We start from the raw sequence: 54,663 nt of genomic DNA, 5'->3' as shown, positions 1-54,663 counted from the left end.
CGAGATGTGGGTGACCTGGCCCGAGGTGCTGGCCAACTACGCCAAGCACCACGAGACGGGCGAGCCGATGCCGGCCGAGCTGGTGGAGAAGCTGCAGGCGGCGGAGAAGTTCAACCAGGGCTTCAAGACCGTCGAATATCTCGCCGCGACCCTGCTCGACTGGGCCTGGCACAAGCTGGCGTCCGGGGAGACGGTGGCCGACCCCGAGGCGTTCGAGTCTGCAGCCCTGGAGGCCGCCCAGATCGCCGTGCCACAGGTCGGGCCGCGTTACAGGACCAACTACTTCGCCCACATCTTCTCCGGCGGCTACAGCGCCGGCTACTACTCCTACATCTGGAGCGAGGTGCTCGACGCGGAGAGCGTGGAGTGGTTCAAGGAGAACGGCGGGCTCACCAGGGCCAACGGTGACCACTTCCGCCGCGAGTTGCTCTCCCGCGGCGGCAGCCTCGACCCGCTGACCGCGTTCCGCAACTTCCGCGGGCGCGAGCCCAGCATCCAGCCGCTGCTCGTCCGCCGCGGCCTCGACTGAGCCCGTGCGCCGGCGGCCCGCCCTGCGGGCCGCCGGCCGCCGGATCAGCCCTTCAGGCGGGCCAGCGCGGCGCGCAGGCGCTCCTGCGCCCGGGCGCGGCCGAGCACCTCGATCGACTCGAACAGCGGCAGGCCCACCGTCCGGCCGGTGATCGCCACGCGGATTGGCGCCTGGGCCTTGCCGAGCTTGAGCCCGTACGCGGTCCCGACCTCCTCCAGCGCCTCCTTGAGCGACTCGGGGTCCCAGCTGACCGTCTCCAGCCGCGACAGGTAGTCGGTGAGGATCTCCACCGGCGAGTTCTTCATCGCCTTGTCCCAGGACGCCTGGTCGAAAACCGGCTCGTCGAGGAAGAGGAAGTCGACGTTCTGCCGGATCTCCGACAGCACCGCGATGCGGGTCTGGGCCAGCGCCGCGACCTTGCTGAACAGCTCGCGGTCCCAGGACGGGTCGAGGTAGGGCTCGCAGCGCTGCTCGAACGTCCCCAGCGGCAGCGCCCGGATGTACTCGCCGTTGAACGCGCGCAGCTTCTTCTCGTCGAAGAACGCGCTGGCGGAGTTGACGTCCTCCAGCCGGAACAGCGGCATCATCTCGGACCACGGCATGATCTCGCGGTCCTCGCCCGGCCCCCAGCCCAGCAGCATCAGGTAGTTGACCGTGGACTCCGCGAGGTAGCCCTCCGCGCGGTAGTCCTCCAGGGCCACCTTGTCGCGGCGCTTGGACAGCTTCTTGCGCTGCTCGTTGACGATCACCGGCAGGTGCGCCCAGACCGGCGGCGTGGCGCCCAGCGCCGGCCACAGCAGCATCTGCTTGGCCGCGTTGCCCAGGTGCTCCTCGCCGCGGACGACGTGGGTGATGTTCTGGGTGATGTCGTCGACCGCGTTGGCCAGCACGTAGAGCGGCGAGCCGTCGGTGCGGGCGATGACGAAGTCCTCCTGCGCCTCGTTGGGGAACTCCACGTTGCCCCGGATGAGGTCCTCGACGACCGTGACGCCGTCGTCGGGGGTGCGGAAGCGGACCGCGCCCTCGGTCAGGCCGCGGTCGCGGCAGTGGCCGTCGTAGCCCCGGTGCTCGGAGCCGGTGCGGGCCACCAGCAGCTCACGCGTGCAGTCGCAGTAGTAGGCCCGGCCGTCGGCCAGCAGCTTCGCCACCGCCTCGCGGTGCTGGGCCTCGTACGCCGACTGGAAGTAGGGGCCCTCGAACGCCGGGTTGCCGCCGTTGATGCCGATCCAGTCGAGGGCGGAGATGATGCCCTCCGTCCACTCCGGACGGTTTCGCGACGCGTCGGTGTCCTCGATGCGCAGGACGAAGCGGCCGCCGGACTGCTCGGCCAGCGCCCAGTTGAACAGCGCCGTGCGGGCACCGCCCACATGGAACATGCCGGTTGGGGACGGGGCGAACCGCACCCGTACTTCAGTCACGGGAGACCACCTTGTTCGTGAGTGTGCCGATGCCTTCGATGCCGACGCTGACCTCGTCGCCGATCTCGAGTGGGCCGACGCCCGCGGGGGTGCCGGTCAGGATGACGTCGCCGGGGATCAGGGTCATGACCGCGCTGACGTAGGCCACCAGCGCGGGGATGTCGTTGATGAGCTGGCTGGTGCGGCCGCTCTGCCGGATCTCGCCGTTGACCGTGGTCGTCAGCGCCAGGTCGCTCGCGTCGAGGTCGGTCTGGATCCACGGCCCCAGCGGGCAGAACGTGTCGAACCCCTTGGCCCGGGTGAACTGCACGTCCTTCTTCTGGAGATCGCGGGCGGTGACGTCGTTGGCGCAGGTGTAGCCGAAGATCACGTCCTTGACCCGCTCGACCGGCACCTCGCGGCACAGCCTGCCGATCACCACGGCCAGCTCCCCCTCGTAGTCGACGCGGTCGGACAGCGTCGTGGGGTACGCGATGTTCTCGCCGTGGCCGATCACCGACGTGGACGGCTTCATGAAGATCAGCGGTTCCTCGGGCACCTCGTTGCCCAGCTCGGCCGCGTGCTCGGCGTAGTTTCTGCCGATGGCGACCACTTTGCTCGGCAGCATCGGGGCCAGCAGTTTCACCTGGGACAGCGGGTGCCGCTCGCCGGTGAACTGCACCTGGCCGAACGGGTGACCGGCGACCGCGGAGATGACCTCCTCGCCCGGGCCGCCCTCGACCACGCCGAACGACACGCCTTCGCCTGTGGAGAACCTCGCTATACGCACCTGACAAGGCTATCGCCGCCACCGCCAGGCTCCGCCCAACGCGTACCTCGTGCCGCGCCGGACCAGGAGCAGGACCCTGAGGCCGCCCGCGTTAGCCTGGATCTCTCAGCAGGTGGTGTCGCCGACGAGAGGGGCCCCGTTGTCCGTCGTGAAGATCAACGTCCTGAACGTGCCCGCCGATATGCGCGAGGAGCTCGAACGGCGTTTCGCCAACCGGGCGGGCATGGTGGAGTCGGCCGACGGGTTCGAGTGGTTCGAGCTGCTCAGGCCGGTGGAGGGCACCGAGCGCTACCTCGTCTACACGCGCTGGCGCAGCGAGGAGGACTTCCAGAACTGGCAGCAGGGTGAGGCCTTCCGGCGCGGGCACGCGCAGGCCGCCCAGGCCGCCCAGGAACAGGGGCACGGTCACGGTCACGGCCACGGGCAGGGGCCCGCGGCGACCGGCTCGGAGGTGTGGACCTTCGAGGTCGCCGAGAGCACCGGCCCCAAGTCATAGCCGATCCGGCTTCCAAGACCCTTTTCGGGGTCAGGCGTCCAGCGGGTTGCGCGCGATCCGGTCCACGATGCCGGCGCGGACGAACTGGCCGGCGATGCTGGACGGCTTGCGCGCGCCCTGCTCCGAGATGCACGCCCCGAACTCCTTGGCGATCTCCAGCCTCGGGTAGCGCTCCAGGACCTCGCGCCTGATCGCCTCGGGGATCTCCTCCGTACGGCGGCCCGAGATGTCCATGCCGGTCGAGAGCTCCAGCAGGTGCCCCTCCGGGTCCTCCTCCAGGGGCACCTCGTCCCACATGTGCCGGATGATCACCTCGCGGGCGCGTACCCTCCGCTCGGGCGACCAGCCGGCGCCGGCGCAGAAGACCCAGGCCACGTCGCCGCCGGCCTCCTCGAACGGCACCGAGTGGCTGTCGAACTCGGCCACCAGCCCGAGGTCGTGCAGCATGGCCGACACGTAGAGCAGCTCCGCGTCGAACGCGATGCCGTGCTCACGCGCGTACGCGGCCGCCCACAGGTAGGCCCTGATCGAGTGGTTGAGCAGCGAGGGCGTGTGGTAGCGGGCGGCCACCTCCAGCGCCCCGCGGCAGGCGGGTGTGTCCGGGATCACGAGGTCGTCGAATGTCACCGCACCAGCATGTCGCGCCAGGTACGGCTACGCCATGCGGGACACCGGGGGCGCATCGAGCATCTAACGAATCCGCCACTCAACTTGACCCATTGATCGCGATTCGGAAAGCATGTTCCACCTTCACTTTTTGTCCCGAAAGGAACTGGCGTGCGCCGGCTCGCGATACCTCTTGCCCTTTTGCTGGTGCTCGGTGGGTTAGGTAGCCCCGCGCACGCCGACAAGGTGACCCGGACCGCGGAGTGCCAGGGCGACTGGCTGCCCGGCACCCCCACGGCCGACGACGTCATGAAGGGCGAGATCTCGCTGGTCGGGCTGCCCGCGTACAAGCTCGGCAAGAAGATCAACTGGAGCGCGAGCCCCTACGGGAACCGTTCGTGGGAGTTCGTGTTCCAGTCGCTGCGCTGGATGGGCACGCTGGTCGTCGCGTACGAGAACAGCGGTGACCGCGGCTATTTGGATCGCGCCACCGAGATCACCAAGGACTGGGTCGCGAACAACAAGCCCGGGGCGCGCGGCACCAAGCCGTACACGTGGAAGGACCACCCGGTCTCGCTGCGCACACAGCCACTGCTCTGCCTGAGCATGCACGTCAAGGAGAGCTGGCTGAAGGACAGCCTCGCCGACCACGCCAGGCTCCTGTCGGACTCGCGGCTCTACAAGAAGGGCCACAACCACGGCATCGACCAGGACATCGCGCTCATGGGCATCGGCTGCAGGTACGGCCGCAAGGACTGGTCGGACCTGGCCTCCCGCCGGCTGACCGGCACGGTGAAGCTCGACGTCGACTCGCAGGGCGCGCTCATGGAGCAGGCTCCGCGCTATGCGGTGTACGTCTACAGCCGGCTGCAGGTCGCGATGACCAACATGAAGGCGTGCGGCAGGAAGGTGCCCGGCGAGATCGCCAAGCGGGCCGAGGCGATGAAGGACTTCATCGCCCACGCCACCATGCCGACCGGCTACATGGTGCCCATCGGCGACGGCACCGCCGAGACCGAGCCGAAGATCGAGACGGGGACGCCGAAGCAGGAGGTCAAGACCTACCGGGCGGGCTACGTCTTCGGCCGCACGGCCTGGAGCAAGCCGGACTCGGCGTACTACTCGATCAGGTTTGGGCCCGGGCTGAAGTTCCACGGCCACGAGGACCACCTGGGCGTCACGTACTACGCCCATGGGCGCAACCTCCTGGTGGACGGCGGCTTCCACTCCTACGAGAAGAGCGCCTACCGCTACTGGACGCTCTCCCCCGAGGCCCACAACGTGCCGACGGTGGTCGGGGCCCGCTTCAAGCCGCGGACGTCCTCGAAGCTCGTGGCGTCGAAGTACGGCAAGGACCGGCAGTCGTTCAAGCTGACCGACAAGGCGTACGGGGTGAGCCGCACCAGGTCGGTCCTGGTGAACCACGGCGAGGACCTGATGGCGGTGCTGGACACGGCCTCGGGCGGCAAGAAGATCAGCAACCTCTGGCGGTTCGACCCGTCGCTCAAGCTGGTGTCCAACGGCGGGGGCAAGGTCGTGCTCGGGGACGGCAAGTTCAAGGTCACCCTGCTGCAGTTCTCGTCGTCGTGCGACCGGGTCGGCGGGCAGAAGGTGGAGCGCGGCGGGAAGGTGGGCTGGGTCTCACCCACGTACCTGTCGAAGCTGCCGACCAATGTGGTGGTGTCGCCGGCGGCGCAGTCGCTGCTGACGGTGATCGTGCCCGGGACGGACTCGCCCAAGGTGTCCTGCTCGGGCGGGAAGGTCACGGTGGACGGCACCTCGTTCTCCACCAAGGCGTTCTAGCCTCGGCTCCTGCCGTCAGCCCAGGAAAGAGCCGCCTCCATCCACCATGATCGAGCAGCCGGTGATGAATGAGGCGTCCGGCCCGGCCAGGAAGACGGCGGCGCGGCCGATGTCGGCCTCCGCGTCACCGGTGCGCCGCAGCGACAGGCCGGACAGCGCCGCGTCCAGCTCGTCCGGCCGCGTGTCGAAGTAGGATTTCGCCCCTTCGCTGAGCGCGAAGGGGCAGATCGCGTTGACCGTGATATCGTGGGCACCCCATTCGCGGGCCGCGGTCCTGGTGAGGCCGCCGACGGCGGCCTTCGCCGAGACGTACGCGCCGTAACCGACCAGCCCCTGGACCTCGGAGCCGGAGCGCAGGTTGATGACGCGACCGCCGCCCTTGAGGTGCGGGAAGCAGGCCCGCATGAAGTACGTGCTGGCCATGGGGCCGGTGCGGAACGCCAGCTCGAGATCCTCGTCGGTGATCTCCTCCAGCGGCACCCCGACGCGGGCCGCCATCGCGTTGTTGACCAGGATGTCCACGGTGCCGAACCGCTCGACCACCGCGGCCACCGCGGCGCCGACGGCAGCGGAGTCGCGGATGTCGCAGGTCAGCGGGATCGCCGCAGCGCCGAGGCGCTCGATCTCGCCGGCCGTCCCGGCCGCCGCCTCGCCGTTGAGGTCGACGACGGCGATCGAGGCGCCTTCCTTGGCCATGGCCGTCGCGATGCCGCGCCCGATCCCCTGCCCGGCGCCTGTCACTATCGCGACCTTGCCCTCCAACGAACCCATGACGGCTCCTTCCCTTCGCACTATCCAACACCTGTCGGCTAAACAACGGGTGTCGTCAAAGTACACTGAGCCCGTGCCCGAAGAGAAGCCCCCGCCGACCGGCCGCGTCCAGGCCGACCCCCGCGCGCGGCGATCCCTGGCCGCGCTGCAGCAGGCGCTGCTGGATCTGGTCCTGGACAAGGAACTGGGGCAGATCACGGTGGCCGACGTCACCAAGCGGGCCGGCCTGAACCGCTCGACCTTCTACGACCACTTCTCCGACGTCCACGCCCTCGCCGAGTCGGCCTGCGCGGCGATGTTCGACGGCCTGGTCGCCGCCGCGCCGAAGCTGGGCCGGTACGTGGTGGCCCGGAGCGAGCCGCCCGTCGAGACCACGCGGCTGTTCGCGCACGTCGCCGAGCACGCGCACCTGTACCGGGCGCTGCTGGGCCCCGACGGCAGCGCCCGGCTCCAGGACCACCTGCGGCACCGCATGACCGTCGCCATCCACGTCAGCGGACAGCACACCTCACCGGACGACGGCGGCTCCACCCATGTCGACGATCCTGCGGACATCCCTCATGACGTTCCGGCGGCGTTCGTCGCGGGGGCGCTGCTGTCGGTGGCGGCGGACTGGGTGCGGCGGGGGTGCCCGGGCACCCCCGAGGAGCTCTCCGCGGCGGTCTGGCCCCTGATGGTCGGCGCCTCACCCTGAGCCGGCGGCCGCCGTCAGAACATCCCGTTCGGGATCTCGCCGGGGTCGGGCACCGGCTGCACCACGTCCCAGTGCTCGACGATCTGCCCGTCCACCATCCGCCATATGTCGACGACCGCGATCCCGCGCCCGTCCCCTGGCGGGACCATGTGATAGTGCAGCATCACGTGGTCGTCCTCGGCGATGACCCGCTTGAGGTCGAGCTTCGCCCCGGCGACCGGGGCGCTCGCGATGAACTCGATGAACGCGTCTCTGCCTGAGGGATTTCCCGGGCTGTGCTCGATGAAGTCTTCCCGGAGCAGATCGCGAAGTATCTCCACGTTCCCCGCCGCGAACTCCGAGAAGCCGCGCAGGACGATTTCCTTGTTGCGTCCGGCAATGCCGTTCTCACTCATGGGCCCACCATGCGGCGTCCCGGCCCGGCCCGTCGATTACATCCCATGTAATGGACAACCGGTTACCAGGGGGTCAGGGGAGCTCCTGGTCCGTCATTTCTTGGAGATCATGACCTCGTGGCCGTCCGGGTCGGTGGCCTTGATGTAAGTGCCCCAGGCCTCCTCTACCGGGTCGGTCACGGTGACGCCGAGCGCACGCAACTGACGCACCGTCTCGTCGATGTCATCGCAGGCGAAGGTGAGAAAGGCGCCCTCGCCCGGCTTCTTGTCGAACGCCTCCGCGCTGTGCAAGGTGATCGAGGTCTGTCCGTTCGGCGGCTTGACCTCCACCCAGCGCGCACCTGGCCACATCTCAGCATCGACGGTCTTGGTGAAGCCGAGCTTGTCGACGTAAAAATCCACCGACCGCTGCTGATCGGCTACGTACATGACGGCGACGTTGATGTGGGTGATCATGGATATCCCTTTGTCGGCTCGACCGCGTCGGTTGTCAGCGATGCCCGCACTGCCCTCTCTGCGCAGCGCGACACAGCAGAAGCCTATGTGAGCCGACCTTGCCGAACCCGCCGGCGTCACATCCCACGTGATCGACGGTGGATCGCGGTGAAGGCCAGGAGCAGTTCGGCGGTCCGCGGCGGATCTTCCACGATGGGCGAGTGTCCGGAACCGGGCAGCAGCTCGATCTTCGCGCCCGGAACGACGCCGTAGTCGGCCGCGGACGAGGATCGCCACCTCCGGTCCTCCGCACCGAAGATCACCAGCAGCGGCTTGCCGAGGGCCTTCAGCCGATCCGGGAGCGCCCGCTCCTCCAGGTATTCGCGGGGCGCCTGCATGATCGCGACGAACGCGTGGAAGCTCATACCGCGCAGCTCGTCCACGAACGCCTGCGGGATCGGGTGGTCCGCCCGCCTGAAACCGGTGCTCGAGAACTGGCGGATCAGCTCGTCGCTCGGCGGCCACTGCGAGGGGCCGATCGCGGCGGACTCCTGCGCGATGAAGGCGTCCATGCTGGGTCCGGTGTTGATGAGCGCGAGCGCGGTCACCAGGTCGGGCCGTTGCTCGGCGAGGGCGGTGGCGACCGCGCCGCCGCTGGAATGGCCGGCGACCACGGCGTGCTCGACGCCGAGCCGGTCCAGCGCCGCGCCGACCCTGCGTGCCTGGTCCGGGACCGCGTAGCTACCGTCGGCCGGTTGGCCCGACCGGCCGTGCCCGAGCAGGTCGATCCGGATGACGCGATGGGATCCGGTCAGCAGCGGAACCAGCAGGTCCCACCACATGACCGAGGATGCCGTCCCGTGGATGAGCAGGAGTGGGGGCGCGTCGCGGGGGCCGTCCTGGCACACGTGGATGTCGCCGTCGTCCAAGGACAGGGTCTCGGTGGCCTCGGTGCCACCGTCAGAAATGGTCATGAGGCCACTGTCGCCGCCGGTACGGGTGGCTGGATTGGACAAATGTTCCCCTCGATCGGCCCGCGTAGCATGAAACGGTGCGGACATTCGTGCACGGCGCGGCTGTGTGGGACGTGGCATGCCCGCGGCGGCCCAGCCGGGTGGCCGGTGTCACCATGGCCGGGTTCCGGGTCCGTGACCTGGACACGCTCCGGATGGTCCCGCATCCGGCCGTGACGCTGCTGGTGGAGTTCGGCGCCGGTTCGGCCGTCATGGACTACGCCGCCGGGCGGCAGCAGCGGGGAAGCATCGTCGCCGGGCCCGGGCTCGGGTCCGGAGGCGCGGTCCGGGCACGGGGTGAGAACGTCGAGTGCGTGCAGGTGCGCCTGTCCCCGGCGATCGCACGCGCGGTTCTGGACGTCTCCCCCGCCGACCTCGACGGCACCATGGTGGCCCTCGACGACCTGTGGGGCCGGGAGGCGTCCCGCCTCCGCGAACGGCTGAGCGAGGTCTCGTCGTGGCAGGAACGCTTCGCGTTGACGGACGCGCTGCTCGCCCGCCGGCATGAGGCGAGGCCGCCGGTGGACCCGGAGGTGGCCTGGGCCTGGCAGCGGATCGTCGCCGGCCGCGGCCTGGTCCGGGTCGACGGGCTGGCGGCCGAGGTCGGATGGAGCCGTAAGCGCCTGTGGTCCCGGTTTCGCTCGCAGATCGGCCTGCCGCCCAAACGCGCGGTGAAGCTGGTCCGCTTCGATCATGCCGCCCACCGCCTGGTCGCGGGTGAGGGCCCGGCCCGAGTCGCGGCCGACGCCGGCTATGCCGACCAGTCCCACCTGCATCGGGACGTCGTGGCGTTCACCGGGGTGACGCCCGCGGCCGTGGCCGGCGAGCCGTTTCTGGCGGTCGACGACATCGCGTGGCCCAGCCAGGTGACACCCGCCGGTTCGCCGGTCGGCCGCACGTGAGACGGCCACTGCTTCGGTCGCCGGCCAGATGTGAGGCGGCCCACCGCTACCGGGCGGTCACGAACTCCCGCGCACCGCGCAGCCTGGTCCGCAGCTGCCGCTGGGTCACGGCGCAGTCCAACCGCACATCGAGCGGCCCAGGCAGGTCGGTGTCGGCACGCCGGCCGGACGGCAACCGAGCCGGATCCAGTCCGTCGCGCCGGGCTACGAGGCAGCCCAGCTCATATCGGCTCACCGCATCCGCCCCGGCCACGTGATGGATCCCGGCGCGATCGGAGTTCGCGAGTTCCAGGAGGGCTGCCGCCAGATCACCGACATGCACCGGACAGCGCACGTCGTCGGTGAACAACACCCCGTGCGTGCCGCCTGCGGCCAGCGCGTGCACGAAGTCCTCGTGTGGAGAGCCGCCGGCACCGATGATCAGCGACGTCCGTACGACCACCGCCGCAGGATCGATCGCCTGCACGGCCACCTCCGCGGCCGCCTTCGCCGCTCCGTACGGACTGACCGGGTCGGGCACGCAGTCCTCGGCGTAGGTGATCGCCCTGCCCGAAAAGACGGCGTCGCTGGACACGTGCACCAGACGTGCGCCGTTCCCGGAGGCCGCGACGGCCACGTGAGCGGCGCCCATGGCCGTCGTCGCCCAGTCCGACTGGCGGTAGGCCGCGTTGATGACGACGTCAGGGCTGAGCGCACCGATCAGGTCGACCACGGCCGTACGGTCGCGAACATCGAGCGGCAGCCAGTCGACCCCCGCTGCCGTTCCCGGCCGCGTCAGACAGGTCGCGGCCACGACGTCAGCGGCCGTCGCGGACTGGCGCACGAGTTCGGCGCCGAGAAAGCCGCTGCCGCCCACGATGAGGATTCTCATGAGCTGCGACCGTAGCGGACTGTGCTACGCCACGACGTTACGCCGGTAGTGGTAGGTCCCGCCCGGCTCACCACGGCGGCCCGGTAGAACTGGAGCATGCATCGCGATCGCACGGTCGGCGAACTGCTGCGGGAGTGGCGCCGGCGCCGCCGGCTGAGCCAGCTCGACCTGGCCGTACAGGCGGACGTGTCCAGCCGGCACATCAGCTTCGTCGAGACAGGCCGTACGGTCCCCAGCCGCCGGATGCTCCTGCACCTGGCCCAGCACCTGGACGTCCCCCTGCGCGAACGCAACCGGCTCCTGGTCGCCGCCGGGTACGCCCCCGCCTACGAGCGGCGCCCGCTGGAGGACCCGGAGCTGGCGCAGGCGTACGAGGCCATCCAGGGCGTGCTGCGCGGGCACGAGCCGTTCCCCGCCGTCGCCGTGGACCACCACTGGAACGTGCTGCTCAGCAACCCGGCCATGGAGATCTTCCTGGACGGCGTCGACCCGGAGCTCCTGAAATCGCCGGTCAACATGATGCGGCTGGGCCTGGACCCGCGCGGGTTCGCGCCCCGGCTGCAGAATCTGGGGCAGGTACGGGCGTACCTGCTGCCTCGGCTCGCCCGCCAGGCCGCCCGCACGGGAGACCCCGAACTGAGTGCGCTGTACGAGGAACTCCGGTCCTACGGCAGCGAGGACGACCCGCCCACCGCCGGGGCCGCCGACATCGCCATGCCCATCCGGCTCCGGCACGACGGGGTCGAATTGAGCTTCTTCAGCACGATCACGACGTTCGGGGCGGCCTTCGACATCACCCTCGAAGAGATCGCCATCGAAACCCTCTTCCCCGCTGACCCCACGACCACCGCCTACCTGCGTCGCCTGGCCACCTCGTGATCAACGGCTCTCCCCGGACAAGGAGTCACAGCGACATCAGTCTCCGGGTGCGCTGATCACAAAAGGTTTGCGCGAGGGGCGGCGATCAGATAGACCTTGCTGCCGGACTCCTGTCGGCAGGACCGAGGAGCCACGACATCGAGAGGAGGGATAAGCCCATGATCCCCATGATCACTGCGCTTGTGTCCTCCCGGGGCGCGGACCACGTCTGACCCCGGAGCGGACAGGCGCCTTCACCGGAGAGTGCCTTGACCGTGAACCAGAACGACCTGACCATCCGCCCGATCACCGGGCACGAAGAACTCAACCTCTTCTCCCGGCTTCCCTACGTCCTCAACGAGGAACTGGCGGACGACCTCGCCGCCGGTCGCCGCCGACCGCAGTGGATGTGGGCGGCCCTTCGCGGCGACCACCTGGTGGCCAGAGCCGCCTGGTGGGGCCGGAACGGCGACGACACACCGTTCCTCTTGGACATTTTCGACATCGACGACAGCAGCGCGGATCACGAGCGCATAGAGATCGGCGTACGCCTGCTGCAGACCGCCATGGCCGAAGTCGTCCCGGCAGGCACCCGTCCCCCCGGGTACAACCGCATGATCCCGCCTGACTGGCGCGAGGCCGGAGCGACCAGGCGCGTCGTCGAGGACCGCATGGCCGCCCTGGAACGGACCGGCGCCCGCCTGCTCGTCGAACGGCTGCGCCTGGAGTGGCGCCCCGGGACGCCGATCCCCGATCCCGGTGGACGCCTGGCGTTCCGGCCGGTCCGGGACACCGAAGATATCCTCGCCCTGATGACCTTGGTCCTGGATGGCACGCTGGACGCGCACAGCCGCGACGATCTGACCCGGATGTCCCCCCGTGAAGCGGCGGTCAGACACTATGAGGACGAGCTTGCGCATTACCGGAGCCCGCGAGACTGGTGGCGGGTCGCGACGCTGCCGGACGGCGAGCCGGTGGGGTTCGTCACCCCGGCCCGCAACGACTACAACCCCATCATCGGCTACCTCGCCGTGCTGCCCGCGCACCGAGGCAACGGCTACATCAACGACATCCTTGCCGAAGGCACCCGTATCCTCAGCGCGCAGGACGTCCCGCGTATCCGGGCGGCCACGGATCTCGGCAACGTTCCCATGGCGAGCGCCTTCCAACGCGCCGGATACGTCAACTTCGAACGCACGATCAACATGACCTGGGACTGATCCGGGCCTCGGGCGGGAGGCCACAAACGACCTTCCGCCTGGCTCGGCCGCAGTGGAGGACCGCCGCTCAGGCGGTCTTGTGGCCGGCGCGGAGGAGGCCGTAGGTGACTGCCTGCTCCAGGGCCTGCCACGACGCGTCGATGATGTTCTCCGCCACCCCGACCGTGGCCCACTCGGAGGTGTCGTCGCTGGAGGTGATGAGGACGCGGGTGATGGCGTCCGTGCCGTGGGTGCCCTCGAGTATGCGGACCTTGTAGTCCACCAGTTCCAGCTTCGCCAGCTCGGGGTACAGCTGCTCCAGCCCCAGCCGCACGGCCTTGTCCAGGGCGTTGACGGGGCCGTTGCCCTCGCCCGTGGCGACGATGCGCTCGCCCTTGGCGTGGAGCTTGACGGTGGCCTCGCTGACCAGTTCGCCGCCCTTCGTACGCTCCACGATCACGCGCCACGACTCGACCTCGAAGTGGCGCTTGCGCTTGCCCTCCACGGTGTCGCGCAGCAGCAGCTCGAACGACGCGTCCGCGGCCTCGAAGGTGAATCCGCGCGACTCCAGGTCCTTGACGCGTTCGACCAGGGTCTTGGTGTGTTCCGGGGTGAGGTCGTAGCCGAGTTCGCGGCCCTTGAGCTCGACCGAGGCGCGGCCGGCCATGTCGGAGACGAGCATGCGCATGTCGTTGCCGACGGCGGCGGGGTCGATGTGCTGGTAGAGGTTGGGGTCGACCTTGATGGCGCTGGCGTGCAGGCCGGCCTTGTGGGCGAAGGCGGAGGTGCCGACGTACGGGGCGTGGGAGTTGGGGGTGACGTTGGTGACCTCGGTGATCGCGTGGGCGATGCGGGTCATTTCGGCGAGGGCGGTCGTGGGGACGAGGTCGAAGCCGCGCTTGAGCTGGAGGTTCGCCACGACCGTGAAGAGGTTGGCGTTGCCGGAGCGCTCGCCGTAGCCGTTCGCGCAGCCCTGTACGTGCGTGGCCCCGGCCTTGACGGCGGCCAGGGTGTTGGCGACGGCGCAGCCGGTGTCGTCGTGGCAGTGGATGCCGACGCGGGCGCTGGTCAGGACGGCCTCGTGGACGATCTCGGCCAGCTCGTCGGGGAGCATGCCGCCGTTCGTGTCGCACAGGGCGATGACGTCGGCCCCGGCTTCGGCGGCGGTCCTGAGGACTTCGAGCGCGTAGGCTGGGTTGGACTTGTAACCGTCGAAGAAGTGCTCGGCGTCGAGGAAGACTCGCTGTCCCTCCGCACGAAGGTGAGAGACCGTGTCGCGGATCATCGCGAGGTTCTCCTGGAGAGTCGTGCGGAGGGCCAGCTCCACGTGCCGGTCGTGGCTCTTGGCGACAAGGGTCACGACCGGCGCGCCGGATTCGCGCAATGCGGCCACCAACGGGTCGTCGGCTGCCTTCACACCGGCTCGGCGGGTCGCACCGAACGCGGCGAGCTGCGCGTGCTTCAGGTCCAGCTCTGTTTGAGCACGCCTGAAGAACTCTGTGTCCTTGGGGTTGGCGCCCGGCCAGCCCCCTTCGATGAAACCGACGCCCAGGCTGTCCAGGTGGCGCGCGACGGCGAGCTTGTCGGCGACGGTGAGGCTGAGCCCCTCCTGCTGAGCGCCGTCACGCAGCGTCGTGTCGTATACGTGGAAGCGGTCGTCGGCCATGAGTCTCTCTTCTCTGGAAGCCTCTGGAAAGCAAAAAGACCCCTCACGGACGTGAGAGGTCTGCGCGCTGGCGGTGTCCCTTGTCAGCCAGCGCGCCTGCTGATAATGAGCAGACCGTAGAACATGGTGCCGCCCAGTCTGCCATACGCATTCAGCATCTGGCACATCGATCTCAGCTTCTGGGACAACCCTTTACACGGTGACGCCGTCACCACCTGTGATGACGCGCTCGAGCGCGGCCGGGTCGAACGCCTCGTTGCCCAGCAGCTTCCCGTCGAGCAGCACCGTGGGCGTGCCCTGGAGGCGGACCTTCGCGGTCTCCGCCAGATGGGCCTGCGCGTACGACTGCGACCTGACGCACTCGTCCACCGACGCCCCCGCCTGCCTGGCGGCCTTGACCAGGTCCTCGACGGCGAATCCGGACGCCTCGCCGTGCGGCGCGGGCTGCATGGCGTACAGCTCGTCCCTGAAGCCGAGCCAGTTCTCCTCGGGGACGCAGCGGGCGGCAGCGGCGGCGCGGATGGAGTTGGAGCGCATGGGCTCCTCCTGGAAGATCGTCACCGGGTGGAAGACGACCTTGACCTTGCCTTCCATGGCGAGTTTCCTGATGGTGCCGTCTACCTTGGCGTGCATGTCCTTGCAGATCGGGCAGTCGAAGTCCTCGTACACGTCCAGCACAGGGGCGTCCCCGCCCCGGTCGGCCAGGACCATCGATCCGTCCATCTGCCGGGTCAGCCGCACCCCGTCGGACGATCGGCCCGGCTCCGAGAACGACACCACCCCGAGTATGGCGATGGCCACGCACGCGAGCGCCACCGCCAGCAACCGCTTCATCATCAGCCCACTCTCACCTCATTGATCGCGCAGACCTTACCCGATGCCGGGAGAATGGATATATGAAGGCATACCTCCTAGATCCCGCCGTAGCACAGTACGTCCTCGCGCACACGACCCCGCCCGACGCCCTGCTGGACGAACTGGCGAAGGAGACGCTCAGCGCCACCGGGGACGCCGCCGGCATGCAGATCTCGCCCGATCAGGGCACCTTCCTGACCATGATCACCCAGCTCGTGGCGCCCCAGGTCGTCGTCGAGGTGGGGACGTTCACCGGCTACTCGTCCGTGTGCATCGCCAGGGGCCTGTCCGGCGGGCGGCTGCACTGCTTCGACCTGAGCGACGAGTGGACCTCCGTCGCCCGCCGCTACTGGCGCGAGGCCGGGGTGGAGGACCGCGTGACGCTCACGCTCGGGCCCGCGCTGGAGACGCTCGCCGCCTTCGACCAGACCGTCGACCTGGCCTTCCTCGACGCCGACAAGGGCAACTACCCCGGCTACTACGAGCTGCTCATGGAGCGCCTGCGGCCCGGCGGCCTGATCGTGGCGGACAACACGCTGCGCCGGGGCCACGTGGCGGACCCGGCGCACGAGGAGCAGACCACCGTGGAGATCCGGCAGTTCAACGACCTGGTGATGGAGGATCCGCGGGTGACGGTGCTCATGCTGCCGGTCGCGGACGGGATGACCCTGATCAGGAAGAACTAGGCGCGGCGGCCGGGCCCTCGCGGACCCGGCCGTCCCCACTAGACGATCTTGTGGATCCAGTTGTGGGCGTCGGGGCGGGCGCCGTACTGGATGCCCACCAGCTCCTCGCGCACCCGCATCGTCACCGGGCCGGGGCTGCCGTCGGCGACGCTCCAGGAGCGGTCGGCGCCCTTCACCGTGCCCACCGGCGTGACCACGGCTGCCGTGCCGCACGCGAACACCTCGGTGAGCTCCCCGGACTCGCATCCGGCCTGCCACTCGTCGATCGAGATGAGGCGCTCCTCGGTCTCCAGGCCCAGGTCGCCGGCCAGCTCCAGGATCGACTCCCTGGTGATGCCGGGCAGCAGGGTGCCGGTCAGCGCGGGGGTGACGAGCTTGTCACCGAAGACGAAGAACAGGTTCATCCCGCCCATCTCCTCGACGTACTTGTGCTCGTGGGCGTCCAGCCACACCACCTGGTCGCAGCCGTTCTCCACGGCCTGCCGCTGCGCGACGAACGCGGCCGCGTAGTTGCCGCCGCACTTCGCGAAGCCCGTGCCGCCGGGGGCGGCCCGCGTGTACTCGGTGGACAACCAGACGGAGACGGGCTTGAGCCCACCCGTGAAGTACGAGGCCGCCGGGGAGGCGATGACCATGTACTTGTACGACTTCGACGGGTAGTTGACACCGAGCCCCGCCTGGGTGGCGATCATGAAGGGGCGCAGGTAGAGGCTGTGACCCTCGGTCGTGGGCACCCATTCCCTGTCGGTCTGGACGAGGAGCTCGAGCGACTCCACGAAAGCCTCCTCCGGCAGCTCCGGCATGGCCATCCGGAGCGCGGAGCGGTTGAAGCGGGCGGCGTTCGCGTACGGGCGGAACGCGACGATCGAGCCGTTGGCCTGGCGGTAGGCCTTGAGCCCCTCGAACAGCTCCTGCGCGTAGTGGAAGACCGAGGTGGCCGGGTCGAGCGAGAGCGGGCCGTACGGAAGGAGCTTGGCGTCGTGCCAGCCCTGCCCCTCGGTGTAGTCGATCGAGACCATGTGATCCGTGAAGGTCTGCCCGAAGCCGGGGTTCGCCAGTACCTGCTCCCGCTCGGCCGCGGTGCGAGCGTGGTCGGATAGCTGCACGTCGAAGCTGAGCTTCTGAGCGATGGTCATGACGTCGGTCCTTCTCTCTGCGAATCTGCCCAAATCTACAAGAAATCTGCGGATCGGTGCTGGTGAGCGGGCGCTGCCCGGAAGGCAGTCCCGGTACTTCCTATTGTCTCGCTATATGGGATGGCAAGCGGCCAATGCGGCGATCAGCCCTTTTGGACGCAAAAAAGCGCCTGGCGGCCCTCGTCGGACCACCAGGCGCGTTGGGGGCTAGGCGGTCCTAGCCGGATACTCGCGCGGTGATGTCGTCACCGATCTCGTGGGTGGTGCGACCCGCCCAGCCGGCCAGCCGCTCGAGGATGTCATCGGCGACCGCCTGCTCGACCTTGGCCGCCTCGGCGTGCAGGCCGAGGTGGTCGAGGAGCATGGCGACGGACAGGATGGTCGCGGTGGGGTCGGCCTTGCCCTGGCCGGCGATGTCCGGGGCGCTGCCGTGCACCGGCTCGAACATGCTCGGCGCGGACCGCTCGGGGTTGATGTTGCCGCTGGCGGCCAGGCCGATGCCGCCCGCGATGGCGGCGCCCAGGTCGGTGATGATGTCGCCGAACAGGTTGTCGGTGACGACCACGTCGAACCGCTCCGGCTGGCTCACGAAGAACATCGAGGCCGCGTCGATGTGGCAGTAGTCGGTCGTGACGTCGGGGTATTCCGCTGCCAGGCGGTTGACCGTGCGCTGCCACAGGTCACCGGCGAAGGTGAGGACGTTGGTCTTGTGGACGAGCGTCAGCTTCTTGCGCGGCCGCGTGACGGCCTTCTCGAACGCGTAGCGCACCACGCGCTCGACACCGTAGGCGGTGTTGAGCGACTCCTGAGTGGCGATCTCGTGCGGGGTGCCGCGCCGCATGGCGCCACCGGTGCCCGCGTAGAGGCCCTCGGTGCCCTCGCGGACGACGATCATGTCGATGTTCTCCGGCGGCGTGTCGGCCAGCGGGGTCTCCACGCCGGGGAACAGCTTGACCGGGCGCAGGTTGACGTAGTGGTCGAACTCGAAGCGGAGCCGCAGCAGCAGATCGCGCTCGAGGATGCCCGGCGGCACGCTGGGGTCGCCCACGGCGCCGAGCAGGATCGCGTCGTAGCCGCGCAGCTCTTCGAGCACGGCGTCGGGCAGCGTCTCGCCGGTACGGTGATAGCGTGCGGCTCCCAGGTCGTAGTGAGTGGGCTCGATCTTCGTGCCCACTGCCTCCAGGACCTTGAGCCCTTCGGCCACGACCTCGGTGCCGATCCCATCGCCGGGGATGACGGCCAGACGGATGTTACGCGACTCCATGGGCGGTACCTTACCGCGTCGTCTCGGCTGACGAACACTTCATCTCATCTTTCGGACGCCCCCTTTGTCCGGTATTGCGGTTCTTTGACCGTTTCGTTAAAGTCACCGACCAGCCTAATCCGCGCGCCGTTGCGTGGAGCCGGGGACCCACATTCCCCCTGGGGCGAGTCGGCACCCCCATGCCGTAGGGCTACTTCCAGGCCCGAGCCCGTCAGCTAACCCGGCCGGCCTTATGGAAGGACAGACCCCTGTCTCGAATCGCCATTGTCCTGGCGGCGGGCGCCGCCGGGCTCATGCTGGCCTCCCCAGCCCATGCCTCGGCCAAGATCGACGACCTCACCACCCTGACCGGCGGCCAGATCAAGGAAATCCAGGAGAAACAGGCTCCGAAGCCCGCCTGGAAGGTCGCCATCAAGTTCGCCATGAGCAAGCGCGGCACCCCGTACGTGTGGGGCGGCGCCAGCCCGAGCGGATACGACTGCTCCGGGCTCATGCTCAGGGCGTACGAGCACGCCGGAATCGAACTCCCCCGCACCGCCGCCGAACAGTACGGCGCGTTCACCAAGAAGATCGCCTGGAAGGACCTCGAACCCGGCGACCTGGTCTTCTTCCACGGCCTCGGGCATGTCGGGATGATCTCCCGGCCCGGCTACATGGTCCACTCGCCGCACACGGGTGACGTGGTCAAGGAAGAGCGCCTGACCTCCTGGCGCAGAGACTCCTTCGTGGGTGGCGTCCGCCCCGACCGCAAGGGCGTACGGCTCTGGTCCAAGCTCCAGAAGCAGCGCGACGAAACGCCCACCACCCTCACGGCCACCCTGTAGGAGGCCGCGGCGTCCGCCTCCCCACGCGACGGTCAGGGGAGGCGGGCGTCGAAGATGAGCTCCCAGGCGCGGGCCCTGGCGCGGGCCACCGCGCCCAGCAGGACGCCGCTGTCCCCCAGCGTGCTGGCCACCACCGACGGCCGCAGCGGGCCGAGCTCGGCGATGCGGGCCTCGATGGACTCCCCCAGGAGGTCCAGGTTGCGGCCCACGCCGCCGCTGAGCACGATCACCTCCGGATCCAGCACGGCGGCCACCGCAACCAGCAGGCCGCCGATGCGGCGCCCCTCGGCCTCCACCACCGAGCGGGCCACTCTGTCGCCGGAGGCGGCCGCGGCGAAGACCTTCTTGGCCGTCCGCAGGCTCAGGCCGGCGGCGCGGGCCGCGCGGACCACTCCGGGCGCGGCGGCGACCGCCTCCGTGGCGCCGTGGGCCAGGGCGTCACCGGCCGGCGGCGCCGGGTCCTCGGTCGCGGGCAGGTACGAGACCTCCCCCGCCGCTCCCCGGGCGCCCACGTACAGCTCACCATTGATCACGATGCCCATCCCGACGCCGGTGCCGACGGACACCAGCGCGAAGTTGGACTTGCCGCGCCCCGCCCCGTGCGTGTGCTCGCCGACGGCGGCCAGGTTGATGTCGTTCTCGATGACGAGGTCGACCTCCATCTCGGCGCGCAGGCGCTCGGCCAGGTCGGAGCCGGGCAGGTTGGGGGCGAACTCCAGGCGGCCGAGCTCCGGGTCGTACACGCCGGGCGTGCCGACGACGGCGCAGGCGATGTCGGGCCAGTCGACGACGGCCTCGGAGGCGGCGGCCCGGCACAGCTGTCCGACCAGGAGAGCCAGTTCGGCGGAGGTGAGGGCGGTGTTGCGCCCGTCCCTCCGGCCGGCGAATTTCCCGCGCAGGTCGGCGACGGCGACCCTGATCCAGTCACGCCCGATGTCGACGCCGGCGACGTGGGTGGCGGCGGCGTTGACGTCGTACAGGGACGTGACCGGCCCCGGGCGGCCGGAGACCTCGCCGACGAGGTGAACGAGCCCGTCCACCTCCAGCCCGGCCAGGGCCGCGGACACCGTGGGCTTCGACAGGCCGGTGATCTTGGCGAGGTCGGTGCGCGAGGCGGGGCCGTGCTCCTGAAGATGGTCGAGCAGGCGGCGCTCGTTCAGCACTCGCAGCATCCGCGGATTACCCAGGTCGCCCCGCATCTCACCCTCCTTGAGGAAACAGAGCCTAGCCAACGTGCCTGATAGTAAATTACCTTTCTTACCAAGCACAGGGGCGGCACATCCGGAAGGACGAAGTGCGATGCACCGAGCATGGCGATCAATCCCTGTCGCGGCGGTCCTCCTGGCCGCCGCCTGCGGAAACGCCGGGAACAGCACCGGAAACGGCACCGGCGCCACCACCACGACCACGCAGAACCAGGGCGGCAAGACGATCGCGCTGTTCCTGCCCGAGTCCAAGACCACCCGATACGAGGCGTTCGACCGCCCGCTGTTCGAGGCGAAGGTCAAGTCGCTCTGCCCCGACTGCAAGATCCTCTACAGCAACGCCGAGCAGGACGCCCCCAAGCAGCAGCAACAGGTCGAGGCCGCGCTCACCCAGCAGGCCGACGTGCTCGTGCTCGACGCCGTGGACGCCAACGCCGTGGCTCCCCTGGTGAACCAGGCCAAGCAGAAGAAGGTCCCGGTCATCGCCTACGACCGGCTGATCTCGGGGATCGACTACGCGTACTACGTCTCGTTCAACAACGTACGGGTGGGCGAGATGCAGGGCCAGGCCCTGCTCGACGCCATGACCGCCAGGGGCACGGCGGCGAAGGGCCAGATCGTGATGATCCACGGCTCCCCCACCGACCCCAGCTCGGCCGACTACAAGAAGGGCGCCAAGAGCGTGCTGGACGGGAAGGTGAAGGTCGGCAGGGAGTTCGACACGCCGGACTGGAGCCCCGACAAGGCGCAGCAGGAGATGGAGCAGGCCATCACCGCGCTGGGCAAGGACACCGTCACGGGCGTGCTGTCCGCGAACGACGGCATGGCGGGCGGCGCGATCGCGGCCATGAAACGCGCGGGCTACAAGCAGCTCCCGCCGATCACCGGCCAGGACGCCGAGCTGGCCGCCGTCCAGCGCATCCTCACCGGCGAGCAGTACATGACCATATATCTGGACATCAGGGCGGAGGCGGAGAAGTCCGCCGAGCTCGCCGTCGCCGTCGCCAAGGGCGAGCAGCCCACCGCGCCCGCCAAGGTCAACAACGGCACGGCCGACATCCCGGCGTTCCTCCTCGACCCCATCCCCGTCACGGCCGACAAGGTCAAGGACACGATCGTGAAGGACGGCTTCTACACCGCCGCCCAGCTCTGCACGGGCGAGGTCAAGGCCGCCTGCGAGAAGCAGGGCATCGAGTAGATGCTCTCGGCGACAGACATCTCCAAACGGTACGGGGCGGTCCAGGCGCTCGACGGGGCCCGCCTGGACCTGCGCCCCGGCGAGGTCGTGGCCCTCATGGGCGACAACGGCGCGGGCAAGTCCACGCTGGTCAAGGCCATCTCGGGGGTCGTGACGCCGGACGCCGGCACGATCACCGTGGACGGCTCGCCGGTCAGGATCGCCAACCCGCACGACGCGCAGGCCCTCGGCGTCTCGACCGTCTACCAGGACCTCGCGCTCTGCGAGAACCTCGACGTCGTGGCCAACCTCTTCCTGGGCACCGAGCGCCGCCGCGGCTCGCTGCTGCGCCACATCGCCATGGAACGCGCGACCCGCGACCTCCTCGGCCAGCTCGACGTGCGCATCAGGGACATCAGGGTGCCGGTCGCCATGCTGTCGGGCGGCCAGCGGCAGTCGGTGGCCATCGCCAGGGCGCTCATCGGCGAGCCGCGGCTGGTCATCCTCGACGAGCCCACGGCGGCCCTGGGGGTCGAGCAGACGGCGCAGGTGCTGGCGCTGATCGGGCGGCTGCGCGAGCGCGGGCTCGCGGTGCTGGTCATCTCGCACAACCTCGCCGACGTACGCGCGGTGAGCGACCGCGTGGTGGTGCTGCGGCTGGGCCGCAACGCCGGTGAGTTCACCACGGCCACCGCCTCCCAGGAGGAGATCGTGGCCGCGATCACGGGGGCGGGGACATGACCGACACGCTGGTACGCAGCCCGTACACGCCGAAGGTCGCCGTCGAGCGGCTGCGCCAGGGGGACGTCGGCGCATGGCCGGTGGTCGGCGGGCTGATCGCGATCGCGATCGTGTTCAGCACGCTCAACGACCGCTTCCTGTCCCCCGAGAACCTCACCAACCTCGTGCTCCAGATGGCCGCCACCGGCACGATCGCGCTCGGCATCATCATGGTGCTGCTGCTCGGCGAGATCGACCTGTCGGCGGGCTCGGTCAGCGGCCTGTGCGCCACGATCATGACGATCGTCCACGTCAAGCAGGGCTGGAACCCGCTGCTCGCCATCCTCCTGGCGCTCGCCGTGGGCGCGGCGATCGGGTTCCTGCACGGCCTGATGCTGACCAAGCTGCGGATGCCGTCGTTCGTCGTGACGCTGGCCGGGCTGATGGGCTGGCTCGGCCTGCTGCTCTACCTGCTGCGGCAGGGCGGGACGATCAACCTGCCGTTCACCGGGTTCATCTCCAAGCTGAGCGACACCTGGCTGCCGGGCTGGCTCGCGTGGACGGTCGCGGCGGCCCTGGTGGCCGTGTCGGCGGGCGCGTCGCTCGCGGTCAGGAGGCTGCGGCTGGCGGCCGGGCTGCCGGTGACGCCGCTGTGGTGGTCGCTGGCCAAGGCGGGTGGGCTGGCGGTGCTGCTCGCCGCGGCGGTGATCGTCATGTCGGCGGACCGCGGTGTGCCGCTCCTGCTGATCATCTTCGGGGCGCTGGTGGTGCTGCTCGACCTCATGCTGAGGCACACCACGTTCGGGCGGCACCTGTACGCCGTCGGCGGCAACGCCGAGGCCGCCAGGCGCGCCGGCATCAACGTCACCAGGATCAGGATCCTCGCGTTCATGCTGGCCTCCACGCTGGCGGCGGCCGGGGGCATCCTCGCCGCCAGCCGCCTGTCGGCCGTCAACCAGGGCTCGGGCGGCAGCGACATCCTCCTCATGGCGATCGCCACCGCGGTCATCGGCGGCACCTCGCTGTTCGGCGGGCGCGGCCGGGCCTACGACGCGCTGCTCGGCGTCCTGGTCATCCAGGCCATCTCCAACGGCATGTACCTGCTCAGCGTGGACTCCTCGGTGCGGTTCATGGTGACCGCCGGGGTGCTGGCGCTGGCCGTGGCCATCGACTCGCTCGCCCGCAGGGGCGCCGCCCGGTGACCCGGGTCCTGGGCATCGACGTGGGCGGGACGAAGGTGGCCATCGGGGTGTCCACGGCCGACGGCCCCGCGCTGTCCGCCCACGTCCGCCTGGACACCGGGCCTGACACGCTGGCGCGGGCGCTCGCGGCGGCCCGGTCCCTGGACGGCACGCCCGCCGCAGTGGGCTTCTCGACGTGCGGGGTGATCCGCGATGGCGTGGTACGGCTCGCCCCGAACGTCCCCGGCTGGGAGGGCCTCGAACTGCCGAGGCTGCTCCAGGAGGCGTACGGCGCCACTCCGGTGTCCATCGACAACGACGTGAACGCGGCGGCCGCCGCGGAGCTGCGCTGGGGCGCTCTGCGCGGGGTCTCCACGGGCGTCTACCTGAACCTGGGCACCGGCCTGGCGGCGGCCCTGGTGGTGGACGGCCGGGTGGTGCCGGGCGCCCACGGCGCGGCAGGCGAGATCGGCTACCTCCAGGTGACGCCGGGCGAGCCCGCCTTCGCCGACGGCCGGGTGCCCCTGGAGGAGCGCGTCGCGGGCGGCGCGCTGGCCGCCCGCGGCACCGCCCTCCTGGGCCGCCCCGTCACGGCGGCCGAGCTCCTGGGCGGAGGTCACGCGCGGGAGCTGGTGGACGAGGCGCTGCGGACGCTGGCCATGAGCGTGGCGAACCTGTGCGTGGTCCTCGATCCCGAGCGCCTGGTGGTCGGCGGCGGCATGATGGGCGCGGCGGAGCTGATCCTGCCGAGACTGGCGGCCGAGGTCGGCCGGGCGGTGCCGTTCCCGCCGGAGGTGCGCCCGGCCCGCTTCGCGGACGACGCGCCCCTGCTGGGCGCGCTGGCGCTGGCCCGTGCGGCGGTAGCGTAGGGGTATGGCACTGGAGCAGGTGCATCTCACCGGGGAGAAGGCCACCCTGCTCGCCACCCTGTACGGGCGGGCGCTGGACGCGCGGTCCCCGGATCCGATCCTCGGCGACGACCTGGCCGCCGAGGCGGTCGAACGCATCGACCACGACTTCACCGAGACCGGGATGAACGCCGGCCTGGCCGTCTCGGTCGCGATCAGGGCGCGGTTCATCGACCGGTGGGCGGCCGGGTTCCTGGCCACCCATCCCGAGGCCACCGTGCTCCACCTGGGCTGCGGCCTCGACACCCGCGTCCACCGGCTGGACCCGCCGCCCAGCGTCCGCTGGTACGACGTGGACTACCCCGACGTGATCGAGCTGCGGCGGCGCCTGTTCCCCGAGCGGCTCGGCTACCGCCTGATCGGCTCGTCGGTCACCGAGCTGAAGTGGCTGGAGCAGGTCCCGGGCCACGCCGCCGTGCTGGTCGTGGCCGAGGGCCTGCTCTACTATCTCGACCCCGGCGAGGGCCGGGCCCTCATCAGGGCGATCGTCGACCGCTTCCCCGGCGGCCAGTTCGTCTTCGACGCGGTGAGCCCGCTCGGGCTCAAGACGCAGAAGCTCAACAGGCCGGTGCGCAAGGCGGACGCCCACCTGGTCTGGGGCATCGACGGGCCGGGCGAGCTGCTGGCGATCCATCCGAGGTTGCGTTGCCTGAGCGCGGTGAGCGCGTTCGACATCGAGGGGTTCGACCGCCTGCCGACGCCGCACCGCATCGCGGCCCGGATCGCCGGGCTGCTGCCGGGGGTGAAGCGGGCGGCGGTGTTCTACCGGCTCGGGTTCTGAGGGGCGCCGCCGTTGTCCCTGCGGTCCAGGGCGGTCTGCAGGGCCTGCGCGGCCTCGTCCTCATGCTCCTCGGCACGGTTCCAGGCATACATCTCGTACATGTGACTCATCTCATTTCGCGAGCCGTTCGGCGGACGAATGGGACTTATTGGCCGACACCACGACGCTCCGCGGCGAGTCGTCGACCTGCCCTAACAGGCCCCGCCGCGGCAGGTAATAAGTACGAGCACCTGGCGCATTACCAGCAACAGTACCCCAGCAATCTCATTGGATGTCCTAGTATCTTGCATGCTGAGACAACAAAGGCCGCCACCCGGAACCGGGTGGCGGCCTTCAGGCCGGGAAGGAGGCTCAGCCCTCCAGGTCCACGGAGCGGCCGCTCTCGGCGCCGATCTCGTTCCCGATCTGGTCGATCACGTCGGCCGGGATCGCCGAGTCGACGGTCAGCGCGATGAGCGCGTTGCCGCCCTTGGTGGAGCGGGCCACCTGCATCGAGGCGATGTTGACGCTGTGCTCGCCGAGGAGACGGCCGACCACGCCGACGATGCCGGGACGGTCGGTGTAGGTGAAGAACGCCAGGTGGGCCGTCGGCTCGATCTCCATCTCGTAGCCGTTGACCTCGACGATCTTCGTGATCTGGCGCGGGCCGGAGAGCGTGCCGGACACCGAGACCTGGCGGCCGTCGGCGAGCACGCCGCGCACGGTCACCACGTTGCGCCAGTCGGGGCTCTCCGAGCTGGTCACCAGCTCCACGTTGAGACCGCGGTCCTTGGCCAGCAGCGGCGCGTTGACGTACGTGACCTGCTCCTCGATCACGTCGGTGAACACGCCCTTGAGGGCGGCCAGCTCGATCACCCGCACGTCCTCGGAGGCGATCTCGCCGCGCACCTCGACGTCGAGCTTGGTGGCCACCTCGCCGGCCAGCGCGGTGAAGACGCGGCCGAGCTTCTCGGCCAGCGGCAGGCCCGGCTTGACGTCCTCGGCCACCACGCCGCCCTGGACGTTGACCGCGTCCGGCACGAACTCGCCCGCGAGCGCCAGCTTCACGCTCCGCGCGACCTGGGTGCCGGCCTTCTCCTGGGCCTCGTGCGTGGAGGCGCCCAGGTGCGGCGTGATGACGACCTGGTCGAGCTCGAACAGCGGGCTGTCGGTGCACGGCTCCTTGGAGAACACGTCAAGGCCGGCGCCGGCGACGCGGCCCTCCTTGATCGCGGCGTAGAGTGCGCCCTCGTCGATGATGCCGCCGCGGGCGACGTTGATGATGCGCACGGACGGCTTGACCTGGTGCAGCTCCCGCTCACCGATGAGACCGACGGTCTCCTTGGTCTTCGGCGGGTGCAGCGTGATGAAGTCCGACCGCTTGAGCAGTTCCTCGAAGCTGACCAGCTGGGCGCCGAGCTGGGCGGCGCGGGCCGGAGGCAGGTACGGGTCGAAGGCGATGATCTCGACGCCGAACGGCTGCAGCCGCTGGGCCACGAGCTGACCGATCTTGCCGAAGCCGACGATGCCGACGACCTTCTCGTCGAGCTCGACACCGGTGTACTTGGAGCGCTTCCACTCCCCGTTCTTCAGCGCGGAGTGAGCCTGGGCCGTGTTGCGGGCGCTGGCCAGGATCAGGGCGACCGTCTGCTCGGCGGCGCTGGTGATGTTGGAGGTCGGCGCGTTGACGACCATGACACCGGCCTTGGTGGCGGCTTCGACGTCGACGTTGTCGAGGCCGACGCCGGCGCGGGCGACCACGCGCAGCTTCGGCGCCGCGGCGATGGCCTCGGCGTCGACCTGCGTGGCGGAGCGCACGATCAGGGCGTCCACCCCGGCGAGGGCGGGCAGCAGCTGGGAACGGTCGGCGCCGTCGGTGTGGCGGACCTCGAAATCAGCGCCGAGTACGGCGAGGCCAGCCTCGGACAGCTCCTCTGCGACCAGAACGACGGGCTTGTTCACTGGTGTGGATCCTTAACGGCACGGCGGGCATTCGGGGGACACGTCCACGGATCCCCCGACGGTCCCACAGATTCTATCCGGCGCTTGTGAACGCGTTCACGAGGCACCCACGATGTGAGACAGCTCCGCTCTACCCCCGGAGGAAGAAACTCATCCACTCCGCTCCCATCTTTGTCTTGATCGGGAGATTTATTCGCCATTAGCCTGATAAGCCGTGGCCGAGTACCTAGGGTTCGTCTTATGAGCATCGGGAATCCTGCGCTTGCCGACGCGCTCGCTCAGCATGGCACTCCGCATCGCCTGCTGAGCGCTCTCGCCGACGGTGGAGTCCTGGTGGCAGTGCGGTCAGACCGCTCGGTCGTCCTCGGGACGACCCAGGCCGGAGACCGGGTGTTGCTCGGTTACACCGGCTCTGTCACCTATGCCAGGCACCGCGGCAGTCATTCCCTATCGGCGTGCGACGCCGACACCATCCTGGACATCCAGCGCGTCACCGGCGTGCGGGAGATCGTGATCGACGCGGCCGGACCAGCCGCCGCGGCCGTGCCCATCGACGACCTCCAGCGCTTCATGTCCTCGTCGCGTTCGGGGCCGACGCCCGTCCTCTCGGGGGCGGTGCCTGCCGCGTACGCGACGGGGGCGATGGCGACCGTGTCACGCGGTGCCGCGCTGGCCCAGGTGGCACCTCCGACTCCGCAGGCGCCGACGCTGCCGTGGGTGCCCGCGCCCCGGCCGCACCTGTCGGGGCCCATGCAGCAGGTGGACCCCGGCTACCGGCGGTGCGCGCATCCGATCCTGCCCGCGCTGCGGCAGGCCATCGGGCTGCTGCTCATGGACTTCCCGCTGGTGCACCACGTCTGGATCTCCGAGGCGCGCACGGCGTCCGGGGCTCCGGGGATCATGCTGCACGTGAAGGTGCACATGTCGGCCGCCGAGGACGTCGTACGCGACCTGCACCGCCTGGTACGCGCCCGGCTGCCGCAGTTCGCGGCCTCCGGTGCGCCGATCCTCATGGCGAGGGTGGCGGACGCGCGCAGCGAGCAACGGATGATCGAGATCGGCGCGCACGTGGTGTGCGCGAACGTCATCGACTGACGCGAGCCATGTGGCGCGGGGCCCGGGTGACCGGGCCCCGCGGCATGGGAAAAAGTGGGCCCTCCCGAACAAGCCCTCGCTCGGGTTCAATGAGTAAATGATCACACCGGCGGTGCGCTCGTCCACGGTCTCCAGGGGCGTGCGCCTCGGCTACGGCGTCGGGTCCTTCTGCACGGCCACGGTCAGCACCGTGCCCGGCTTGCTCCTGCTGTACTACATGACCAATTTCCTGGCCGTGCCCGCCTGGCTGGCCGGGGTCGTGGTGACCGCGCCCAAGGTCTGGGACCTGATCGTCAACCCGCTGATCGGCCGCTGGTCGGACCGGACCCGGTCGCGGCTGGGCCCCCGGCGGCCCTGGCTGCTGGCGGGCGCCTGCACGCTGCCTATCGCGTTCTTCCTGGTGTTCGCGGGGCCGCCGCTGACGGGCGTGCCCGCCGCGCTCTACGTGGGGATGTGCTTCCTCGTGACGGCGACGGCGTACGCGCTGTTCGAGGTGCCGTACAAGGCGATGCCCGGCGAGATGACCCACGACTACCACGAGCGCACCTCGCTGCTGCAGTGGCGCATGATCTTCATCGGCGCGGCCACCGCGGTCAGCGGCGTGCTCGCCCCGGCCATCGTCACGAGCCAGGGCGAGCACGGCACGCTGGACAGCTACCGGCTGATGGCCACGGTGATCGCGGTCATCCTGCTCCTCGCCATGCTGGGCTCCTTCTTCGGCACGGCCCGCGCGCCCATGACCGGCGCGCCGGAGGCGGACCGGGGAGGGTGGCGCGAGCAGTTCGCCGCGATCAAGGGCAACCGGCCGTTCCTGTGGCTGACCATGCTGGCCTGCACGCAGATGCTCGCCGTGAGCATGATGCTGGCCGCCGCGCCGTACTTCGCCGCGTACACGCTCGGCTCGCCGAAGGCCACGCAGACGCTCTTCGCCGCGCTGGTCGGCCCGATCCTGCTGACGATGCCGCTGTGGGTACGCCTGGCCAAGCGCTTCGACAAGCGGGGCGCGATGATCCTGGCGGCGCTCCTGTACGCCGGCGGCACGACGGCTGCCCTGGCCACGCCGGTCCTCGGCATCGTGTGGGCGCATGTGACGATCCTGGTGGTCGGCGTCGGCTACGCGGGGGTGCAGCTGCTGCAGTTCTCGATGCTGGCGGACGTGATCGCGGCGGACGCGGCCGAGACCGGCAAGCGGCGGGCGGGCGTGCTGACCGGGCTGTGGACGGCCATCGAGAGCGGCGTCAGCGCGTTCGGCGCGCTGATCTTCGGGGTGATCCTGTCGATCGGCGGCTTCATCGAGTCCGAGCCGAGCAGGCCGGTCGAGCAGCCGGACAGCGCGGTGACCGCGGTCCTGATCGGGCAGACCGCGGTCCCGGCACTGATCATCTTCCTGTCGGTGCTGATGACGCTGAAGTACCGCCTCACGCCACCCGGCGCGCCGGCACCAGACGCGTCCGTGTGAACGACCCCGCCGTCAGCGCCGCCAGCAGGGGCAGCCCCACCACGACCCCGGCCAGGAAGAGCCAGGGGAGGGCGATCGTCGTGGCTCCCGGGTTGAACAGGTCCATGGTCCCGTAAGCCCTCCGGGTCAGCGGCCAGGTCAGCGCGATGCCGCTGACGGTGCCCGCCGCCAGGCCCACCAGGGCGCCGAGGCCGGAGATGTAGGCCGCCTGGGCCGCCACCACGAGCCTGCGGACCCGCGCCGTCCCGCCGACCGCGGACAGGGTGTCGAGGTCCGGGCGCATGTCGGCGGCGGCCAGCCCGGTGGCCGCGAACGTGCCGCCGAGCACCAGGACCAGCGCGGCCACGAGCAGGATCATCAGGGTGACGAAGCGGCTCTGGGCGTTGCCCCGCTCCGCGATGGCGTAGGCCTGATCTCCGACGATGACCCTGATCTCGGTGGTCAGCCGCTGATCGTCGATATCTGTGTACGCCGCGTAGAAGGTCCGCTGCGCCACCTTGAACCCCGCCTGGGTCAGCACGGACGGCGGGATCAGCACGCCTGTCTGACCGACGTCGGCCGGCGCCGCCGCCACGGCGGGAACCCGGAGGGTCGTGACCGGCTTCCCGTCCCAGTCCTCGACCCCGATCCTGATCACGCCGTCGCGCACGGCGCCCGGGCTGAACGCCACGGCCTTGCCCGCCGCCAGTGCCGCCGCCGCCTGCGGATCCCTGCGTTTCTGGAGGAAGGCGAGCACCTCCTCGTCGGCCACCTGCGCGGAGCCGTAGTCATGGTCGCGGGGGTCGCACGGGGACGGGCAGTCCTCCGGCAGGGCGACGCTCAGACTGAGGGGCTCGCCCCGCGCGTCCATCACGTTCAGCCCGTTGACCAGGCTCGCCCCCGGCAGCTTCTGCTGCACGAGCTCCCGCACCCGCGCCCACCCCTGATCGTCCGCCTTCCAGGCACCGATCACCATGGTGTCCGTGGGGACGATCGAGTTGCGTTTCGCCTCCTGGTCGACATAGTCGCTGTTGAGGCCGATGCCCAGCGTGACGGCTCCCATCGTGGCCGCCATGACCGCGGCGGTGGCGGAGGCCGTACGGACACGGTGGCGGGAGGCGTCGCGCACGGACAGGCGCAGCGGGAGCGGCAGCCGCCCGGCGAGCCGCCCCGTGGCCTGGACCAGCCACGGCATCAGCGCGACCAGCCCGAACACTACCGGCATCGAGGCCAGCGCGACCGACAGCAGGCCCCGGTGCAGGGCGACCCCCGTCGCGGCCAGCCCGAGCAGCACCAGCGCGGCCCCGAGCACGGGACGGCCCGCGCGGCCGGACGTGTCCACGGCGGCACGCCCGGCCAGCACGTGCACGGGGCTCTGCCGGCTCGCCTGGATCGCGGGCACGATGGCCGCGGTCAGCGCGCTCACCACGCCCAGTGCGGCCACGCCGAGCACCTGCGCCCACGGCACGTCCGCCGGACCGTGCGTCCAGTCCAGCCAGCGAGCCGCGAGCCACTCCCCCAGCAGCCCGGCGCCGATACCCAGGGCGGCGCCCAGCAGGGCCGCCGCGCCGCCGAGCACCAGGCCGTCGGCCAGCACGATGGTCTTGAGGTGCCGCCCGGAGCCGCCCTGCGCGGCGATCACGGCGAGCTCCCTGCGCCTGCGGCGCAGCCCGACCGCGAAGGCGGGGCCCGCGAGCAGGACGGTCTCGGTCACGATGAGCACGACGCCGACACCCAGCTCGACCAGCCCGTGCAGGTCCCGGGGCCCGGAGTCGCCGGCGCCGGAGCGCTCGATCAGGAACCGGGACTTGACGCCCAGGCCCACCTTGTTGAGCCTCTGCACGTCCGGCTGCTGCACGGGGGCGGCGGTGTCGATGAGCCAGCCGCTGTCGTTGCCGTCGTTCTGGTGCGGGAGCAGCCCTTCCGGCAGGGCGAGCATCTCGCGCAGGCCGGGCCGGTTCGGGTGCTCGGCGACCCCGACCACCCGCACGGTGCGGTCCGGCCGCCACGTCTTGATCGTGTCGCCGATCCGGACCCCGCTGTCGATCAGCGCGGGGGACACGGCGACCTCACCGGGTGCGGCGGCGAACCTGCCCTCGACCAGGCGGCGCATCCCCCTGGTCAAGGGGTCGCGCAGATCGGCCTCGAACACGTCGACCCGGCTGTAGCCGTCCGCCAGGCGGGCCTCCACGACGTTCGCCTGGTAGCGGAGCAGGCGGCCCTGGAGCAGCGTGCCGATCTCGGCGGGCGTCCACGGCTGCTGGGGACGCGACGCTTCGCGCAGATTGGTGATCTCCCCGTCCGCGCTCTGCTCGACCGGGGTGCGGTACGGACTCGTGGCGATGCGGGCGTCGGCCGCCCCCAACGCCGAGTCCAGCTTGTCGCGGGCGGTGATGTCCGTGGTGGCGGCGCCGGTGAGCACCGCCGTGATGACCAGGACGGGCAGGCCGATCATCACCATGATCAGCGCGGTCCGGCCCTTGAAACGCAGGGCGTCCCTACGGGAGATGCGCAGCGCGGCGCGGAACGCGCTCATCGGGCGCTCTCCAGCCGCACGGCGCTCGACTCCACGATCACGCCGTCACGCAGGTAGACCACCCGGTCGGCCCAGCCCGCGTAGCGCGGTTCGTGGGTGACCAGCAGGACCGCCGCGCCGGCGTCGCAACGGGTGCGCAGCAGCTGCAGGATCTCGTCCCCGGTGGCGGTGTCGAGCGCGCCGGTCGGCTCGTCGGCCAGCAGCAGCCGCCGCTCGCCGACCAGCGCCCTGGCGATGGCCACGCGCTGGCGCTGCCCGCCGGACAGCTCCTCGGGGAAACGGCCGGCGACCTCCCCGGCCCCCACCTCGGCGAGCACGGCCAGCGCCTCCTCGCGGGCGGTCCCGGAGCGCACGCCGTCGAGTTCCCTCGGCAGCATCACGTTCTCGGCGGCCGTCAGGGACGGGATCAGGTTCAGGTCCTGGAAGACGTACCCGACGCTGGTGCGCCTGAGCGCGGCCAGGTCCTTCACCCTGGTCAGGTCCTCGCCCTCGATGGTCACGGTCCCCGAGGTGGGCCGGTCGAGACCGCCCGCCACGTTGAGCAAGGTCGACTTGCCCGAGCCCGACGGGCCCATGACCGCGACCAGCTCCCCCGCCGCCACCTCCAGGCTCACGCCCTTCAGGGCCTGCACCTGGCCGTGCTCGCGGGTCACGTCCCGCAAACTCACCACAGTCATCGCTCTTGCTCCTTGGACATCTGCTTGGAAACGGCCTCGCAGTGGTCCAGCCAGCGCTGCTCCGCCTCGGCCTTGAAAATCAGCGAGTCGAGGACCAGCCGCTGTGCGAACCCACCTGCCGCGGCCCGTTTGGCCCGGGTCAGCTCCTGCAGCCCGCGCATGGTGGCCACGCGCTGGGTCTGGATGACCTCGGCCACGTCCAGGCCACCGGCCACGGCCATCGCGATCTTGATGGCCAGCTCGTCCCGAGGCCGGTCGGACTGGGCGACGGGGGTGCTGAACCATCGCTCCAGCTCCTCCCGACCGGCCTCGGTGATCGTGTAGACCGCGCGGCCCTGCTCGTCGGCTCCCCCTGGGGCCACCAGGCCATCGCGCTCAAGCCGGGAGAGCGTCGTATAGACCTGGCCGATGTTCAGCGGCCAGGTCGCCCCTGTGGACGTCTCGAACTCAACCCTGAGCTGATAGCCGTAACGCGGTCCGCTGCTCAGCAACGCGAGCAGTCCGTGTCGTATCGACATGGATACTGAGTATGCATACTGAGTATGCCCATCGCAAGCGATCCGTGTTTTCTGGACAGCGAGCGCCCTTCGGTCCGATACTCGCTACATGAGCTCGACGCAGCCGCCTTTTCGCGCATCAGACGGGGAACGCGACCGCGCGATCGGGGAGCTCAGGGACCAGGCCGTGGAGGGCCGGATCTCCCACGACACGTTCGTAGGCCGGGTTGACCAGGCGCTGCGCGCGCAGAACCGGCACGAGCTCGACAAGCTGGTCGCGGACCTGCCGCGCAAGCCGACGATCAGGCAGCGGCTGACCGACGCCGTCGCGTCGGTCTCCGAGTTCACCACCCGGGTGCAGTCCGCGTGGCGGCGACCCCGGCTGCCCAAGCTGGCGCTGCCCGACGACGACCGGCTGCGTTACGTGGTGGGGCGCGGGTCGGCGTGCGACCTCGTCCTGTCGGACTTAACCGTCTCCCGCGTCCACGCCGAGCTGCGCCGCGAGGACGACGGCGAGTGGATGCTGGTGGACCTCGGCTCGCTCAACGGCACCCGGCTCAACGGGTGGCGGCTGGTGGGGCCGGCGCGGGTGCGGTCGGGTGACGAGATCTCGTTCGGCGACTGCGGTTTCATGGTGAGCTCGGGCCAGCCGTCCTTCTGACGCGTCCGCCCAGAGTCGCCCGACAAATACGGATATTTGCGGATTACAGCTGGCTTGTGATGATCCACGCTGGCGTGGCGATTCCCCATTCATTTGGAGACCCCCCATGCGGCGCACCTCAGCATCCCTCGTCGCGGGCACGCTCGTCGCGGCCCTCGCGTGGGCGTCCAGCCCTTCCTCCCCAGCCGTCGCCCTGGAGCCCTCCGCCGGCGTGGCGGACCTCAACCAGGACATCAACAAGATCCTCAGCGACTCCCGGCTCACGATCGCCAGAGCGGGCGTGGTCGTCAAGAGCGCCGCCACCGGCGAGGAGCTGTACGCCACGGACGCGGGCAAGCTCCTGACCCCCGCCTCCAACACCAAGCTGTTCACCTCCGCCGCGGCCGCCGAGACCCTCGGGCTCGACTACCGCTTCTCCACCACCGTGCTCTCCTCGGGCCGCAAGGCCGGGTCGCTGCTGGCCGGGGACCTGGTGCTGCGCGGGACCGGCGACCCGACCATGCTGGCCGACGACTACGACGCGCTGGCCGCCAAGGTCGCCGCCGCGGGCGTCAAGGTCGTGACGGGCAAGCTGGTGACCGACGACACCTGGTTCGACTCGCAGCGGCTCGGCAACGACTGGTCGTGGGACGACGAGACCGCCTACTACGCGGCGCCCATCTCCGCGCTGACCGCCTCGCCCGACAGGGACTACGACGCCGGCTCGGTGATCGTCTCCGTGGCCGCTGACGGCGACCAGGTCAAGGTGTCCACCACCCCGGAGACCGGCTACCTGAAGATCGTCAACAAGGCCACGGTGGGCTCGGAGACCGACGTGCTCATCGAGCGGCAACACAACAGCCGCACCGTCGTGATCACCGGCACGGTGAAGGACCCGTACCAGGAGTGGGTGGCCGTGGACGACCCCACGGCGTACGTCGCGTCGCTGTTCCGCGCGTCGCTGACCAAGCACGGCGTCAAGGTGCTCGGGCCGACCGTCACGGGCGCGGCCCCGGCCGAGGCCAAGGAGCTGGCCGGGCACCAGTCGATGACGCTGGGCGAGCTGCTGGTCCCGTTCCTGAAGCTGAGCAACAACATCCACGCCGAGATCCTCACCAAGGCCATGGGCCGCAAGGTCGCGAACCAGGGCACGTGGTCGGCCGGGCTCAAGGTCAGCACCGACTTCGCCAAGGCGAACGGGGTGCAGGTGATCAACATGCGGGACGGCTCCGGCCTGTCGCGCCGCGACGGCTTCTCGCCGGGCTCGATCGTGCAGCTGCTGACGGCGGTGCGGAGCAAGCCCTGGTTCACCACCTGGTACGAGTCCCTGCCCATCGCGGGCAACGCCGAGCGCTTCGTGGGCGGCACCCTGCGCAGCCGGATGCGGAACACGCCGGCCGCGAACAACGTCCACGCCAAGACGGGCTCGCTGACGGGGGTGACCTCGCTGTCCGGGTACGTCACGAGCGCCGAGGGCGAGCCGCTGATCTTCTCGATCATGCTGAACCAGTACCTGTCCGGCTCCCCCAAGGACATCGAGGACAAGATCGCCATCCGGCTCGCCCAGTTCACGCGTGCCACCGCGACCGCCGACGCCACGCAGCTCCGCGCCACGGAGCAGGGCGAGGCGGGCGACCTCGAATGCTCCTGGCTGAAGCCCGTGCAGTGCTAGCCATCACCTGAAATCGCCTGGAACCGCGCGGCCCTCTGACGCTCAGGGGGCCGCTGTGGTTTACCGGGATCGAGAGGGCTGGATCACGATTCGGCCACTTGGAGCTCCAAGTTAGGTCTGAAATTTCCGTACATGGCCAACTTGGGAGCGCCAGAATGCGGGTTCGACGCAATGTCGAGCCCTGAACCGGAGGAAAGAATGCGCGGACAGCTCCAGGCACTCGCCTGCCTCGGGAGTCTGGCGGCGTTGAGTTTCCCCGCGACCGCCGCGCAAGCGGCCACTCAGGCGGCCTCGGTGCAGGCGTGCCGCGTGGTCGCGGCCAAGCCGGTCGCGACCAGGGGCGTGGTCCAGGGCACCGCAACCAGGACGGGCTGCACCGACCAGGCCCGGCTCAGGGTGCGCATCCAGGTCGTCGCGCCGGGCCCCGACCGGGTCCTCAAGAGCGGCTCGAAGACGGTCGGCACCGGACGGATCACCGCAGGAGTGCGGTGCTCCCCCACCCCGCGCAGCTACTACGTGGTCGCGGTCGACTCGAAGGGGCGCAGCAGCCGGTCGCGCCCCGTGACGCTGTCATGCGCGTCGGGCGGCGGCTTCGCGTCCTCGATCGAGACGGAGGTCGTCAAGATCACGAACAGGGCCAGGGCGAAGAAGGGCTGCCGCCCCCTCATCCACGACCCCAGGCTGCACCTCGCCGCCGAACGCCATTCGGCCGACATGGGGGAGAACAACTACTTCTCGCACGACTCACGCGACGGCCGCACGTTCGACCGGCGCATCAGGGCCGCCGGCTTCTCCTTCAGCTCAGCCGCCGAGAACATCGCCATGGGCCAGCCCACCGCGGCCTCCGTGATGAGCGGCTGGCTCAAGAGCTCAGGAAACCGGGCCAACATCCTCAACTGCTCCTTCACCCACATCGGTGTCGGGCACAACGCCAAGGGACCAACCTGGACCCAGGTCCTCGCCACCCACTGAGCCACGGGAGCGTCGGGCCTCCACCGGCCACACCCGCCGGTATCCCACCGCACGCCCACGCGCTCCCTTCCGAGCGGGTCCGGCCGCGTCTCCCCCGCACACAGGGCCGCGGCCGGGCCCGCAAACTCCCCGCTTACGAGCGGTCGGAGAAGCGGGCCAGGACCAGTGACTCGACCACGCCGACGACCGCGTACGCCAGGATCGACACGGCGGTGACCACCACGATGTCCGCCCACACCTCGTCGTAGCGGAAGCCGCCGATCGCCCGCAGGATCTCGGCGCCGATCCCCCGCCCGGTGGCCAGCCACTCCGCGATGAGCGCCCCGATGATCGAGGCGGGCACGGAGATCCGGGCCGAGGCGAAGACGGAGGGCATCGCGGTCGGCACGGCCACCTTGCGCAGGACGGTCAGGCGCGTCCCGCCGTACGCCATGATCAGGTCGGTGGCCTGCGGCGAGGCGGAGCGCAGCCCGAAGGCGATGTTCACCAGCGCGGGGAAGAAGACCACGATGCCGCCGATCACGGCCACGCCCAGCAGGTCGCGGCCGAAGATCAGGGTGATCAGCGGCGTCATCACCACGAGCGGCACCGACCGCAGCAGCATCGCGACCGGCATGAACGTCTGCTCGACGGTCCTGAACAGCACGAACGCGACCGCCACGACCATGGCGGCGATCATCCCGGTGGCGAACCCGATGGCCGCGTCCCTGATCGTGATGCCCAGCGCGCCGAACACGGCCTCGCGGTGGGCGGCCGACGAGGTCAGGTACTCCCAGACCTGCGGCGGGCGCTTGCCGACGAGCGGGCTGATCCCGAACGCCTCCAGGGCCACCCACCACGCGGCCACGACGATGACCACGGAGGGAACCAGCGGCCCGACGATCCTCAGCACGGTGCGGCCGATCACTGTGATTCGCCTCTCGACCAGGGGGTGACCACGCGCGCGAGAAGGGCGACGATCGCGTACCCGAGCCCGGCGATCAGCCCGGACACGAGCGCGAGCCCCCACGTGCGCGGCACCTGGAACTGCTGCTGGGAGATCATCAGGGAGACGCCCAGCCCGGAGTCGTTGCTGCCGAGGTACTCGCCGATGATCGCGCCGAGCAGCGCGGAGGGTGCGGAGATCTTCAGGCCCGCGAACGTGCTGGGCAGGGCGGAGATGATCTGCACGTAGCGGAGCCTGGCCAGCCGGCCGCCGCCGTACACGGTGACGACGTCCAGGCTGGCCCGGTCGGCCGAGCGCAGCCCGAGCAGGGCGCCGATGAGCGTGGTGAAGAAGACGGAGATGGCGGCGAGGAAGACCACGGTGGCGTCGCCGCCGAAGACCACCAGCACGATGGGGCCGATGGCGAGCAGCGGGATGCAGTAGCTGATGACGGCGAGCTGGGTGGCGACGGCCTCCAGCCGGGGCACGAGCAGCACCAGCAGCGCCACGCCGATGGCCAGCCCGTTGCCCCACAGGAAGCCCTGGACCGCCGCGCCGAGCGTGGCCGAGACGTTCGGGCCGTAGAAGGCCCAGCCGTCGGCGCCCATGGCGGCCAGCACCGCCCACGGGGTGGGCACCGCGCCGCCGCCGGCGAACACGGTGACGGCGAGCAGCCACCACAGCGCGACGAGCGCGACGACACCGAGCAGCCCCTGGACGCGCCTCATGCGCCGTGCCCGAACAGCAGGTCGCTGAGGTGGTCGTGGATCGCGTGGAACTCGGGCGTACGCATCATCTCGGGGGTGCGGGGCCGGGGCAGCCCGATCTCCACCATCTCGATGACCCGCCCCGGGCGCGGGCTCATGACGGCGACCACGTCCGAGAGGAAGATGGCCTCGCCGATGCCGTGGGTGACCATGAGCGTCGTGGCGGGCTTCTCGGTCCAGATGCGCAACAGCTCCAGGTTGAGCCGCTGCCTGGTCATGTCGTCCAGCGCGCCGAACGGCTCGTCGAGCAGCAGCACGCTGGGCTTGACCACCAGCGCGCGGGCGATGGACACGCGCTGCCGCATGCCGCCGGACAGCTCGGCGGGCCGGGCCTTCTCGAACCCCTCCAGCCCGACCAGCTTGATCAGGTCCTCGATCACGCCGGGCTCCGGCTTGAGCCCGGCGACCTCCAGCGGCAGCCGGATGTTGGCCGCGACGCTGCGCCAGGGCAGCAGCGCGGAGTCCTGGAAGGCGATGCCGAGGTGGTGGCTCCTGCGCAGCTCCTCGGGTGTCTCGCCGTTCACCCGGATCTCGCCCGACGTGGGCTCCTCCAGCCCGGCGAGGATGCGCAGCACCGTGGACTTGCCGCAGCCGGAGGGACCGAGCAGCGACAGGAACGAGCCCTTCGGCGTCTGGATGTCGACGCCCTGGAGCGCGGTCACTCCCTTGCCGAAGGACTTGCTCAGCCCCGCGATGCTGATCCCCGTCATGACAGCTTCAGGCTCGGGTCGGCCTTGTAGATCTCGTCCAGGATCGTCAGGTCGAAGAGCTGCTCGGCCTTGATGGTCAGGCCGGCCTTGGCGAGCGAGGCGATGTTCTGCTCGATCAGCTCCGGCGTCATCGTGAACAGGCCGTTGGCCTTGACGTCGGGGGTGACCACGAGCTCGTTCTGCATCTTGGCCTCCTCGGTCTGCTCCTTGACGTCGAGGTTCTGGTCCTTGCCGTAGACGGTGGCGGCCAGCTCGGCGGACTTGGCCGGGTCGGCGACGGCGTCCCTCCAGCCCTTGATCTCGGCGGTCAGGAACGCCTTGAGCTTGTCGCGCTCCTTGTCGATCGTCTCCTGCGTCACCGTGAACGTCTCGGCGACCAGCGGCAGGCCGGCGTCGGCGAACAGCAGGTAGGCGGGGTCGTGGCCCTGCATCCGCAGCCGTACGGGACCGCTGGTGACGTAGCCGACGTAACCGTCGAGCTGCCCGGAGGTGAGCATCGAGGGGTCCGACTGGAACGGCACGCGGGTCACGCTCGACGGGTCGAGGTTGTTGGCCTTGAGCAGCGCGTTCCAGACCAGCTCGTTGGAGTCCTGGACGCCGATCTTCTTGCCGACGAGGTCCTTGGCGTCCTTGATCGGGTTCTTGTTGAGCGAGACGATCGCGAACGGGTTCTTCTGGAAGGTCGCGCCGACGATCTTCAGCTGGGCGCCCTGCAGGACGGCCGGGGCGGTGATCGTGGGCGCGGACAGGCCCGCCCAGCAGCGGCCCGTGGCCAGGCCCGACTCGACCGAGGTGCCGGAGCCGCCGCCCGACAGGAGCTCGACCTGCGAGAACCCGGCGGCCTTGAAGTAACCCTTGGTGTCCGCGAAGTACTCGCCGGCGAACTCGACGTTCTTCTTCCAGGAGAGCTGGAGCTTGACCGAGCCCAGCCCGCTCGTTTCTCCGCCGCCGCCGGCGGCCGTGGTCTCGCCGCAGGCGGCCAGGCCGAGCGCCAGACCGGCCAGACCTGTTGTCCGCAGGAACGCGCGGCGATCGAGGGAAATAGCCATAATTCATCCTTGAGCGGCGGGTGAACGTGCAGGTCAGGACGGTATCCATTGATTATTACCATCGTGTGACGGTGGTTTTGGACGCCCGGGCACCGGAAGCCGTCACGCAGGGAGAACGCGGGAAAACCGCTGGCGAGCCCTGTAGGTCCCTACGAGAGCACCATCCGAGGACCGTAGATCCCTCCAGCCACCCGGCGGCTCCGGTAGCGTCGAGCCTGAAATGAGACTCGACGGAATCCCCCTTTGGGACGGTACCGAATATCGCGGCCCAGTCGATCTGAGCTGGGAGCCGGACCGGATCATCAGCGTGCAGCCGGACGTCGTGCCCGGCCACGACGGTCTGTGCGTGCTCCCCGGCCTGGTCGACACGCACGTGCACCTGGTCGGCTACGCGGGCCCAGGCGACCCGCCGGACTTCGCGACCTGGCCGCTGGTGACCACCCGGGACGAGCAGGTGCTGCACGGCGCCGCCCACGCCCAGCGGGCCATGCGGCACGGCGTGACGACCCTGCGCGACCTGGCGGGCGACGAGGCTCAGATCGCGCTGCGCCGGGTGTTCGACGCCGGGGTGCTGCCCGGGCCGCGCGTCCAGGTGCACGGCGTGGTGGGGATGACGGCCGGGCACAACGACCTGTTCGTGCCGCCCGCGTTCCCCGTGCGCAAGCCCACGGCGGACGGCCCCGACGAGTGCCGCAAGCTCGTACGCGCCTGGGCCCGCGCCGGCATGGACGGCATCAAGCTCACGACCAGCGGCGGCGTGCTGTCGATCGGCGACAAGAACGCCTGGCGCAACTACACCCGCGACGAGATCAGGGCGGTCGTCGACGAGGCGCACGCGCTCGGCATGCTGGTGGCCTCGCACGCCCACTCCGAGGACGGCATCCGCGTGGCCGTCGAGGAGGGTGTCGACTCGATCGAGCACGGCACGCTCATGAGCAAGGACCTGGCCGAGACGCTGGCCGCCCGGGGCACGCCCGTCGCGCCGACGCTGCTGATCAACGAGGCCATCGCCGAGGGCCGCGTCCCCGTCACGCCCGAGGCCAGCGCCAAGGCCGCCGAGCTGATCGCCCGGCGCGACGTGCTGCTGGCCCAGGCCGCCGCGCTGGGCGTGCGGTTCGTGCTCGGCACCGACGCCAACGGCCACCACGTGCAGTTCGGCGACCAGTTCGCCGAGGTCGTCCACATGACGCGGGTGCTCGGCATGGACGCCGAGTCCGCGCTGCGGGCGGCCACCTCCGACGCGGCCGACTCGATCGGCATGCCCGTGGGGCGGATCGCGCCGGGGCTGGGCGCCGACTTCGTCGTGCTGCGCGGGCGTCCGTGGGAGCGCATCGAGGACCTGGCCACGGAGAACATCGTGGCCGTGGTCTCACGGGGCCGCGTCGTCGCGGGCCGCCTGCCCGTCTCTCCCTGACCGCAGCGCCAGGTAGAGGTCGGTACGGTCGCGCATCGACGACATGCGCCGCCCGGTCAGCTCCTCGATCCGCTGCATGCGGTAGCGCAACGTGTTGACGTGCACGTACAGCTCGTCGGCGGTGCGCTGCCAGGAACCGCACGTCTCCAGGAAGATGTCGAGCGTGCGCAGCAGCTCGGAGCCGTGCCGCGCGTCGTACTCCTCCACCGGCCCCAGCAGGTGATCGCGGAAGGACCGGCGCACGCTGGCCGGCAGCGCGGCCATCAGCAGGTCGAAGCTGTCGATGTCGGCCACCGACATGATCGACACCGGCCCCGGGCCGCCCCGCGCGGACTCCATGCCCCGTCTGGCCGTCTCCAGCGCCTCGCCGAGCTGCGACACGCTGGCCGCCATCTCGCTGATCCCGGCGGCGATGCTCAGCCCGGGGCGCTCCGCCACCAGGCCGCGCAGCTCGTCGGCCAGGCTCTTGCGCGACGCCCGGCCGTTGACCAGCACGATCGCCTCCTGCGAGGTGCCGCCGACGATCAGGTGCCGGCCCCTCCTGGCCAGGCCCTCGTGCAGGACCTCGGGCAGGTCGTAGTCGTCATTCACCGGTCCCGTCCGCGTGACCGCCATGGCGGCGGTCGGCAGGCCAGGGTCGGCGCCGAGCAGTCGCAGGTGCGCGGAGACCTCGCCCGGCGGGATGTGACCCAGCACGTCGAGCAGCGTCTGCGCCCTCACCCGTTCGGCCCTGCGCTGCTCGGCCGCGAACCCCTCGGCCGTCACGACCTGCGTGATCACGCCGAACGACTGGTCGGGAGCGGCCAGGAGCAGCGGCAGCCGGCGCCGTTCGCACGCCTTGACCAGCTCCTCGGGCAGCTCTCCCAGCACGATCAGCCCCACGACCAGGCCGGCGGCGTCGGTGGTCCACAGCGCGTCGGCGAACCGCTCGCAGTCGGCCGGCTCGCCGTACCAGACGCCGCTGGTGAGCACGAGGTCGCCGGACTGCAGGTAGCGTCGGGGGTCGGGCAGGTCCGTCGGGTACGCGCGCCGGATCTCGCGGTCGACCTCCTCGTGACCCGTCACAAGCGTCAGCCGCAGGTCGTCGCGCGCGAGCAGGTCCGACAGCCTCATGAAATCTGATGTTATGCCAGCTCAAAACCCAAGAGTTCAGAGGTTCGCACGATACTCCGACCTCGCGGTGTCGGGTTTACTCGTGGTCATGCGTCCCAAAGCAGAGCTCCATCTGCACATCGAAGGCACCCTCGAGCCAGAGCTCGTCGTCGAGCTGGCCCGGCGTAACCGGATCGACCTGCCGACCTTCGACGTGGACGCCATCCGCTCCCGCTACTCCTTCACCGACCTGCAGTCCTTCCTGGACCTCTACTACGAGCACATGGCGGTCCTGCGCACCGAGGAGGACTTCTACGACCTCGCCGCCGCCTACCTGCGACGGGCCAAGGAGCAGGGCGTGCGGCACGCGGAGATCTTCTTCGACCCGCAGGCGCACCTGAGCCGGGGTGTGCCGCTGGAGGTGGTGTTCGGCGGGCTGTCGGCGGCCCTGAAGGACGGCGGCGTGTCGGCCGCGCTGATCCTGTGTTTCCTGCGTGACCAGGGGGCGGACGAGGCCGAGCAGGTGCTGCGGGCGGCGCTGCCGTACCGGGAGTCGTTCATCGGGGTGGGGCTGGACTCGGCGGAGGTGGGCTACCCGCCGTCGCTGTTCAGGCGGGTCTTCGAGATCGCGGCCGCCGAAGGGCTGCACCGGGTGGCGCACGCGGGCGAGGAGGGCGGTCCCGACTACGTGTGGGAGGCGCTGGACATCCTGCGCGTCGAGCGGGTGGACCACGGGATCAGGGCCATGGAGGACCCGCAGCTCGTGGCCAGGCTCAGGGACGAGCGGATCCCGCTGACGGTGTGCCCGCTGTCGAACGTACGGCTGCGCGCCGTGCCGTCCCTGCGTGACCACATCCTGCCCGCGATGCTGGACGAAGGGCTCGTCGTGACCGTCAACTCGGACGACCCCGCGTACTTCGGCGGTTACGTCGAGGACAACTACGCGGCGCTCCAGCGGGAGCTGGGGATGACGGACGAGCAGCTCGACCGGATCGCCCGCAACTCCTTCGACGCGTCGTTCGCGTACGAAGGGTGAGACTACGGGGACCTGCCCCTCGGCATCGGCCGCCGAGGAGCAGGTCCGGTAGCGGCATCGCTGTTCTGGCGCGGTGTTCGCAACCACCGCCTCCGAGTGGCCCTGCGTAGGGTGACGGACGCGGATTCGAAGTGCGGGCCGACCACCTGCGCGAGGCCTCTCTCACAGACGAGACTGGGCGAGACCGTGAGGCCCGACCCTGCGGGCGGGCCCCGTGGTCACGTTTCTCAACCGCCGAAGAGACTACTTAGGCGAGCGTGCACTTCCGGTTGTCGTTCTCGTCGTGACGGCTGAGGATGTCGAGGATGTCGCCGGTCTTGACGCTCAGCAGGCTGTTCTCGTTCGTGTTGATGTCGCCGCCGGCGATGAGGTTGTCGTCGCCACAGACGAACAGGATCTTCCTGTTGTCGTCGTGGTCCTTCGGGAAACCGGTGGTGGCCGCGAACGCGGAGCCGCCGAACACGGCCATCCCGGCGACGAGGCCGGCCAGAACGAGTCCATGTCTGTACATGTCGATTCCTCTCTGATGCATTTCAACTACTCTCCGTAGCTGTCGGAGGGAGATGTCCCCGACGCTCGACTGCGACAAACGCCCACAATTTTCACTTTTGACCCTGCGGGCGCTTCTCTCACAGACGAGTGGTTGAGCAAGACCAAGGGGCCCGGCCTGACAGGCGGGCCCCGTGGTTACGTTTCTCAACCGCTGAGGAGACTGCTTAAGCGAGCGTGCACTTCCGGTTGTCGTCCTCGCTGTGGGCGCTGAGGATGCCGAGGATGTCGCCGGTCTCGATGTTCAGCAGCTTGTTCTCGTTCTTGTTGATGTCGCCACCGGCGATGTAGTTGTCGTCGCCACAGACGAACAGGATCTTCCTGTTGTCGTCGTGGTCCTTCGGAAAGCCGGTGGTGGCCGCGAACGCGGAGCCGCCGAACACAGCCATCCCGGCGACGAGGCCGGCCAGAACGAGCCCATGTCTGTACATATCGATTCCTCTCTGGTACATGTCCACTACTCTCCGTAGCTGCCGAGAGTGAATGTCCCCGGCCCCCAACTTCGACAAACGCCCACAATTTCGCTCTTGACCTGGCGAAATGGCGCGCATGGCCGAACCGATATGTAGATCGTCGATCTTGACGTGGCAGTGCTTCCCCGTGGTGACTCCTGTACCTTTTCCCACCTCGCCACAGACCTTGGCGCGGGCGCATTCGGGGCCTCAGACTGGTACATACGGGCGGTGATCATGACCATGCGTAACGACCCGCCCCTTCCGACCGCCCCGAACTCGACGTGATGCGTGCTCTGGTGCTGGTCGGGCTGGTGTTCTGCCACGCGTCGCCGGTGTTCGGCTCCCAGGGATCACGTTCGTTGGCGCGGCACTTCTCGCTGGTGCTCGCGCCGCTGGTGCGTCAAGTGCCGCATGAGCCCGCCCGCCGGATCCGCGACCGGCTCGCCCCGTTCGGGATGCGGGGGCCTACGGCACGGTAAGGATGACCGGGCCGTCAGCGGTGATGGCGACCGTGTGCTCGACGTGCACGCTCCTGCTGCCGTCTCCCGAGCACACCGACCAGCCGTCCTCGGACATGTAGTACTCGTCGTCGCCCCCGGCCATCAGGCTCGGCTCGATCGCGATCACCAGGCCGGGCCGCAGTCGCATCCCGCGCCCCGCGCGGGCCTCGTTGGGCACGAACGGCGACTCGTGCATGGCCCGCCCGATGCCGTGGCCGCCGAAGTCGTTCTGCATGCCATATCCCGCGCCGCGCCCGACCGTGGACATGGCGTGGCCGATGTCTCCCATCCGGCCGCCGGGCACGGCCGCCTCGATGCCGGCGGCCAGCGTCTCCTCGGCGACCCTGATGAGCTTGAGGTCCTCCGCGCGCTGCTCGCCGACCGCGAAGCTGACCGTGCCGTCGGCGTGCCACCCGTCCACGAACGCGCCGCAGTCGACGCTGATCAGGTCGCCGTCACGCAGCCGGTACGGGCTCGGCAGGCCGTGCAGCATGACCCCGTTCACGGACGTGCAGATCACCCCCGGGTACGGGGTCGCGCCGAACGACGGGTGGTAGCCGAGGAACGACGCTCCCGCCTTCGCCTCCTCGATGACCGTCCGGGCCACCTCGTCGAGCGCCTTCAGCGAGACGCCGACGGCGGCCCGCTCGCGCACCGCGGCGTGGACGGCGGCGACGACCCGCCCCGCCTCCCGCATCGCGGCGATCTCTCCGGCACTCTTCAGCTCGATCACGGCCCCTCCTCGCATGCGTTACCAATAACTATACCGGTATTACTATCACGCTACGAGGGCCTGTCGCACCGCTCTAGTCGAGCCCCTTTCTGCCGGGCGTCCAGAAGGGCTTCGTACGGACGTCCCTGCGCTGCCAGCCGCGCTCGTTGACCAGATGGGCACGGATGGCCTGGATCGTGCGCGCCTCCCCGGCCAGGTAGGCCACGCCGGGCCCGTCCGGCAGGTCAAGCTCCCTGACGGCGTTGACCAGGACCTCCGACCTGGCCGCCGGCTTGCCGCCCCGGCACACCTTGACCAGCTCCTTGGGCAGCTCCAGATGGTCGCCCGGCCCCTCGGCCTCCACCGCGCCGTAGGCCGCGACGCCCTCCGGGAGCGCCCGCAACATCGCGCCGAACGCCACCGAGGCCGTCTCCTCGCCCGCGAACAGGTGGTAACGGGCTTCCTGCGTGACGAAACTGCCGTCCGGCCTGGTGAAGGAGATCTCCATGCCGGGCTCGGCGGTCCTGATCCAGGAGGCGCCCGGCGAGTCGCCGCCGTGGTCGTAGCCGATCAGGTCGAGGGCCTCCCAGGCCGGGTCGTGCCGCCAGATCGAGTAGGTGCGCAGGACGCCGCCCAGCAGGCCGCCGCCGTCGCCGATGAAGAGGCGTACGTGCTGGCCGGGCGTCCATTCCAGGCCGGCGAGCGCCTCTCCCCCGATCCTGACCCGCCGCATGCGGGCGGTCACCTCCTCGACCTCGACCACCTCGCCGGTGAGGAACATCCGGTCGAGTAACCGTCGTGCGACGCTCCGCCTCATGGCGCCTCCTTCCATGGCCGTCTCCTGGTGTCCAGCTCCTCGATCCTGCGGCGGGCCTCCACGAAGACCTCCTGGATGCGCTCGACCACGGCCGGGTCGCCGTGCGCGTGGGCCAGCGCCTTCACGGCGGCTTTGACCAGGCGCAACGCCGGCCCGACGATCTCGGCGGCCTCGGGCTCGCGGAACATCCCCCACTCGCCCCTGCTGGCCGCCCGCCCCCACAGCCGCTCGATCACGTCGGCCTGCTCCTCGGCCGCCCGCCTGCCGTCCTCGGTCACGTGGTAGACCTTGCGGCCGTCCGTCTGCTCGACGCGTACGAGTCCTTCGTCCTCGAGCAGCTGGAGGGTGGGGTAGATGGAGCCGGCGCTGGGCTCGTAGGTGCCGTTGAAGCGGTCGGCGAGGCGGCCCATGACCTCGTAACCGTGACCGGGCTGCTCGACGATCAGGGCCAGGATGGCGAGGCGAAGCTCGCCAGGACCGAAGAAGCGCCCGGTGGGGCCCCGCTCGGGGCCGCGACGCGCGTGCATCATGGCTCGGATGCTATATCGAACGATATAGCTAAGCAACTGTCGATCGACCCCATCGCGGCCCGGCCACCCGGTAAAGCCGCAGGACAAGGCTCTTCTTGGGAGATTGTGGTGGCGGTTGGTGATGCCGCTGTCGGGGGTATGGAGGCTAACGGTGCTGTTGTGGAAGGTGTGGAGTCGTTTGTTGCCGGAGGGCGTGTGCGCACCGTACGCCCCTCTTCCGTCCACGCTCGCTATGACGGACGCCTGAAAACAAGGCTATGGCCTGTCCTATGCCCGGCTCCTCGGCGAACATGGCAAAACCACAGAACGTGTCTCCGCTTCGTCACAGGAGCGCGGCCGTCGTGGCGCCGTACTCATCCAAGGTCCCGGACACGCGGGGCGAGCCATCCAACACAGGGGGAATTGATGAGTACACGGGGGAACGGCAAGCGGCCGCGGATCAGCGCTCTGCGCGCACACGGCGTGCGGGCGCTCGCCGTGGGAGGCACGCTGGCCGCCTCGCTGCTGGCCGTCGCCGGGCCGGCGCACGCCACGACCGACGTGAGCGTGTCCGGTTCGGAACTGTACGTCTACGGGGGCGACGCGTCCGACAACATCGACCTGTCCCTGTCCGGCCGCTGGGTGATCGTTTCGAACGCCGGCGACAGGATCGAAGCGTCCGCGCCGTGCAGGCGGGAGAGCGCCAACCGGGTGGCCTGCCCGGCCGACGAGATCGAGTCGATCGTGGCGGTCACCGGGCCGGGCGACGACACGCTGCGGAACCGTACGCGCCTGCCGATGCGGGCAAACCTGGCGCCGGGGCGGGACAACCTCATCTCGGGGAACGGGGCCGCCACCATCGGCGGCTCCGGCAACGTGATCGAGATGTAGTCGGGCGACGACCTGCTTTCCGGCAACGGGGGCATCGACCTGGCCGGCGTGGGCGATGGCATGGACAGGTACGACGCCGGGGCCGGGAAGTTCGGCGAGAACTGATTGACGGGTGAGTGCCCCGCCGCTTCAGGAGAGGCGGCGGGGCGCTGACCGGAACCGGCGGATCTCCGCCCCCAACCCCCGCAGCGACTCGACCGGATGCTCGATCTCCGTCCACGGAGGCGTGAGATCCGTGTCCGTGTAGCGCGGGACCACGTGAATGTGGAAATGGAAGACGCTCTGCCAGGCGGTCTCACCGCTCGCGTGCCACAGATTGACCCCCTTCGCCCCCAGCGCCCCCGTGAGCCGGCGCCCCACCTCCACAGTAACCCGCATGACGTGGGCCGCCTCGTCGAGCGGGATGTCCGTCAGATCCCGGTGATGCGCTCTCGGCACGACGAGCGTGTGCCCCTTGGTGGCCTGGGCGAGGTTGAGGAAAGCGATCGTGTGGTCGTCCTCGTGGATCGTCTGTGAGGGCTCGGTGCCTTCGACGATCCGGCAGAAGACGCACGTGCCGCCGCTCATGCCGTCGGCATCGCGCCCGGCCTCGGTGTCCGTCACGGATCACGATGCTCGCAGCCCGCCCGGAACCCGCTCAACCGATTATCCGGCGTCCTGCTCGAACAGGCGGTGGAGGAGCGCCCCCTGGCCGGATTGCAGCACGTGGCCGTGCTCCAGCGGGATCCAGAAGCACTCGAACCGCGTGGGCGGCTCGTTCCCGTCATGGTCCTCGCTGCTCGCCCACCGATCCGGGGTCTCTTCGTGCAGGGCCAGCTGGAAGATGTGGCGGCGCTGGAGCTCGGCGCGGTAGGGGGTTATGTCATACTCCGCCACGCCGAGTTTCCGCACGACGGTGAAATCGTGGAGCCCGGTCTCCTCCCGCGCCTCCCTGAGCGCCGCGTCCCGAGGGTCCTCCCCTGCCCTGATGCCCCCCGCAGGCACCTGCACGCCCACTTCCTCGGGGCTGTGGTCGACGTGGCGGAACACGAGCAGCTTGTCATTGCGGACGATGTAACAGAGGGCCGTGTCGCGGATCGTTCTGTCAGGCATGGGCGATGATCGCATAGCGCTCGTCGTGCACGGGACCGCCCCAAAGGTCGGTGTCGTCGCCGAGCGGCTCGACGCGCAGGTCGGCGACCAGCGGGCGGACGGCGGCGGCCAGGTCAGCGGCGGCGAGACCGCCGTTCCAGGGCAGCGATCCGGCTCCCTCCACATAGGGTTGCCCGGTCTCCCGCCAACGTCCCTCCACGAGCACGAGCCTGCCGGACGGGCGCAGGCGGCCGGCCCACTCGCGCAGCGCCGCCTCGGGGTCGGGCAGGGTCCACACCAGGTGCCGGCAGAGCACCACGTCAAAGCGGTCGTCGCCGGTGGGCGGGGCGGCGGCGTCGCCGACCAGGAACCGCCCCGCGAGCCCGGCGGACGACAGCTTGGCGCGGGCCTGCTCGATCATCCGTGGCGCCACGTCCACGCCGGTCACCCGGTGCCCGGCCGCGGCCAGCAGCATGGACAGGGACCCGGTGCCGCAGCCGACGTCGAGGACGTCGGCCGGGTGGGGCGGGGCCCAGGCGCGCAGGCGGCGGTCCCAGGCGGCACGCGTGCGGTCGGCTCGCAGGCCGTGGTCCGGCTCCTCGTCGAAGGTGGGGGCGGCGGCGTCCCAGTAGCCGGTGATCGCGGAGGTGAGATCGGACATGGGCCCGATCCTTTCAACCGCCACCGACAATCCCGCCGTCATGCCATGGTGATGACGACCTTGCCCCGGGCGTGGCCGCGCTCGATGTAGCCGATCGCCTCGGGAACCTCGCTCAGCGGGTGCGTCCGGTCGATGACCGGCCTGATCTTCCCCGCTTCGAGCAGGTCGCGCAGGGCCACGAGATCGTCCGTGTTCTCGTCGGCCACGTATCCGGCGAGCAGGCTCTGCCGTACGAACAGGGACGACACCATCACGTGGATGATGCGGGTCATGACCCCCACCCAGCGCCCGCCCTTGTCGCCGCTGTTGTGCAGATAGATCCCCTGAGGGGCGAGCACGCGCCGGCAGTCCGCCAGGGAGCGGTTGGCCACGTTGTCGAGGATGACGTCGTAGCGCTCGCCGCTGCGCGTGAAGTCCTCCTTGGTGTAGTCGACGACGTGATCGGCCCCGATCGAGCGTACGATCTCCACGTTCCCGGGCCCGCACACGCCGGTCACCTCCGCGCCCAGGGCCTTGGCGATCTGCACCGCGAACGGCCCCACCCCGCCCCCCGCGCCGTTGACCAGCACCTTGTGCCCGGCCCTGACCTGCGCCTTGTCACGGAGAGCCTGTAACGCGGTGACGGCCGCCACCGGCACGGCCGCCGCCTCCTCGAACGTCAGCCCGGCGGGCTTCCGCACCACGAACCCCTCCGCCGGAACGGCCACGTACTCGGCGAACGCGCCACGGCAGAAGCCGTACACCTCATCGCCGGGCCGCAGCGCGGTGACGCTCCTGCCGGCCGCCACGACCTCCCCGGCCAGGTCGCCGCCCAGCAGGTGGGCCTTGGGGCGGGTCAGCCCGGCCTGCGCCCTGAAGATGTAGGGCAGGCCGCGCAGGAGGTGCCAGTCCCCCGCGTTGACGGAGGCCGCCCGGACGCGGATCAGCACGTCATCGTCGCCGATCGCGGGTTTGTCGACGTCCAGGAGCTTGATGACGTCGGGCGAGCCGTAGGAGTGGTAGCGGACAGCCTTCATGGCGATGCTCCCTGGTCAGAGTCTTTGGTCATGTGTAATATTTTTCTTACACATGAAAGACGGTAACACTCGCCGATCGCCATCGACAATGCTCACCAATCGGTAGCAATTGCTAACCTATGGACATGGAGCCATGGCCGCAGAAAGATCAGATAGCCGCGGCGCTACGCCAGATCAGCGCCGGATTCGCGGCGCTGGCGGATGCGATCTCGGCCGATCCGGCTCAACCCCCAGCAGACAGCCGGCATCGAGCGCTCATCGCCGAATGGGGGCGCGATGGCCTGACCAGGGCTGAAGCCAGCGCGTTGTTCCGCAAGCACGGCTTCTCCCCCCAGGCCGCCGGCGGCTGGGCCCGCGGCGACTGGCTGGAGGTCCGCGAGGACGGTCGCCGCTATCTCACCGAACGTTCGCTGCACTGGCTGGCCGAACAAGGAGCCCCCGATGACGCACAGCCCCGTGACTGAGCCCTTCAGCGTCCGCCTCGAGGTCCGCATCTACGAGATCGACCCGCAACTCCACCTCAACGGCGGCTTCTACATCCAGTACGCCGACCACGCCCGCTTCGCCTGCGTCCGGGCCGCCGGGGTGTCGGTCGAGGAACTGCTCGACAGCGGCCTCGGCCCCGTCAACCTCGAGACCGTCATCAAATACCACCGCGAGCTGCGCGGCGGTGACGAGGTGGACGTCACCTGCGACTGGGAGTGGAGCGGCGGGAAGACCTACCGGGTGCACCATCTCCTGCGGCGCGTGGACGGCACCGTGGCGGCCGAGGTGAGCCACGTGAGCGGCCTGCTCGACCTGAAGACCCGCCGACTGGTGCCCGATCCCGACCGCGAGTGGCACACAAGAGCCGCCAAACCCGAGCTCCTCGGCCTCACACGCAAATTCGGCCCCTGAAGAAATCTTCGAGCAGAATGAACAAAACCCTGGACTCCCGGTTCTGGGGCGGGTGAAAATCCGATCGTCCATCCGAAGATCGTGGAGACGCCGGGCAGCTCTTGTTCCGCGCGTAACCCCTGTTCAACACGGGCGATGACGTATGCGGGTAGTGCATGGGCTGCTCACGGCGGCGCTGATCTTAACCATCTCTCCGGCGGTCGCCGCCCAGGCCGACGAGGTGCCGGAGCCACCGAAGGCCGTTCAGGAGCCGCCGAAGGCCGAGGAGGCCGCGGTCGCGGCCGCTCGGAGCGCCGGCCGGCCGGTGGAGATCGAATCGATGCGTACGGAGACCCGCCAGGTCTTCGCCAAACCGGACGGCACGCTCTCCATGGAGCTGAACGTCCGCCCGGTGCGCGTCCGGCAGGCGGGCGGCTGGGTCCCCGTCGACACCACGCTCCGCCTCAACCCCGACGGCTCGGTCAGCCCGGCCGCGACGGCGATCGGGCTGAGGTTCTCCGGCGGCGGCAACGCCCCGCTGGCCAAGCTGTCGCGCGGCGCCAAGTCCCTGGAGCTCGGCTGGCAGGGCACGCTCCCCAAGCCCACGCTGAACGGCGACACCGCCACCTACCCCGAGGTCATGCCGGGCGTGGACCTCCAGGTCACCGCGGACGTGGACGGCTTCTCCCACATCCTGGTGGTCAAATCGCGGGCCGCCGCGGAGAGCATGACGGAGCTGACGTTCCCGCTGTCGGCCTCCGGCCTGTCGGTCGAGTCGGACAAGGCGGGCAACATCGAGGCCGTCGACAAGAACGAGGGCACGATCTTCACCGCGCCCACCCCGAAGATGTGGGACTCCAAGGGCATCACGAGCCCGCAGGCGCTCAAGGAGGGCCGCTCCCCGGAGGCGCGCGAGGCGACGATGGGCGTGGAGCTGGCGGGCAAGCAACTGCGGCTCAAGCCCGACAGAAAGATGATGACGGACCCGAACACCAAGTTCCCCGTCTATCTCGACCCGTACTTCTCGGCCGCCCGCAACGCCTGGACGGCGGTCTGGAGCAACTGGCCCAACTCCAACTACCTCAACTCCAGCGACGTCGCCCGCGTCGGCCACGTCGAGTCGCAGAAGAACCGCACGTTCTTCCAGATGAACACCGGCTCGACCATCCACGGCAAGCAGATCATCAAGGCCACGCTGCGCACGTACGAGACGTGGTCGTACTCCTGCAGCGCCCGCAAGGTCGAGGCCTGGGCCACCAACACCATCAGCAAGGCCACGACCTGGAACAAGCAGCCCTCGTGGGTCAGGCTGCTCTCCACGGTGAACGTGGCCAAGGGCTGGGGCTCGTCCTGCCTGCCCGGCGGCGTCGAGTTCGACGTCACCTCGCAGGTCGTGGACGCCGCCGCCAAGAAGTGGCCCAACGTCACGATCGGTCTGCGGGCCACCAGCGAGACCGACGTGTACGCCTGGAAGAAGTTCAAGAACAACCCGAGCCTGGTGATCGAGTACAACTCGATCCCGTCCGACCCGGTGGCCGCCGACGCCTGGTCGGACCCGGGCGGCCCCTGCCTCTCCGGTGACGAGCGGCCGGTCATCAGCACGGCCACCCCCAAGCTGTGGGCCAAGCTCAAGGACACCGACAACTCGGTCAAGGGCCGCTTCGAGTGGTACAACGCCGCCGGGACGAAGACCGGCGAGTACGTCACCGCGACGGGTTCGTCCGGCTCCGCCTACTACGCGACGATCCCGGTCAGCCTGTACGCGGACGGCGCGCTGATCCGCTGGCGCGTCCGGGCAGAGGACGGCAAGGCCAACAGCGCCTGGAGCCCCTGGTGCGAGGCCACCGTGGACGCCACCGCCCCCGGCAGGGAGCCGGTCGTGACCTCGCCCCAGTACACCGAGGAGGGCTGGAACGACGGCGTCGGCCTGGCCGGCACGTTCACGTTCGATCCCAACGGCGTCACCGACGTGGCCGCCTACGTCTACGGGCTCGACACCACGCCGAAGTCCGAGGTCGCGCCCGCCGCCGACGGCACGGCCACGATCGCGCTCACCCCGCGCCACGACGGCCCCAACGTCCTGTCGGTACGCAGCAAGGACCGCGCAGGCCAGCTCGGCCCGATCCGCACCTACGTCTTCAACGTCAACAGCGGCAAGGGCCCGAACGGCCACTGGGCCATGAACGAGGGCCAGGGCGGCGTGACCGCCGACGCCACCGGCGCGCACCCCGCCACCCTGTACGGGACGTCGTGGACGACCGGCAGGACCGGCGCGGGGCTGAAGCTGGCCAACGCCTACGCCCAGACCTCCGGCCCCATCACGGACACCAGCCGCAACTTCACCGTCACCGCCTGGGCCCGCCTGACCGGCACGACCGCCTCCGCCACCGCGCTCACCCAGGAAGGCGGCAGGACCGGCGCGGTCTCGCTGCAGTACAGCAAGACCGACGACCGGTGGGCGCTGGTGCTGGCGGGCACGGACGCCGACAACGCGACGACCGTGCGCGCCCTGTCCGGGGCCGCTCCCCGGTTGAACGAGTGGACCCACCTGGCCGGCGTCTACGACTCCGCCGCCCGCCAGATCTCCCTCTACGTCAACGGCAGGCTCGAATCCACGGTCGCCGCCACCTCGCCGTGGAACGCGGCCGGACCCCTCACCATCGGCCGCGGCAAGGTCAACGGCGCAGCGGCGGACCACTGGGCGGGCGACCTCGACGAGGTCCGCGTCTACGGCCGCGCCATGTTCGCCGATGAGCTCGCCGACCTGGTCAACAGCGCTGCCACGCTGGTCGGCCACTGGACGTTGGATGAGGAGTCCGGCCTGACGGCCGCCGACTCGTCGGGCAGGGGGACGCCCGCAACCCTGTCGGGCGGGGCCTCGTGGACGGCCGGCTGGCTGGAGGGCGCGCTCGCGCTCGACGGCGTCAACGGCTACGCCCAGACCACCGGCCCCGCCGTCGGCACCAGATCCAGCTTCACCGTG

General features: G+C 70.0%; 57 protein-coding genes and 1 riboswitch (1 of these 58 only partly in view). Of the genes, 26 read left to right on the top strand and 31 right to left on the bottom strand.

Annotated elements, in window-relative coordinates; all coding sequences use genetic code 11:
• Positions 1–529, top strand: the 3' end of a protein-coding gene (locus tag ABZX61_RS55910) for a M3 family metallopeptidase (RefSeq protein ID WP_355208863.1). The gene continues 1,439 nt to the left of window position 1, outside the view; 529 of the gene's 1,968 nt are visible here — the last part of the coding sequence; its start codon lies off the left edge, out of view; it ends in the stop codon at positions 527–529.
• 44 nt (positions 530–573) lie between these two features.
• Here the strand turns inward: ABZX61_RS55910 and gltX are convergent, their stop codons facing one another.
• Both gltX and ABZX61_RS55900 read right to left on the bottom strand, forming a co-directional pair.
• On the bottom strand, positions 574–1,947 hold the full coding sequence (gltX, locus tag ABZX61_RS55905; protein WP_355208860.1) for a glutamate--tRNA ligase: 1,374 nt from the start codon (positions 1,945–1,947) through the stop codon (positions 574–576).
• Positions 1,940–2,716 carry a fumarylacetoacetate hydrolase family protein gene (locus ABZX61_RS55900; protein ID WP_185068095.1) on the bottom strand — a complete coding sequence of 259 codons (777 nt, stop codon included), beginning with the start codon at positions 2,714–2,716 and terminating at the stop codon, positions 1,940–1,942. Before ABZX61_RS55900 ends, gltX begins: the two co-directional genes overlap by 8 nt.
• Positions 2,717–2,855: 139 nt before the next feature.
• Here ABZX61_RS55900 and ABZX61_RS55895 point away from each other — a divergent pair, with 139 nt between their 5' ends.
• The gene (locus ABZX61_RS55895) at positions 2,856–3,212 is read left to right on the top strand and encodes an antibiotic biosynthesis monooxygenase (protein ID WP_355208858.1); all 357 of its coding nucleotides are present in this window, start codon (positions 2,856–2,858) and stop codon (positions 3,210–3,212) included.
• Positions 3,213–3,242: 30 nt separating this feature from the next.
• Here ABZX61_RS55895 and ABZX61_RS55890 read toward each other — a convergent pair whose 3' ends face one another.
• Positions 3,243–3,839, bottom strand: a complete 597-nt coding sequence (locus tag ABZX61_RS55890) for an HD domain-containing protein (protein WP_350729687.1) — start codon at positions 3,837–3,839, stop codon at positions 3,243–3,245.
• 225 nt (positions 3,840–4,064) lie between these two features.
• On the opposite strand from ABZX61_RS55890, the gene ABZX61_RS55885 reads away from it, so the two are divergent.
• Positions 4,065–5,621: a heparinase II/III family protein gene (locus ABZX61_RS55885; RefSeq protein ID WP_355208855.1), complete on the top strand. Its 1,557-nt coding sequence runs from the start codon at positions 4,065–4,067 to the stop codon at positions 5,619–5,621.
• A 15-nt stretch (positions 5,622–5,636) separates the two neighbouring features.
• On the opposite strand, the gene ABZX61_RS55880 is transcribed toward ABZX61_RS55885, so the two are convergent.
• Complete coding sequence (locus ABZX61_RS55880) at positions 5,637–6,392, bottom strand: SDR family oxidoreductase (RefSeq protein WP_355208852.1); 756 nt, start codon at positions 6,390–6,392, stop codon at positions 5,637–5,639.
• A gap of 73 nt (positions 6,393–6,465) precedes the next feature.
• Here ABZX61_RS55880 and ABZX61_RS55875 point away from each other — a divergent pair, with 73 nt between their 5' ends.
• On the top strand, positions 6,466–7,086 hold the full coding sequence (locus ABZX61_RS55875; protein ID WP_355208849.1) for a TetR/AcrR family transcriptional regulator C-terminal domain-containing protein: 621 nt from the start codon (positions 6,466–6,468) through the stop codon (positions 7,084–7,086).
• Positions 7,087–7,100: 14 nt separating this feature from the next.
• On the opposite strand, the gene ABZX61_RS55870 is transcribed toward ABZX61_RS55875, so the two are convergent.
• The 3 genes from ABZX61_RS55870 to ABZX61_RS55860 all read right to left on the bottom strand — a co-directional run bounded on the left by ABZX61_RS55870 (position 7,101) and on the right by ABZX61_RS55860 (position 8,890).
• On the bottom strand, positions 7,101–7,481 hold the full coding sequence (locus ABZX61_RS55870; RefSeq protein WP_355208846.1) for a nuclear transport factor 2 family protein: 381 nt from the start codon (positions 7,479–7,481) through the stop codon (positions 7,101–7,103).
• A 93-nt stretch (positions 7,482–7,574) separates the two neighbouring features.
• Positions 7,575–7,937, bottom strand: coding sequence for a VOC family protein (locus ABZX61_RS55865; RefSeq protein ID WP_350729677.1), 363 nt, complete (start codon positions 7,935–7,937; stop codon positions 7,575–7,577).
• 116 nt (positions 7,938–8,053) lie between these two features.
• On the bottom strand, positions 8,054–8,890 hold the full coding sequence (locus tag ABZX61_RS55860; RefSeq protein WP_355208843.1) for an alpha/beta fold hydrolase: 837 nt from the start codon (positions 8,888–8,890) through the stop codon (positions 8,054–8,056).
• 77 nt (positions 8,891–8,967) lie between these two features.
• On the opposite strand from ABZX61_RS55860, the gene ABZX61_RS55855 reads away from it, so the two are divergent.
• Positions 8,968–9,831 (top strand): helix-turn-helix domain-containing protein, encoded by an 864-nt coding sequence (locus ABZX61_RS55855; protein WP_355208840.1) that lies wholly within the window; start codon positions 8,968–8,970, stop codon positions 9,829–9,831.
• Positions 9,832–9,877: 46 nt separating this feature from the next.
• Here ABZX61_RS55855 and ABZX61_RS55850 read toward each other — a convergent pair whose 3' ends face one another.
• On the bottom strand, positions 9,878–10,702 hold the full coding sequence (locus tag ABZX61_RS55850) for a sugar nucleotide-binding protein (protein WP_355208837.1): 825 nt from the start codon (positions 10,700–10,702) through the stop codon (positions 9,878–9,880).
• 96 nt (positions 10,703–10,798) lie between these two features.
• Here ABZX61_RS55850 and ABZX61_RS55845 point away from each other — a divergent pair, with 96 nt between their 5' ends.
• Positions 10,799–11,581, top strand: coding sequence for a helix-turn-helix transcriptional regulator (locus tag ABZX61_RS55845; protein ID WP_355208834.1), 783 nt, complete (start codon positions 10,799–10,801; stop codon positions 11,579–11,581).
• Between the two features lie 248 nt (positions 11,582–11,829).
• Positions 11,830–12,780 carry a GNAT family N-acetyltransferase gene (locus ABZX61_RS55840; RefSeq protein ID WP_355208831.1) on the top strand — a complete coding sequence of 317 codons (951 nt, stop codon included), beginning with the start codon at positions 11,830–11,832 and terminating at the stop codon, positions 12,778–12,780.
• A gap of 67 nt (positions 12,781–12,847) precedes the next feature.
• Here ABZX61_RS55840 and cimA read toward each other — a convergent pair whose 3' ends face one another.
• Together cimA and ABZX61_RS55830 are read right to left on the bottom strand one after the other, a co-directional pair.
• Positions 12,848–14,425 (bottom strand): citramalate synthase, encoded by a 1,578-nt coding sequence (gene cimA, locus ABZX61_RS55835; protein ID WP_350729667.1) that lies wholly within the window; start codon positions 14,423–14,425, stop codon positions 12,848–12,850.
• A 192-nt stretch (positions 14,426–14,617) separates the two neighbouring features.
• Positions 14,618–15,262, bottom strand: a complete 645-nt coding sequence (locus ABZX61_RS55830) for a thioredoxin domain-containing protein (protein WP_355208828.1) — start codon at positions 15,260–15,262, stop codon at positions 14,618–14,620.
• A gap of 59 nt (positions 15,263–15,321) precedes the next feature.
• Between ABZX61_RS55830 and ABZX61_RS55825 the strand changes: the two genes are divergently transcribed.
• Positions 15,322–15,966, top strand: coding sequence for an O-methyltransferase (locus ABZX61_RS55825; RefSeq protein ID WP_350729663.1), 645 nt, complete (start codon positions 15,322–15,324; stop codon positions 15,964–15,966).
• Positions 15,967–16,004: 38 nt separating this feature from the next.
• Here ABZX61_RS55825 and ABZX61_RS55820 read toward each other — a convergent pair whose 3' ends face one another.
• Entirely contained in the window at positions 16,005–17,102 is a 1,098-nt protein-coding gene (locus tag ABZX61_RS55820; protein WP_355208825.1) for a branched-chain amino acid aminotransferase, read from the bottom strand.
• Between the two features lie 217 nt (positions 17,103–17,319).
• A complete protein-coding gene (locus ABZX61_RS55815; protein ID WP_350729660.1) occupies positions 17,320–18,366 on the bottom strand; it encodes a 3-isopropylmalate dehydrogenase in 1,047 nt (348 codons plus the stop codon).
• A gap of 101 nt (positions 18,367–18,467) precedes the next feature.
• Positions 18,468–18,611, top strand: a riboswitch (cyclic di-AMP (ydaO/yuaA leader).
• 48 nt (positions 18,612–18,659) lie between these two features.
• Here ABZX61_RS55815 and ABZX61_RS55810 point away from each other — a divergent pair.
• Positions 18,660–19,190, top strand: a complete 531-nt coding sequence (locus ABZX61_RS55810) for a C40 family peptidase (RefSeq protein WP_355208821.1) — start codon at positions 18,660–18,662, stop codon at positions 19,188–19,190.
• 32 nt (positions 19,191–19,222) lie between these two features.
• Here the strand turns inward: ABZX61_RS55810 and ABZX61_RS55805 are convergent, their stop codons facing one another.
• Positions 19,223–20,389, bottom strand: a complete 1,167-nt coding sequence (locus ABZX61_RS55805) for an ROK family transcriptional regulator (RefSeq protein WP_355208818.1) — start codon at positions 20,387–20,389, stop codon at positions 19,223–19,225.
• 100 nt (positions 20,390–20,489) lie between these two features.
• On the opposite strand from ABZX61_RS55805, the gene ABZX61_RS55800 reads away from it, so the two are divergent.
• The 5 genes from ABZX61_RS55800 to ABZX61_RS55780 are packed head-to-tail and all read left to right on the top strand — an operon-like array spanning position 20,490 to position 25,162.
• Positions 20,490–21,593: a sugar ABC transporter substrate-binding protein gene (locus ABZX61_RS55800; protein ID WP_355208816.1), complete on the top strand. Its 1,104-nt coding sequence runs from the start codon at positions 20,490–20,492 to the stop codon at positions 21,591–21,593.
• The gene (locus tag ABZX61_RS55795; RefSeq protein ID WP_350729654.1) at positions 21,594–22,313 is read left to right on the top strand and encodes an ATP-binding cassette domain-containing protein; all 720 of its coding nucleotides are present in this window, start codon (positions 21,594–21,596) and stop codon (positions 22,311–22,313) included.
• Positions 22,310–23,494: a sugar ABC transporter permease gene (locus tag ABZX61_RS55790; RefSeq protein WP_350729652.1), complete on the top strand. Its 1,185-nt coding sequence runs from the start codon at positions 22,310–22,312 to the stop codon at positions 23,492–23,494. The genes ABZX61_RS55795 and ABZX61_RS55790 overlap by 4 nt, the downstream gene beginning before the upstream one ends.
• Positions 23,491–24,342, top strand: a complete 852-nt coding sequence (locus tag ABZX61_RS55785; RefSeq protein ID WP_355208812.1) for an ROK family protein — start codon at positions 23,491–23,493, stop codon at positions 24,340–24,342. The genes ABZX61_RS55790 and ABZX61_RS55785 overlap by 4 nt, the downstream gene beginning before the upstream one ends.
• A 4-nt stretch (positions 24,343–24,346) precedes the next feature.
• A complete protein-coding gene (locus ABZX61_RS55780) occupies positions 24,347–25,162 on the top strand; it encodes a class I SAM-dependent methyltransferase (protein ID WP_355208810.1) in 816 nt (271 codons plus the stop codon).
• A gap of 351 nt (positions 25,163–25,513) precedes the next feature.
• Here the strand turns inward: ABZX61_RS55780 and serA are convergent, their stop codons facing one another.
• On the bottom strand, positions 25,514–27,103 hold the full coding sequence (gene serA / locus ABZX61_RS55775) for a phosphoglycerate dehydrogenase (protein WP_355208807.1): 1,590 nt from the start codon (positions 27,101–27,103) through the stop codon (positions 25,514–25,516).
• Between the two features lie 333 nt (positions 27,104–27,436).
• Here serA and ABZX61_RS55770 point away from each other — a divergent pair, with 333 nt between their 5' ends.
• Positions 27,437–28,198 carry a hypothetical protein gene (locus tag ABZX61_RS55770; RefSeq protein WP_350729645.1) on the top strand — a complete coding sequence of 254 codons (762 nt, stop codon included), beginning with the start codon at positions 27,437–27,439 and terminating at the stop codon, positions 28,196–28,198.
• 97 nt (positions 28,199–28,295) lie between these two features.
• A complete protein-coding gene (locus ABZX61_RS55765) occupies positions 28,296–29,657 on the top strand; it encodes an MFS transporter (protein WP_355208805.1) in 1,362 nt (453 codons plus the stop codon).
• Here the strand turns inward: ABZX61_RS55765 and ABZX61_RS55760 are convergent.
• The 3 genes from ABZX61_RS55760 to ABZX61_RS55750 are packed head-to-tail and all read right to left on the bottom strand — an operon-like array spanning position 29,617 to position 33,367.
• Positions 29,617–32,172 carry an FtsX-like permease family protein gene (locus ABZX61_RS55760; RefSeq protein WP_355208802.1) on the bottom strand — a complete coding sequence of 852 codons (2,556 nt, stop codon included), beginning with the start codon at positions 32,170–32,172 and terminating at the stop codon, positions 29,617–29,619. The genes ABZX61_RS55765 and ABZX61_RS55760 overlap by 41 nt on opposite strands.
• Positions 32,169–32,849 (bottom strand): ABC transporter ATP-binding protein, encoded by a 681-nt coding sequence (locus ABZX61_RS55755; RefSeq protein ID WP_355208799.1) that lies wholly within the window; start codon positions 32,847–32,849, stop codon positions 32,169–32,171. Before ABZX61_RS55755 ends, ABZX61_RS55760 begins: the two co-directional genes overlap by 4 nt.
• Positions 32,846–33,367 carry a PadR family transcriptional regulator gene (locus ABZX61_RS55750; RefSeq protein ID WP_355208797.1) on the bottom strand — a complete coding sequence of 174 codons (522 nt, stop codon included), beginning with the start codon at positions 33,365–33,367 and terminating at the stop codon, positions 32,846–32,848. Before ABZX61_RS55750 ends, ABZX61_RS55755 begins: the two co-directional genes overlap by 4 nt.
• 88 nt (positions 33,368–33,455) lie before the next feature.
• Here ABZX61_RS55750 and ABZX61_RS55745 point away from each other — a divergent pair, with 88 nt between their 5' ends.
• The 3 genes from ABZX61_RS55745 to ABZX61_RS55735 all read left to right on the top strand — a co-directional run bounded on the left by ABZX61_RS55745 (position 33,456) and on the right by ABZX61_RS55735 (position 36,630).
• Positions 33,456–34,007, top strand: coding sequence for a DUF1707 and FHA domain-containing protein (locus ABZX61_RS55745; protein ID WP_350729636.1), 552 nt, complete (start codon positions 33,456–33,458; stop codon positions 34,005–34,007).
• Positions 34,008–34,113: 106 nt separating this feature from the next.
• Complete coding sequence (dacB, locus tag ABZX61_RS55740) at positions 34,114–35,658, top strand: D-alanyl-D-alanine carboxypeptidase/D-alanyl-D-alanine-endopeptidase (RefSeq protein WP_350729634.1); 1,545 nt, start codon at positions 34,114–34,116, stop codon at positions 35,656–35,658.
• Between the two features lie 198 nt (positions 35,659–35,856).
• Entirely contained in the window at positions 35,857–36,630 is a 774-nt protein-coding gene (locus ABZX61_RS55735; RefSeq protein WP_355208793.1) for a CAP domain-containing protein, read from the top strand.
• Between the two features lie 133 nt (positions 36,631–36,763).
• Here ABZX61_RS55735 and ABZX61_RS55730 read toward each other — a convergent pair whose 3' ends face one another.
• From ABZX61_RS55730 to ABZX61_RS55715, 4 genes are read right to left on the bottom strand one after another with little or no spacing between them, the layout of a single operon-like run.
• Positions 36,764–37,537 carry an ABC transporter permease subunit gene (locus tag ABZX61_RS55730; RefSeq protein ID WP_355208791.1) on the bottom strand — a complete coding sequence of 258 codons (774 nt, stop codon included), beginning with the start codon at positions 37,535–37,537 and terminating at the stop codon, positions 36,764–36,766.
• Positions 37,534–38,283 (bottom strand): ABC transporter permease subunit, encoded by a 750-nt coding sequence (locus ABZX61_RS55725; protein WP_350729629.1) that lies wholly within the window; start codon positions 38,281–38,283, stop codon positions 37,534–37,536. Before ABZX61_RS55725 ends, ABZX61_RS55730 begins: the two co-directional genes overlap by 4 nt.
• Positions 38,280–39,032, bottom strand: coding sequence for an ABC transporter ATP-binding protein (locus tag ABZX61_RS55720; protein ID WP_350729627.1), 753 nt, complete (start codon positions 39,030–39,032; stop codon positions 38,280–38,282). Before ABZX61_RS55720 ends, ABZX61_RS55725 begins: the two co-directional genes overlap by 4 nt.
• Complete coding sequence (locus ABZX61_RS55715) at positions 39,029–40,081, bottom strand: ABC transporter substrate-binding protein (protein ID WP_355208788.1); 1,053 nt, start codon at positions 40,079–40,081, stop codon at positions 39,029–39,031. The genes ABZX61_RS55720 and ABZX61_RS55715 overlap by 4 nt, the downstream gene beginning before the upstream one ends.
• Positions 40,082–40,301: 220 nt before the next feature.
• Here ABZX61_RS55715 and ABZX61_RS55710 point away from each other — a divergent pair, with 220 nt between their 5' ends.
• Positions 40,302–41,495, top strand: a complete 1,194-nt coding sequence (locus ABZX61_RS55710) for an amidohydrolase family protein (RefSeq protein ID WP_355208785.1) — start codon at positions 40,302–40,304, stop codon at positions 41,493–41,495.
• Here the strand turns inward: ABZX61_RS55710 and ABZX61_RS55705 are convergent.
• Positions 41,451–42,608 (bottom strand): helix-turn-helix domain-containing protein, encoded by a 1,158-nt coding sequence (locus tag ABZX61_RS55705; protein WP_355208783.1) that lies wholly within the window; start codon positions 42,606–42,608, stop codon positions 41,451–41,453. The genes ABZX61_RS55710 and ABZX61_RS55705 overlap by 45 nt on opposite strands.
• Positions 42,609–42,696: 88 nt before the next feature.
• On the opposite strand from ABZX61_RS55705, the gene ABZX61_RS55700 reads away from it, so the two are divergent.
• Positions 42,697–43,623, top strand: a complete 927-nt coding sequence (locus ABZX61_RS55700) for an adenosine deaminase (protein WP_355208780.1) — start codon at positions 42,697–42,699, stop codon at positions 43,621–43,623.
• Positions 43,624–43,870: 247 nt separating this feature from the next.
• On the opposite strand, the gene ABZX61_RS55695 is transcribed toward ABZX61_RS55700, so the two are convergent.
• Both ABZX61_RS55695 and ABZX61_RS55690 read right to left on the bottom strand, forming a co-directional pair.
• Complete coding sequence (locus tag ABZX61_RS55695) at positions 43,871–44,134, bottom strand: hypothetical protein (RefSeq protein ID WP_355208778.1); 264 nt, start codon at positions 44,132–44,134, stop codon at positions 43,871–43,873.
• A gap of 205 nt (positions 44,135–44,339) precedes the next feature.
• Positions 44,340–44,603 carry a hypothetical protein gene (locus ABZX61_RS55690; RefSeq protein ID WP_192787646.1) on the bottom strand — a complete coding sequence of 88 codons (264 nt, stop codon included), beginning with the start codon at positions 44,601–44,603 and terminating at the stop codon, positions 44,340–44,342.
• A 308-nt stretch (positions 44,604–44,911) separates the two neighbouring features.
• Between ABZX61_RS55690 and ABZX61_RS55685 the strand changes: the two genes are divergently transcribed.
• Positions 44,912–45,106: a hypothetical protein gene (locus ABZX61_RS55685; protein ID WP_355208775.1), complete on the top strand. Its 195-nt coding sequence runs from the start codon at positions 44,912–44,914 to the stop codon at positions 45,104–45,106.
• Here the strand turns inward: ABZX61_RS55685 and map are convergent.
• The 3 genes from map to ABZX61_RS55670 form a co-directional block, all read right to left on the bottom strand.
• Positions 45,093–45,860, bottom strand: coding sequence for a type I methionyl aminopeptidase (gene map / locus ABZX61_RS55680; protein ID WP_350729616.1), 768 nt, complete (start codon positions 45,858–45,860; stop codon positions 45,093–45,095). The two genes, ABZX61_RS55685 and map, sit on opposite strands and share 14 nt — an antisense overlap.
• A 73-nt stretch (positions 45,861–45,933) precedes the next feature.
• On the bottom strand, positions 45,934–46,656 hold the full coding sequence (locus ABZX61_RS55675) for a siderophore-interacting protein (protein WP_350729615.1): 723 nt from the start codon (positions 46,654–46,656) through the stop codon (positions 45,934–45,936).
• Positions 46,653–47,186, bottom strand: a complete 534-nt coding sequence (locus ABZX61_RS55670; protein WP_355208772.1) for a PadR family transcriptional regulator — start codon at positions 47,184–47,186, stop codon at positions 46,653–46,655. Before ABZX61_RS55670 ends, ABZX61_RS55675 begins: the two co-directional genes overlap by 4 nt.
• Before the next feature lie 405 nt (positions 47,187–47,591).
• On the opposite strand from ABZX61_RS55670, the gene ABZX61_RS55665 reads away from it, so the two are divergent.
• Positions 47,592–48,056, top strand: coding sequence for a hypothetical protein (locus ABZX61_RS55665; RefSeq protein ID WP_350729612.1), 465 nt, complete (start codon positions 47,592–47,594; stop codon positions 48,054–48,056).
• A 129-nt stretch (positions 48,057–48,185) separates the two neighbouring features.
• Here ABZX61_RS55665 and ABZX61_RS55660 read toward each other — a convergent pair whose 3' ends face one another.
• The 4 genes from ABZX61_RS55660 to ABZX61_RS55645 are packed head-to-tail and all read right to left on the bottom strand — an operon-like array spanning position 48,186 to position 50,804.
• Complete coding sequence (locus tag ABZX61_RS55660) at positions 48,186–48,659, bottom strand: HIT domain-containing protein (RefSeq protein WP_355208768.1); 474 nt, start codon at positions 48,657–48,659, stop codon at positions 48,186–48,188.
• Between the two features lie 42 nt (positions 48,660–48,701).
• The gene (locus ABZX61_RS55655) at positions 48,702–49,148 is read right to left on the bottom strand and encodes an NUDIX domain-containing protein (protein ID WP_355208766.1); all 447 of its coding nucleotides are present in this window, start codon (positions 49,146–49,148) and stop codon (positions 48,702–48,704) included.
• The gene (locus ABZX61_RS55650; RefSeq protein WP_355208764.1) at positions 49,141–49,788 is read right to left on the bottom strand and encodes a class I SAM-dependent methyltransferase; all 648 of its coding nucleotides are present in this window, start codon (positions 49,786–49,788) and stop codon (positions 49,141–49,143) included. Before ABZX61_RS55650 ends, ABZX61_RS55655 begins: the two co-directional genes overlap by 8 nt.
• 38 nt (positions 49,789–49,826) lie before the next feature.
• The gene (locus tag ABZX61_RS55645; RefSeq protein ID WP_355208761.1) at positions 49,827–50,804 is read right to left on the bottom strand and encodes an NAD(P)-dependent alcohol dehydrogenase; all 978 of its coding nucleotides are present in this window, start codon (positions 50,802–50,804) and stop codon (positions 49,827–49,829) included.
• A 125-nt stretch (positions 50,805–50,929) separates the two neighbouring features.
• On the opposite strand from ABZX61_RS55645, the gene ABZX61_RS55640 reads away from it, so the two are divergent.
• The 3 genes from ABZX61_RS55640 to ABZX61_RS55630 form a co-directional block, all read left to right on the top strand.
• A complete protein-coding gene (locus ABZX61_RS55640; protein ID WP_350729606.1) occupies positions 50,930–51,268 on the top strand; it encodes a hypothetical protein in 339 nt (112 codons plus the stop codon).
• Positions 51,246–51,701, top strand: coding sequence for an acyl-CoA thioesterase (locus ABZX61_RS55635; RefSeq protein ID WP_355208758.1), 456 nt, complete (start codon positions 51,246–51,248; stop codon positions 51,699–51,701). Before ABZX61_RS55640 ends, ABZX61_RS55635 begins: the two co-directional genes overlap by 23 nt.
• Positions 51,702–51,843: 142 nt before the next feature.
• Positions 51,844–54,663 (top strand): LamG-like jellyroll fold domain-containing protein (locus ABZX61_RS55630; protein WP_355208755.1); only part of this gene is annotated, 2,820 nt, incomplete at its 3' end.

Source organism: Nonomuraea sp. NPDC003709 (assembly GCF_040610775.1).
Classification (GTDB): domain Bacteria; phylum Actinomycetota; class Actinomycetes; order Streptosporangiales; family Streptosporangiaceae; genus Nonomuraea; species Nonomuraea angiospora_A.
The sequence above is the reverse complement of the archived record's forward strand: the minus strand, read 5'-3'. Positions and strand labels throughout refer to the sequence as shown.

Bases quoted from the DNA above. Each gene is read 5' to 3' on its own strand.
- ABZX61_RS55725 (WP_350729629.1), bottom strand. From the start codon at position 38,283: ATGAGGCGCGTCCAGGGGCTGCTCGGTGTCGTCGCGCTCGTCGCGCTG.
- ABZX61_RS55695 (WP_355208778.1), bottom strand. From the start codon at position 44,134: ATGTACAGACATGGACTCGTTCTGGCCGGCCTCGTCGCCGGGATGGCC.
- ABZX61_RS55850 (WP_355208837.1), bottom strand. From the start codon at position 10,702: ATGAGAATCCTCATCGTGGGCGGCAGCGGCTTTCTCGGCGCCGAACTC.
- ABZX61_RS55665 (WP_350729612.1), top strand. From the start codon at position 47,592: ATGAGTACACGGGGGAACGGCAAGCGGCCGCGGATCAGCGCTCTGCGC.
- ABZX61_RS55705 (WP_355208783.1), bottom strand. From the start codon at position 42,608: ATGAGGCTGTCGGACCTGCTCGCGCGCGACGACCTGCGGCTGACGCTT.
- ABZX61_RS55880 (WP_355208852.1), bottom strand. From the start codon at position 6,392: ATGGGTTCGTTGGAGGGCAAGGTCGCGATAGTGACAGGCGCCGGGCAG.
- ABZX61_RS55845 (WP_355208834.1), top strand. From the start codon at position 10,799: ATGCATCGCGATCGCACGGTCGGCGAACTGCTGCGGGAGTGGCGCCGG.
- ABZX61_RS55865 (WP_350729677.1), bottom strand. From the start codon at position 7,937: ATGATCACCCACATCAACGTCGCCGTCATGTACGTAGCCGATCAGCAG.
- ABZX61_RS55645 (WP_355208761.1), bottom strand. From the start codon at position 50,804: ATGAAGGCTGTCCGCTACCACTCCTACGGCTCGCCCGACGTCATCAAG.
- ABZX61_RS55675 (WP_350729615.1), bottom strand. From the start codon at position 46,656: ATGAGGCGGAGCGTCGCACGACGGTTACTCGACCGGATGTTCCTCACC.
- ABZX61_RS55800 (WP_355208816.1), top strand. From the start codon at position 20,490: ATGCACCGAGCATGGCGATCAATCCCTGTCGCGGCGGTCCTCCTGGCC.
- ABZX61_RS55790 (WP_350729652.1), top strand. From the start codon at position 22,310: ATGACCGACACGCTGGTACGCAGCCCGTACACGCCGAAGGTCGCCGTC.
- ABZX61_RS55685 (WP_355208775.1), top strand. From the start codon at position 44,912: ATGCGTGCTCTGGTGCTGGTCGGGCTGGTGTTCTGCCACGCGTCGCCG.
- ABZX61_RS55720 (WP_350729627.1), bottom strand. From the start codon at position 39,032: ATGACGGGGATCAGCATCGCGGGGCTGAGCAAGTCCTTCGGCAAGGGA.
- ABZX61_RS55825 (WP_350729663.1), top strand. From the start codon at position 15,322: ATGAAGGCATACCTCCTAGATCCCGCCGTAGCACAGTACGTCCTCGCG.
- ABZX61_RS55820 (WP_355208825.1), bottom strand. From the start codon at position 17,102: ATGACCATCGCTCAGAAGCTCAGCTTCGACGTGCAGCTATCCGACCAC.
- ABZX61_RS55710 (WP_355208785.1), top strand. From the start codon at position 40,302: ATGAGACTCGACGGAATCCCCCTTTGGGACGGTACCGAATATCGCGGC.
- ABZX61_RS55670 (WP_355208772.1), bottom strand. From the start codon at position 47,186: ATGATGCACGCGCGTCGCGGCCCCGAGCGGGGCCCCACCGGGCGCTTC.
- ABZX61_RS55860 (WP_355208843.1), bottom strand. From the start codon at position 8,890: ATGACCATTTCTGACGGTGGCACCGAGGCCACCGAGACCCTGTCCTTG.
- ABZX61_RS55635 (WP_355208758.1), top strand. From the start codon at position 51,246: ATGACGCACAGCCCCGTGACTGAGCCCTTCAGCGTCCGCCTCGAGGTC.
- ABZX61_RS55755 (WP_355208799.1), bottom strand. From the start codon at position 32,849: ATGACTGTGGTGAGTTTGCGGGACGTGACCCGCGAGCACGGCCAGGTG.
- ABZX61_RS55690 (WP_192787646.1), bottom strand. From the start codon at position 44,603: ATGTACAGACATGGGCTCGTTCTGGCCGGCCTCGTCGCCGGGATGGCT.
- ABZX61_RS55795 (WP_350729654.1), top strand. From the start codon at position 21,594: ATGCTCTCGGCGACAGACATCTCCAAACGGTACGGGGCGGTCCAGGCG.
- ABZX61_RS55815 (WP_350729660.1), bottom strand. From the start codon at position 18,366: ATGGAGTCGCGTAACATCCGTCTGGCCGTCATCCCCGGCGATGGGATC.
- ABZX61_RS55765 (WP_355208805.1), top strand. From the start codon at position 28,296: ATGATCACACCGGCGGTGCGCTCGTCCACGGTCTCCAGGGGCGTGCGC.
- dacB (WP_350729634.1), top strand. From the start codon at position 34,114: ATGCGGCGCACCTCAGCATCCCTCGTCGCGGGCACGCTCGTCGCGGCC.
- ABZX61_RS55870 (WP_355208846.1), bottom strand. From the start codon at position 7,481: ATGAGTGAGAACGGCATTGCCGGACGCAACAAGGAAATCGTCCTGCGC.
- ABZX61_RS55700 (WP_355208780.1), top strand. From the start codon at position 42,697: ATGCGTCCCAAAGCAGAGCTCCATCTGCACATCGAAGGCACCCTCGAG.
- ABZX61_RS55715 (WP_355208788.1), bottom strand. From the start codon at position 40,081: ATGGCTATTTCCCTCGATCGCCGCGCGTTCCTGCGGACAACAGGTCTG.
- cimA (WP_350729667.1), bottom strand. From the start codon at position 14,425: ATGGCCGACGACCGCTTCCACGTATACGACACGACGCTGCGTGACGGC.
- ABZX61_RS55780 (WP_355208810.1), top strand. From the start codon at position 24,347: ATGGCACTGGAGCAGGTGCATCTCACCGGGGAGAAGGCCACCCTGCTC.
- ABZX61_RS55655 (WP_355208766.1), bottom strand. From the start codon at position 49,148: ATGCCTGACAGAACGATCCGCGACACGGCCCTCTGTTACATCGTCCGC.
- ABZX61_RS55750 (WP_355208797.1), bottom strand. From the start codon at position 33,367: ATGTCGATACGACACGGACTGCTCGCGTTGCTGAGCAGCGGACCGCGT.
- ABZX61_RS55810 (WP_355208821.1), top strand. From the start codon at position 18,660: ATGCTGGCCTCCCCAGCCCATGCCTCGGCCAAGATCGACGACCTCACC.
- ABZX61_RS55640 (WP_350729606.1), top strand. From the start codon at position 50,930: ATGGAGCCATGGCCGCAGAAAGATCAGATAGCCGCGGCGCTACGCCAG.
- ABZX61_RS55745 (WP_350729636.1), top strand. From the start codon at position 33,456: ATGAGCTCGACGCAGCCGCCTTTTCGCGCATCAGACGGGGAACGCGAC.
- ABZX61_RS55760 (WP_355208802.1), bottom strand. From the start codon at position 32,172: ATGAGCGCGTTCCGCGCCGCGCTGCGCATCTCCCGTAGGGACGCCCTG.
- ABZX61_RS55830 (WP_355208828.1), bottom strand. From the start codon at position 15,262: ATGATGAAGCGGTTGCTGGCGGTGGCGCTCGCGTGCGTGGCCATCGCC.
- ABZX61_RS55650 (WP_355208764.1), bottom strand. From the start codon at position 49,788: ATGTCCGATCTCACCTCCGCGATCACCGGCTACTGGGACGCCGCCGCC.
- ABZX61_RS55735 (WP_355208793.1), top strand. From the start codon at position 35,857: ATGCGCGGACAGCTCCAGGCACTCGCCTGCCTCGGGAGTCTGGCGGCG.
- ABZX61_RS55805 (WP_355208818.1), bottom strand. From the start codon at position 20,389: ATGCGGGGCGACCTGGGTAATCCGCGGATGCTGCGAGTGCTGAACGAG.